The following is a 45,980-nucleotide window of genomic DNA, read 5'->3' as shown; positions in this document are numbered from 1 at the left end:
GCTGGTCGCGGCGCGGCGCGCGAATGCGGCGGCCGCGCTGGCGGTCACGCGCTTCGGGCCGGCCACCGCGCCGACGCGCGAGGAGATCGACGCGCTGCTCGACGGCGCCTGGTCGCGCTGAGTTGCGCTGAGTTGCGCGCCGGGCCGCACTGAATGCCCATCGCGCCGGCTTCGCGCCGGCGCTCCCGGCACGCGTTCGCACGCTCGCCGCTACAATACGCGCGCCGTCTATGGCGCTCGACACCTCCCGCGATCCTCCATCGACCCGCATCCTCGCGCATTCGCCGCCCCGGCCGGGGCCGAGTCCGGCGAAATGTAACAAGACGTTAGGGATGCGCATGTCACGCGATGCCGCGCATCAGTTCTTACAAAGTGGAAATATGCGGGCGGGGCCCGAGTCGTTATAGTCGAATCACTCAATGAAACCACCGGAAGGGGACTCCATGAAAAGCTTGCGTGTTGCTTCGCTCGTGACCGGTCTGGCCGCGCTGTTCGTGTCGGGCGCGGCAATGGCGGGCGTCAGTGTCGGCATCAACCTCGGCGCTCCGGCCTATGTCGCACCGGCACCCGTCTATGCGCCGCCGCCGCCCGCCTACTATCAACCGGCACCCGTCTATGCGCCGGCACCCGCGATCGTGATCGGCTGGCACGGCGACCGCTACTGGGACGGCCGCCGCTACTGGGGCCGCGACGAGTGGAATCGCCATCACGGCGGCGGCTGGCGCGGCGGCCCGGGCTGGCATGGCGGCGGCCCCGGCTGGCACGGCGGCCACGGTGGCCCGGGCTGGCATCATTGAACCATCGCCGGGCCGCGGCCCGGTGCAAGGCGCCTCCTATATAGAGGTTCGCCGAGCCGCCGAGCCGCCCGCTGATGACAAACCGCCCTCGCGAGGGCGGTTTTCTTTTGCGCGCTCGACGATGCAAGGGGCAGGGCGCGCCGGCCCGGCACGGCGAATGCCCCACCGAGCGGAGCGGACTCGGTAGAATGCGCGACACCGCCAACGAACCACGAGCGATTCCGCCTTCATGCCGATTCCGTCGTTCCGGGCCGCCGCGCTTTGCCGCGCCCCGCGTGCCGCCATCGCCGCCTTGCTGGCCGTGTTCGCCGTGGCGGCCGCGCCTTCCGCCCATGCCGTCTATGCGATCGCGCAATACGGCGAGCCGAAGTACCCGCCCGGCTTCAAGCATTTCGACTACGTGAACCCGGACGCGCCCAAGGGCGGCACCCTGGTGCTGGCCAACCCGAACCGGCTCACCACCTTCGACAAGTTCAATCCTTTCACGCTGCGCGGCAATCCCGCGCCCGGCATCGGCCTGCTGTTCGAGAGCCTGATGACGGGCAGCGCCGACGAGCCGGCCAGCGTCTATGGCCTGCTGGCCGACGACGTGGCGATCGCCCCGGACCGGCTCTCGGCCACCTTCCATCTCAATGCCCGCGCGCGCTTCTCGAACGGCGACCCGGTCATGGCGGACGACGTGAAGTATTCGTTCGACACGCTCAAGAGCCCGCAGGCCGCGCCGCAGTACGCGGCCTATTTCGCCGAGATCAAGCGCGCGGTGGTGGTCGACGCGGCCACCATCCGCTTCGAGTTCGCGCGCGCGGACCGCGAACTGCCCCTCACCGCCGGCGCGATTCCCGTGTTCTCGCGCAAGTGGGGCGCCCGGCCCGACGGCAGCCACGTGGCCTTCGACCAACTGGCCTTCGAGCCGCCGATCGGCAGCGGCCCCTACCTGATCGAGCGCTACGACACCGGCCGCAACATCACCTACCGGCGCGATCCGCATTACTGGGGCGCCGACCTGCCGGTGCGGGTGGGCACCAACAATTTCGCGCATGTCGTCTACAAGCTCTACGGCGACGGGGTGGCGCGCCTGGAGGCCTTCAAGGCCGGCGAATACGACGTGCTGGTCGAGTACATCGCGCGCAACTGGGTGCGGCGCGACGTCGGCAAGCGCTTCGACAGCGGCGAGCTGGTCAAGCACGAGTTCCGCCAGCACAACGGCGCGGGCATGCAGGGTTTCATGATGAACCTGCGCCGGCCGCTGTTCCAGGACGTGCGCGTGCGCGAGGCGCTGGACCTGGCCTTCGACTTCGAATGGCTGAACCGCCAGTTGTTCTACGGCGGCTACACGCGCCTGAACAGCTATTTCGCCGATACCGAGCTGCAGGCCACCGGCACGCCGGGCGAGGGCGAGCTGGCGATCCTGGAACCGTTGCGCAAGCAACTGGATCCGGCCGTGTTCGGGCCGATGCCCGAGCAGCCCTCGACCAATCCGCCGGGTTCGCTGCGCGCCAACCTGCTCCAGGCGCGCGCGCTGCTGGCCCAGGCCGGCTGGACCTATCGCGACGGCGCGCTGCGCAACGCGCGCGGCGAGCCGTTCCGCTTCGAGATCCTCGACGATTCGGGCGGCTCGATGGAGCCGGTGGCGGCCGTCTACCAGCGCAATCTCGCCAAGCTCGGCATCGAGGCGCGCTTTCGCACCGCCGACTTCGCCCTGCTGCAGAAGCGCCTCGACGCCTTCGACTACGACATGACCACAATCCGCTACCCGGGCGTGCAGGTGCCGGGCAGCGAGCAGGTGCTGCGCTACGCCAGCCGCTACGCCGACCAGACCGGCTCGGACAACCTGATCGGCCTGAAATCGCCGGCCGTCGACACGATCCTGAAGACCCTGGTGCAGGCGCAGACGCGCGAGCAACTGCTCGACGCCACCCATGCGCTCGACCGCGTGCTGATGCACGGCTACTATGCCGTGCCGCAGTGGTACAGCACCATGCACCGGGTCGCCTACCAGCGGCGGCTGGCCTATCCCGCGACGCTGCCGCTGTACTATTCGGCGGAGGACTGGGTGGTGTCGATGTGGTGGGAGAAACCCGCCGCGAACGCCGCGAATGCCGCCTCGGCGGCGGGGCACTGAGCCGTGGGCATGCATCCGGCCGGCTCGCCTCGCCATCGCGCCACCCTTCGCGCACGGCCCGCGCGGCCGTCGCGCCCGTCGTTTCCGCCGTCCCCGTCGTTCCCCTAACCGCGCCGCGCGCACCGCCTGGTCGATCCCGCCTATGTGGAGCTACATCCTCAAACGTCTGCTGCTGATGATCCCGACCCTGCTCGGCGTGCTGACCATCACCTTCGCGGTGATCCAGTTCGTGCCGGGCGGCCCGGTCGAACAGGCGATGCAGGAACTGCGCAAGGGTGCCGAGCAGGGCCATGTGCCGTTCGGCATGCGCGCCTACTCGGGCGTGGACCCGCAGCAGCTCGCCCAGCTCAAGGCGCTGTACGGCTTCGACAAGCCGCCCATCGAGCGCTACGGCCTGATGCTGGAGCGCTTCGCGCATTTCGACCTGGGCCAGAGCTACTTCCATCACCAGAGCGTCTGGTCGCTGGTGGTCTCGAAGCTGCCGGTGTCGATCAGCATCGGCATCTGGACCTTCCTGCTGACCTACCTGATCTCGGTGCCGCTGGGCATCGCCAAGGCGGTCTACAACGGCACGCCCTTCGACGTGGCCTCGAGCCTGGCGGTGCTGGTCGGCTACGCGATCCCGGGCTTCGTGCTCGGCGTGCTGCTGCTGGTGCTGTTCGGCGGCGGCTCGTTCTGGCAGTTGTTCCCGCTGCGCGGCCTGAGCTCGGACAACTTCGCCCAGCTGAGCCTGGCCGCCAAGATCACCGACTACCTCTGGCACCTGGTGCTGCCGATTACGGCCTCGGTGGTGGGCAGCTTCGCGGTGATCACCATGCTCACCAAGAACGCCTTCCTCGACGAGATCCGCAAGCAGTACGTGCTGACCGCGCGCGCCAAGGGCCTGTCGGAGCGGCGCGTGCTCTGGAAGCACGTGTTCCGCAACGCGCTGCTGCCGCTGATCGTGGGCTTCCCGGCCGCCTTCATCGGCGCCTTCTTCTCGGGCAGCCTGCTGATCGAGACGCTGTTCTCGCTCGACGGCCTGGGCCTGCTGTCCTACGAGTCGGTGATCCGCCGCGACTACCCGGTGGTGCTCGGCACGCTCTACCTGTTCACGCTGATCGGCCTGGTCACCAAGCTGGTTTCCGATCTCTGCTACGTCTGGGTCGACCCCCGGATCCAATTCGACCAACTGGAGCGCTGAGTTGAGCCGAACCGCCGTTTCCTCCCGCGTCGACGCCGCCCGCGCGCGCGTCTCGCCGTCTCCCGCGCGCCGCGTCTGGCAGCGCTTTCGCCGCCAGCGCCTGGGCTACTGGAGCCTGGTGGTGTTCCTGGTCGCCTTCGCGATCAGCCTGGCCGCGCCGCTGTGGTCCAACGACAAGCCGCTGGTGGTGCGCTACGACGGCCACTGGTACTTCCCGATCGCCAAGGACTATGCCGAAACCACCTTCGGCGGCGATTTCCCGACCCCGGCCGACTACCTCGACCCTTACGTGCGCAAGCGGATCGATGCGCCGGGCAACTTCGCGATCTATCCGCCGAACCGCTACTCCTACACGACGCTGAACTACTTCTCGGCGCTGCCGAACCCGGCGCCGCCCTCGCGCGACAACTGGCTGGGCACCGACGCGCAAGGGCGCGACCTGCTCGCGCGGCTGGTCTACGGCTTCTGCGTATCGGTCGAGTTCGCGCTGGTGCTGACCCTGATCGGCACCGTGCTGGGGATCCTGGCCGGCGCGGTGCAGGGCTTCTACGGCGGGCGCATCGACATCGTCGGGCAGCGCCTGATCGAGATCTGGAGCTCGATGCCCGAGCTCTACCTGCTGATCATCTTCGCCTCGATCTTCGAGCCCAGCTTCCTGCTGCTGATCGTGCTGCTCTCGCTGTTCGGCTGGATCGGCCTGGCCGACTACGTGCGCGCCGAGTTCCTGCGCAACCGCACCCAGGACTACGTGCGCGCCGCGCGCGCGATGGGCCTGTCGAACTGGCAGATCATCTGGCGCCACGTGCTGCCCAACAGCCTCACGCCCGTCATCACCTTCCTGCCGTTTCGCATGAGCGGCTCGATCCTGGCGCTGACCAGCCTCGACTTCCTCGGCCTGGGCGTGCCGCCGCCCACGCCGAGCCTGGGCGAGCTGCTCTCGCAGGGCAAGGCCAATCTCGACGCCTGGTGGATCTCGCTGGCGACCTTCATCGTGCTGGTGTTCACGCTGCTGCTGCTGACCTTCATGGGCGACGCGCTGCGCAACGCGCTCGATTCGCGCGTGGCCGATACCTCGCGCGCGGCGGGAGGTGCGCGATGAAGCCGGCGCTGGGAGCGAAGCGCCCGGTGCCGCAGGCGCAGGCGGATCGACCGGAACGAGCGGGCCTGACAGGCCCGGGGAGCGCCCCGCGAGCCCCGGGGCAGGGCGCGGGTGCGACCGATCGGGCCGGCGGCGCGGCGGCGCCGGGCGAGCCGCTGCTGTCGATCGAGCACCTGCGCGTGAGCTTCGGCGACACGCTGGCCGTCGACGACGTCTCGCTGACGATCGGCCGCGGCGAGCGTGTGGCCCTGGTCGGCGAGTCGGGCTCGGGCAAGAGCGTGACCGCGCTGGCGATCCTGCGCCTGTTGCGCGACGCCGAGCAGGGCGGGCGCATCCGCTTCGACGGGCGCGAGCTCGGCGCGGCCAGCGAGCGCGCCATGCGCGGCCTGCGCGGCGCGCAGATCGCGATGATCTTCCAGGAGCCGATGACGGCGCTCAATCCGCTCTACACGGTGGGCGACCAGATCGTCGAGACCATCGTGCTGCACGATGGGGTTTCCAAGCGCGAGGCGCGCGCGCGTGCCATCGCGCTGCTGGGGCGCACCGGCATCGCCGAGCCCGAGCGGCGCGTCGACAGCTATCCGCACCAGCTTTCCGGCGGCCAGCGCCAGCGCGCCATGATCGCGATGGCGCTGGCCTGCCGGCCGCGCCTGTTGCTGGCCGACGAGCCGACCACCGCGCTCGACGTGACGATCCGCGCGCAGATCGTCGAGCTGCTGCTGGACCTGCAGCGCGACGCCGAGCTCACGCGCGGCATGTCGATCCTGCTGATCACGCACGACCTGAACCTGGTGCGCCGCTTCGCGCAGCGCGTGGCGGTGATGGAGAAGGGCAGGCTGGTGGAGAGCGGCGAGGTGGAGCGGATCTTCGCCGAGCCCGAGCATCCCTACACGCGCAAGCTGCTGAACAGCCGGCCGCAGCGCACCGCCGCGCCGGTGCTGCCGATCGCGCCGGTGATGCTCGACGCGCGCGAGGTGACGGTCGGCTTTCGGCAGAAATTGCCGGGCCTGGCGGGGTGGTTCCGCAGCGGGCGCTTCACGGCGGTGAAACAGGTCAGCGTGTCGGTGCGGCAGGGCGAGACGCTCGGGGTGGTGGGCGAATCGGGCTCGGGCAAGTCGACCCTGGCGATGGCCCTGCTCGGCCTGCAGCGCATCGAGGCCGGCCAGATCGAATTCGACGGCCGCCCGCTGGCGAGCTGGCGCGGCGCCGACGCGCGGCGCCTGCGCGCGCGCATGCAGGTGGTGTTCCAGGATCCGTTCGGCTCGCTCTCGCCGCGCCATACCATCGAGCGCATCGTCGGCGAGGGGCTGGCCCTGCACCGGCCCGAGCTGTCCGCCGAGGCGCTGCGCGAGCGCGTGACGGCGGTGCTGCGCGAGGTCGGGCTCGATCGCACGGTGCTGCATCGCTACCCGCACGAGTTTTCGGGCGGCCAGCGCCAGCGCATCGCGATCGCCCGCGCGCTGGTGCTGGAGCCCAGCATCCTGGTGCTCGACGAGCCCACCAGCGCGCTCGACGTGTCGATCCAGCAGCAGGTGCTGAAGCTGCTCGCCAACCTGCAGCGCAAGTACAACCTCGGCTACGTGTTCATCAGCCACGACCTGGAAGTGATCGGCGCGATGGCGCACCGGGTGGCGGTGATGCAGGGCGGGGAAATCGTCGAGAGCGGGGAAGTCGGAAAAATTTTCACGGAACCGTCACATCCGTACACGCGCAAACTCCTGGCCGCGGTCGGCCAGCCAGGGCTGCCCCAATGATGTGCAGATATTGATTGAATTTTTCAATTCATTTTGACAAACAAATACCGTCTGGCTAGTATCGACCGAAATTTCCGGCAATCACCTGATTTTTAAGCACAAAATTACCGACCGATGCAGCACCGCTCCCTCACCCAGGTATGTACGCGCGCCGTCGCCGGGCTGTTTGTCGGCGTCCTGATTGCTGCGGCTCCCGGCGCGTTCGCCGACGAAGCCGGCAGTTTTAATCAGAATGTCGCATTCTCGACCCAGTCCGGGTCGAATTCCTCCACCCAGAATCCGCAAGCCAGCGCCCCGGCAGCCAGCACGGGCGGCGCCAAGTCGTTCCTCTCCGGCATGGCCGGCAAGGCCGGCGACGTGGTGGTCGGCGCGCTGAACATGATCGGCGTGCGCTACCGCTGGGGCGGCAATTCCCCCGATTCGGGGCTCGATTGCAGCGGCTTTGTGCGCTACGTGTTCCAGGACACGCTCGGCATGTCGCTGCCGCGCCGCGCCGAGGAAATGAGCCGCGTCGGCGAGAAGGTCCGCATGAGCGAGCTCAAGCCGGGCGACCTGGTGTTCTTCAACACCATGCGCCGCACCTTCTCGCACGTGGGCATCTATATCGGCGACAACAAGTTCGTGCACTCGCCCTCGACGGGCAGCACGATCCGCGTCGACGATCTCGACAGCAGCTACTGGGAAAAGCGCTTCACCGGCGCGCGCCGGCTCGAGTCGGAATTCCCGACCAAGCCCGACGACCTGCGCCAGCGCGTGAGCGCGACGATCGGCGGCAACGCGGCGGATTTCACGCCGGGCAACTGATCGCCGCACCGCGGCAGGCAAGCATGGCCGACCCCGGCTTCCGCAAGGAGCCGGGGTTTTTGCTTTGGGGCTTCGGAAAGGGGATGGCGGCGGGGCGGGCGGGGTGAGCGTCGCGTGCCGGGCCGCGAGGCGCCCTGGAGGGCGCTGGCGGTGCCAGGCGAGGTCCGAGGCGGCCCCGGGCTGCCCCGGGCGGCTCGGCAGGCGCCCTCAGGCGCTCGCGCGTGCCTGCGCGGCCGCCAGCTTGCTCTGCAGCTCCGGCATGATCTTCGCGGCCGCTTCCTCGCCGGCCAGGATCGCCGCGTTGCGCTGCGTGAAGTCGCTCGCGCTCATCGCCGCCAGGTTCGGGCGGATCACCACGTCGGCGTACTTGTCGAGCTCGTAGGCCTTGATGGTCTGGCCCATGATCGTGAAGGTCTGCAGCAGCAGCTCGATCGGGTTGCCGGTGGCGGCGCCCTCGGGGCGCGCCGAGATGTCGACGGCGATCACGAAGTCGGCGCCCATCCTGCGCGCGAACGAGGCCGGCACCGGGCTCACCAGGCCGCCGTCGACGTACTCGCGGCTGCCGATGCGCACCGGCTCGAACACCGAGGGCACGCTGCTCGAGGCGCGCACCGCCAGGCCCGTGTTGCCGCGCTGGAACAGGATCGGCTGGCCGCTCTGCAGGTCGGTGGCGACGATGCCCAGCGGGCGCGTCATCTTTTCGATCGGCCGGTTGTTGAGCGTCTTGTTGATGTAGTTCTGCAGCGCCACGCCCATCAGCAGGCCGCGCGAGCGCCAGGGCAGGGCCCAGTCGCTGATCGAGGCCTCGTCCATGGTGAGCGCCAGCTTGTTGAGGTCGAAGGCGTTCAGCCCCGAGGCGTACAGCGAGCCGACCACCGAACCCGCGCTGGTGCCGGCCACCAGGTCGATCGGGATGCTGCGCGCCTCCAGCGCCTTGAGCACGCCGATATGCGCGAAGCCGCGCGCGGCACCGCCGCCCAGCGCGATGCCGACCTTCAGCGGCCGGCGCGGCTGGGTGGCCGCCACCGGCGGCGGGGGCGTCTTGCCGGCATCGGACTTGCCGCCGAACGAGGTGCACGCGGCCAGCGACGCGGACATCGCGGCCAGGGAAAACTGGCGACGGGACAGGCGGGGGGACGACGACATCGGGGCTTTCTCCGGCAGACGGGGGCGGCCGCGCGCGAGGGCGCGACGAAGGGCGAGGCGGCGCGTGCCGAGCGGGCGCGCGGGCGGCCTCGCGCGCGGCGGACCTGCCGCGGCGCGCACATCATAAAGCAAGCGGCCGGGCGGCGGCACAAGCGGGCGGCGAAGACGCGCGAAGCTTGTGCGAAGGGGCCCGGGGCGGGGCCGCGAGCGCCTGTCATGTCGCGCGGCGGGCCTGCGTGCAGGGCGCCGCGGCCTGGCCGAACGGCCGGGGGCATGCCCGGAAGCGGGCCGTCGGCGGTTATAATTCCCGATCTTTCTTCCCGCCGCCGACCGCGTCCGGCCGTATCGCCCGCCGCGCGCCGTCGCCGCGTCGTTTGCCATCCGGGCCGCGCGAGCGGCCATCGAGTTACCGTCCATGACCCGTCCTGTCCGTACCCGCTTCGCTCCGAGCCCGACCGGCTTCATCCACCTCGGCAACATCCGTTCGGCCCTCTATCCCTGGGCCTTCGCGCGCAGCACCCAGGGCGCCTTCGTGCTGCGCATCGAGGACACGGATCTCGAACGTTCGTCGGAGGCTTCGGTCGACGCGATCCTCGAGGGCATGAAGTGGCTCGATCTCGATTTCGACGAGGGCCCGTTCTACCAGATGCAGCGCATGGACCGCTATCGCGCGGTGCTCGCGCAGATGCTCGAGAAGGGCCTGGTCTATCCCTGCTACATGTCGACCGAGGAGCTGGATGCGCTGCGCGAGCGCCAGCGCGAGGCCGGCGAGAAGCCGCGCTACGACGGCACCTGGCGCCCGGAGCCGGGCAAGCTGCTGCCCGAGCCGCCGGCCGGCGTGCAGCCGGTGCTGCGCTTTCGCAATCCGCTGACGGGCTCGGTGGTGTGGGACGACGCGGTGAAGGGCAGGATCGAGATCTCCAACGAGGAGCTCGACGACCTGGTGATCGCGCGTCCCGACGGCACGCCGACCTACAACTTCTGCGTGGTGGTCGACGATCTCGACATGCAGATCACCCACGTGATCCGCGGTGACGACCACGTCAACAACACGCCGCGCCAGATCAACATCCTGCGCGCGCTGGGCGGCGAGGTGCCGGTCTACGCGCACCTGCCGACCGTGCTGAACGAGCAGGGCGAGAAGATGAGCAAGCGCCACGGCGCGATGAGCGTGATGGGCTATCGCGACGCGGGCTACCTGCCCGAGGCCGTGCTCAACTACCTGGCGCGGCTGGGCTGGTCGCACGGCGATGCCGAGATCTTCTCGCGCGAGCAGTTCGTGTCCTGGTTCGACCTCGAGCACCTGGGCAAGTCGCCGGCGCAGTACGACCACAACAAGCTCAACTGGCTCAACAACCACTACATCAAGGAAGCCGACAACGCGCGCCTGGCCGAGCTGGCCAAGCCCTTCTTCGCCGCGCTCGGCATCGACGAGGCGACGCTCGCGAGCGGCGCGGACCTGCCCGGCGTGATCGGCCTGATGAAGGATCGCGCCTCCACCGTGAAGGAGATCGTCGACGGCGCGGCGATGTTCTATCGCGTGCCGGCGCCGGACGCGGAGGAACTCGCGCAGCGCGTCACCGATGCGGTCAAGCCGGCGCTGGCGGGTCTTGCCGAGGCGTTGAAGGCGGCCGAGTGGAGCAAGGAAGGCATCGCGGCCGCGCTGAAGGCCACGCTCGCCGAGCATGGCCTGAAGATGCCGCAACTGGCGATGCCGGTGCGTCTGCTGGTGGTGGGCACCACGCATACGCCCTCGCTCGACGCGGTGCTTGCCCTGCTGGATCGAAATGTCGTAATCTCGCGCCTCGCTGTTTGAGGTGATGGAGCGCCTCGGAGCGGGCCGGTATTTCCGGCCGGCTTTCGAGGGAGTCGCGGGATGAAAATTTTTGCGATTCCGATAAAAAGGGTATTTACAAACTCTGGGGTGCTCTCTATAATCTCGTTTCTGTTCTGCAAGGGGGTATAGCTCAGCTGGGAGAGCGCTTGCATGGCATGCAAGAGGTCAGCGGTTCGATCCCGCTTACCTCCACCAACAGAACGGTTTTTGCAGTAGTCTGGTTGAAGTGTCGGCGGTGAAGCGGTTTGAAAAAAATCCTTCACAAATCGCTGAAAACCAGTAAGAATCTCGGTCTTTGCTGGATGCGCAAACAGCAAGGGCCAGCGGCAAGACAGAGTCTGAGAAGATTTTGTCCCCTTCGTCTAGAGGCCTAGGACATCACCCTTTCACGGTGAGTACAGGGGTTCGAATCCCCTAGGGGACGCCAGTCATCGCGTCGTACCCGATTGGTGCGAAGCAGGCAGGCCGAGCGTGATCAGCGCAGGTCTGTCGTGACGAATGTGTGGAGCGGTAGTTCAGTTGGTTAGAATACCGGCCTGTCACGCCGGGGGTCGCGGGTTCGAGTCCCGTCCGCTCCGCCACCAAACGCAAAGCCCGTTCGGCTGTTCGATGAACGGGCTTTATCGTTAAAGGTGCAAGCAGTAGAAGTCGCAGTACGCAGTCCCCTTCGTCTAGAGGCCTAGGACATCACCCTTTCACGGTGAGTACAGGGGTTCGAATCCCCTAGGGGACGCCAAGATTCGGCGTCGTTCGAGATTCGATCGATGTGCCGGCGGGAATTGACCAACGCCTGCCGGTGAGCTGTAAAAGACTGGAGCGGTAGTTCAGTTGGTTAGAATACCGGCCTGTCACGCCGGGGGTCGCGGGTTCGAGTCCCGTCCGCTCCGCCAGATACGCAAGGCCCGTTCGGCTGACATTTGAACGGGCTTTATTGTTGAAGGGCAAGGGTAGTAAAGGGGTTGGCAGTCAGCAGCTCCTGCGTTCATGGTGCAAGGGGGTATAGCTCAGCTGGGAGAGCGCTTGCATGGCATGCAAGAGGTCAGCGGTTCGATCCCGCTTACCTCCACCATTCGAACGTTGAGGTAATGAGTCGTAGCGGTACGCAGTCCCCTTCGTCTAGAGGCCTAGGACATCACCCTTTCACGGTGAGTACAGGGGTTCGAATCCCCTAGGGGACGCCAAATTCGGCGTCGTTCGAGATTCGATCGATGTGCCGGCGGGAATTGACCAACGCCTGCCGGTGAGCTGTAGAAAACTGGAGCGGTAGTTCAGTTGGTTAGAATACCGGCCTGTCACGCCGGGGGTCGCGGGTTCGAGTCCCGTCCGCTCCGCCAGATATGCAAAGCCCGTTCAGGAATACCTGAACGGGCTTTTTGCTTTTCAGGGGCTTGGCCGGCCTTCGGCTTCGGCGTCGTCCCGCCCGGGGTTTCGTCTTCTTCTCGCCGTCATCGGGCAATTCGCCATTGCATCGGCCGCGCGCTGCGCTATCGTGGCGAGGATCCGGGATTTTCCTCGACGCCATGCTCGATCCCACCGACCTGAGACTGCTGTTCCAGCTCCGCCCGGCCGAGGCGGACGACTTCGAGTTCGCCGAAGCGCTCACGCACGCCAACATGGGCGACTACTACCGTCGCCATGGCCTGCAGTGGCGTGCCGACCTGTTCTACCTGAGCTGGTGCGAATCGGAGAACTTCATCCTCGAGCGCGACGGCGAGCGCGTCGGCGTGATGCGGATCACCGAGGAGGGCGACTCGCTGCATATCCGCGACGTGCAGATCCGCGACGGTCATCGCGGGCTCGGCGCCGGCAGCTACCTGCTCGACACCGCGCATCGCTGGGCGCAGGCGCGCGGCCTGCGCGAGACGCAGTTGCGCGTGTTCGTCGACAATCCCGCCGCCAAGCTCTACCTGCGCATGGGCTACCGGCTCGCCGGGCCGCGGCTCGCGCAGTTCGGCTCGATCCGGCACATGGTGCGGCTCGTCAACTGAGCTTGCGCGGGGCCTCGGCGCGCTGCGTGCCGGGCGCGGCGACTGTTTCGGAGAACGTCGTTGCGGCCGTATCGGCGTCGGCGGCGGCTTCGCTGGCCGCGGCCGGGTCGTCAGGGTCGACCGGATCGATAGCGGGAGCACCGGCATCGCCGAGCATGAAGGCGCGCGGGCTCTTGCCGAAGGCGCGCCGGAACATCGCCGAGAACGCGCTCTGGCTCTGGTAGCCGAGCTCCTGGGCCACATGCGACATCGGCCGCCCCTGGTTCAGCAGCGGAATCGCGCGTGCGAGCAGCGCCTGCTGCTGCCATTGCGTGAAGCTCACCCCCAGTTCCTGGCGAAACAGCCGCGCGATGGTGCGCGTGCTCGCGCCCACGCTGGCGGCCCAGTGATCGAGCGATTCGGCCTGGGCCGGATGCGCGAGCACGGCCTCGCACAGCGCGCGCAGGCGCTTCTCGGACGGCATCGGCACGGCCAGCGGCAAGGGCTCGCTGCGCGTCAGTTCGTCGAGGATCAGGGCGGTGAGCAGGCGCTCGCGCGTCTGCGCCAGGGTGCGCACGTCGAGCGCGGTGATCAGCTCGCGCAGCAGGCCCGAGACTTCCACCACGCGGCAATCGTCGAGCCCGCCGGGCAGCGCCGTCTCGTCGATGTAGAGCGTGCGCAGGAAGGCATCCTCGACCACCACGATCTCGTGCGCCACGCGCGGCGGCACCCAGATCGCGCGCGAGGGCGGCACCATCCAGGTGGTGCCTGCCGTGGTCACGCGCAGCACGCCGCGCGAGGCGTAGGCGAGCTGCCCCCAGGCATGCGTGTGCTGCGGGATGCGCGTGCTGGCCGCCATCGGGCGGGGACGCACGCGCAAGGGGTGCTCGGGCGTCGGCGCGAATTCGGGCGGGATGTCGATCGTGATCGGCGCTAAGAGGGAGAGGGCAGGGGCGGGTTTCATCGGACGCGCGGCGGCTGGACCAAGCGATATTGTATGAGCGGCGGCGCCTTGCCGCTGCCGCGCCGGTCGCGGCGCCGGCAGCGCGCTGTCCCGGTTTTGCCGGCCGCATGCGATTCAATATGAGGCAGGGGGTGACAGCGCGGCCCGGCTGCGCGATGATCGCCTCGCGCCGGAAACTCTCGGCGGTCGCGGCGGACGACCTCGGGATGTGCCCCCGGGATGCGCCCCGGCGCCCGCGCCCGCTCGTTACCGCGATGCCTCGACAGGAGAAGGAATCAGGATGCGCCACGTATTCGTCTACGGCACGCTGCGTGCCGGCGAGATCAACGACATCGGCCGCGCCGCCGCGCGGCATGGCATCGGCGCGCCGCGGCTGCTCGGTTCGGCCGCGCTGCGCGGCCGGCTCTACGACTTCGGCGATTATCCGGGCATGGTGCCCGGCGCGGGCGAGGACCAGGTGCACGGCGACGTCTACGCGATCGACGAGCGCCTGGTGCCGGTGCTCGACGAGATCGAGGAGGTCTATCCCGGCGTCGACGGCCTGTTCCTGTCGCGGCAGGTCACGGTCGAGCTGGCCGGGCGGCGCTACGACTGCCTCTATTACCCGGTGGGCGAGCATTCGGTGGCCGAGCGGCCGCGCATCGCCTCGGGCGACTGGGTGGCCCACCGGCTCGCGCGCCAGGTGCCGGCCGAGCTGCAGGCCGGCTGAGACGGCGGCTTCGCGGGCCCACCGCGGCCAATAGGAAAACGGGCGTGCCGTTCGACAAGCATCGAACGGCACGCCCGTTTTTCGTTCCGGTGCGGGCCGGTGGCGCCGGCCCGCGTCACGCCAGGCTCAGATCTCCTCGTAGAGCGGCAGCGTCAGGAATTCGGTGAAGGATTCCGAGGTGGACATGCTCTCGAAGATCGCGGCGGCGCGCTCATAGGGCTGGGTATCGCCCGCCACCACCTGCTTGACCTTGTCGAGCTCGACCTTCGCGTACTCGCGCACCATCTCGGCCGTGACCTTGCGGCCGTCGTCGAGCACGCCCTTCGGCGAGCGGATCCATTGCCAGACCTGCGAGCGCGAGATCTCGGCGGTGGCCGCATCCTCCATCAGGTTGTGGATCGGCACGCAGCCGTTGCCGGCCAGCCAGGAGCCCAGGTAGTGAATCCCGACGTTGATGTTGTTGCGCAGGCCCGCCTCGGTGATCGGCGCTTCCGGCTGGAAGTCGAGCAGGTTGCGGCCTTCGATCTGCACGTCGTCGCGCTGCTTGTCGATCTGGTTCGGACGATCGCCCAGCACCTTGACGAATTCCTCCATCGCGATCGGCACCAGGCCCGGGTGCGCGACCCAGCCGCCGTCGTAGCCGTCGCCGGCATCGCGCGCCTTGTCCGAGCGCACGCCGCCCATCGCCTTGTCGTTCGCTTCCGGATCGTTCTTGATCGGGATCAGCGCGCTCATGCCGCCGATCGCCGGGGCGCTGCGCTTGTGGCAGGTCTTCAGCAGCAGCAGCGCGTAGGCGCGCATGAAGGGCACCGTCATGGTGATCTTCGAGCGGTCGGCCAGGCAGAACTCGCGGTCGTTCTTGAACTTCTTGATGGCCGAGAAGATGTAGTCCCAGCGGCCGGCGTTGAGGCCCGAGCTGTGCTCGCGCAGCTCGTACAGGATTTCGTCCATCTCGAAGGCGGCCAGGATGGTCTCGATCAGCACGGTGGCGCGGATCGTGCCGCGCGGCACGCCGATCGCCTCCTGGGCGGCCACGAAGATGTCGTTCCAGAGGCGCGCCTCCAGGTGGCTTTCCATCTTCGGCAGGTAGAAGTAGGGGCCCGAGCCGCGCGAGAGCAGTTCCTTCGCGTTGTGGAACAGGTAGAGCGCGAAGTCGAACACGCCGCCCGAGACGCGCTGGCCATCCACCGTGACGTGCTTCTCGTCGAGGTGCCAGCCGCGCGGGCGCACGATCAGCGTGGCCACGCGCTCGTTGAGCCGGTACGACTTGCCGTTCTGCTCCAGCGAGATGGTCTTGCGCACCGCGTCGAACAGGTTGATCTGGCCGTCGAGCTGGTTGGTCCACACCGGCGCGTTCGAATCCTCGAAGTCCGTCATGTAGGAGTCCGCGCCCGAGTTCAGCGCGTTGATGATCATCTTGCGCTCGACCGGCCCGGTGATCTCGACGCGGCGGCATTGCAGGTCGGCCGGCAGCGGCGCGACCTTCCAGTCGCCGTCGCGGACCGCCTGGGTGTCCGCGAGGAAGTCCGGGCGTTCGCCGGCGTCCAGGCGCCGCGTGCGCTCGGCGCGCAGCTTCAGCAGTTCCTGGCGGCGCGGCTCGAAGGCACGGTGCAGCCGGGCGACGAGTTCGAGCGCCTCGGGCGTCAGGATCGCGTCGTAGCCGGGGCGGATCTCGCCCGTGATCGCCATGCCTTGCGGCAGCTTCAGCGTGGTCGTCATGTGTTTCTCCTTGGTCGGTCAGTGCGAATTGCGTAAAGCGAATTGCGGAAAACGGATTACGAGAATCGAGATGCGCGAGGCGAAATCGACAACGGAAAACGACGTCAGGCGCCCGGGCCGGGGCGTGACGGCGGGGTGGCGGCGCCGGCCACGAAGGCCAGCAGGTCATCCATGCGCGCGCCGGTGCCGGCCGGCGCGACGCCGAGTTCCTCGCGCGGCGCGCCGCCGCGGTTCAGCCAGAAGGTGGTGTAGCCGAACCAGCCGGCGCCAGCCGCGTCCCAGCCGTTCGAGGAGACGAACAGGATCTCGCGCGGCGCCGCGCCGAAGGCCTCGGTGCCGAGCCGGTAGGCGGCCGCGGCCGGCTTGTAGGCGCGCACCGTTTCCACCGACAGCACGCGGTCGAACAGGCCCGCCATGCCGGCGCTCTTCACGGCGATGTCGAGCATGCGCGAATCGCCGTTCGAGAGGATCGCCAGGCGCGGCGCGCCGGGCAGCTCGCGCAGCCGGCGCAGGGCCGGCACGGTATCGGGGTAGGTGGACAGGCAGGCGTATTCGTCCATCAGCCGCTTCTCGGCGGCCGCGCCGAGTTCGAGGCCGAGCGAGCGGCCGGCATGGCGCAGCGCGTCGAGCGTGATGTCCCAGAACGGGCGGTAACGCGCCCCCTCGGGATCGGACAGCGTGCGCAGCTGGGTGTATTCGATCTGCTTGCGGCGCCACAGCTGGGACAGGGCATCGCCGCGCCCCGGAAACAGTTGCTCGGCCGCGGCGACCACCGCGTGCACGTCGAACAGCGTGCCGTAGGCGTCGAACAGGATGGCTTTGGGGGAGAGTGTCGTTATGGCCGACATAGCCGTGCGCTCCAGGTAGAGGTCGGAATCGATTCTATTCGTGATTCGGGAGGTTGGAAAATACGCTTTCCATCACTTGATCTTTTACTTTTATCAACCTAATCTGGCCGGCATCATCGATTTCCCCGCGTGAGACATGGACCGCTTCAAGCAGATCGAGACCTTTATCGCGGTGGCCGGCAAGGGCAGCCTGTCGGCCGCCGCCCATGCCGAGGGCGTGGCGCCCGCCATCATCGGCCGGCGGCTCGACGCGCTGGAGGAGCGGCTCGGCGTGAAGCTGCTGTTGCGCACCACCCGCAAGCTGACCCTGACCTTCGAGGGCTCGGCCTTCCTGGAGGACTGCCAGCGCGTCGTGCACGACATGCAGAACGCCGAGGCCAGCGTCTCGGCCGGCGGCGTGAAGGCCAGCGGGCACCTGCGCGTGTCGGGGCCGGCCGGCTTCGGGCGCCGCCATGTCGCGCCGCTGGTGCCGGCCTTCACCGCGGCGCATCCCGACGTGACGATCACGCTCGACCTGTCCGATCGCATGGTCGACCTCGTCAACGAGGGGTTCGACTGCGCGGTGCGGCTGGGCGAGCTGCCCGATTCCTCGCTGGTCTCGCTGAAGCTGGGCGAGAACCGGCGCGTGTGCGTCGCCGCGCCCGCCTACCTGGCGCGCGCCGGCACGCCGCGCACGCTCGAGGAGCTGGCGCGCCACCACTGCCTGGCGCTGGCCGCGAACGCCAACCAGCAGCGCGGCTGGGCCTTCCAGCAGGACGGGCAGATCGTCTCGATCCGCGTGGCCGGCCCGATGGAATGCTCGGACGGCGCGGTGCTGCACGAGTGGTGCCTCGAGGGCCATGGCCTGGCCTGGCGTTCCTGGTGGGAGGTGGGCGCCGATATCGCGGCCGGGCGCCTGGTGAGCGTGCTCGACGAGTTCGCCGCGCCGCCGATCGGGATCCACGCGGTGTTCCCGCAGCGCCGGCATCTGCCCTTGCGCGTGCGCTTGTTCCTCGACTTTCTCAAGCACACCTACGAGCGGCCGGGTTACTGGGGTTGAGGGGCGGGCAAGGCGCGATGCCGCCGAATCCGGGGTTGGATCCGGGGTTGAATCCAAGGCGCGGCGCCTGTCGATGCCCCGCGTTTCCGATATCAGGACGAACCCTTTGCCGAGGCGGTGCGGCCGCCACCGCGACCTACAATCGATCGGATGGAGGCCGCCACGGCGCCCCCGCGGGTCGTGCGGGCTGCCGCGGCTTGATCGACGGAGGGCGCCATGTTCAAGCACATCCTGGTTCCGACCGACGGGTCCGAGTTGTCGCGCAAGGCGATCGACGGCGCGATCGATCTCGCGCAGACGGTCGGCGCGCGCGTGACCGCCTATGCGTGTCTGCCGCAATATCCGTATTCCCCGTTCGCGGCCGAGGCGATGGTCGAGCCGCCGGCCGAATTCCGCGAGCGCAGCGAACGCGAGGCGCACGCGCATCTGGAGGAAGTCGAGGGCTGCGCGCGTCGCGCCGGCGTCGCCTGCGACAGTTGCACCAGCCTGCACCCGTCGCCCTACCTCGGCATCATCGAGGCGGCGGAGCGCGGCGGCTGCGACGTGATCTTCATGGCCTCGCACGGCCGACGCGGGCTCGGCAGCCTGCTGATCGGCAGCGAGACGCAGCGCGTGCTCACGCATACGAAAATCCCGGTGATCGTCTATCGGTGACGGGCGCCCCGGCAAGCCGGGCTGCCCCTGAATGAAAGACCGCGCGCCAGGGCCGGCGCGCGGTTCGTAACGGCCTGGCGATACCGTGCCCGGTGTCGCCGGTGCCGGGCGCGTGCATGGCACGCCCGGCTTGTGGTCTGTCGCGGCGCGGTGGTCCGCGCCTTTGTCGTCATCGCTCCCTGATCGCTGCCCGGGCGGGGCAGGACGAATCGTCCGGCCCCGCCTTCCTGCTGAACACGAAACCGGCTCAGGCGACCTTCTTGCCGTCGAAGAACTGTTCGTCCTCGGTCGAGCCGTGCAGCGCCGTGGTCGAGGCTTCGCGCTCGACCGTCTGGGTCACCGCGTCGAAGTAGCCGGTGCCCACCTCGCGCTGGTGCTTGACGGCCGTGAAGCCCTTGTCGGCGGCGGCGAACTCGGCCTGCTGCAGTTCCACGAAGGCGCTCATCTGGGTGCGGGCATAACCGTGCGCGAGGTTGAACATCGAGTAGTTCAGCGAGTGGAAGCCGGCCAGCGTGATGAACTGGAACTTGTAGCCCATCGCGCCGAGCTCCTTCTGGAACTTGGCGATGGTCGCGTCGTCGAGGTTCTTCTTCCAGTTGAAGGACGGCGAGCAGTTGTACGAGAGCATCTTGCCCGGGAACTGCTTGTGGATCGCCTCGGCGAACTTCTTCGCGTACTCGAGATCGGGCTTGCCGGTTTCGCACCAGACCAGGTCGGCGTAGGGCGCATAGGCCAGGCCGCGCGAGATCGCCTGCTCGATGCCGGGGCGCGTGCGGAAGAAGCCTTCGACGGTGCGCTCGCCGGTCAGGAAGGGCTTGTCGTTCTCGTCGATGTCGGACGTGATCAGGTCGGCGGCTTCCGCGTCGGTGCGCGCGATCAGCACGGTCGGCACGCCCATCACGTCGGCGGCCAGGCGCGCGGCGCCGAGCTTGGCGACGTTCTCGCGGGTCGGCACCAGCACCTTGCCGCCCATGTGGCCGCACTTCTTGACCGAGGCGAGCTGGTCCTCGAAGTGCACGCCCGAGGCGCCGGCCTCGATCATCGCCTTCATCAGCTCGAAGGCATTGAGCACGCCGCCGAAACCGGCTTCCGCATCGGCCACGATCGGCGCGAAGTAGTCGACGTAGCCTTCCTCGCCGGGGTTCTTGCCTTCCGACCACTGGATCTGGTCGGCGCGCGTGAGCGTGTTGTTGATGCGCTTGACCACCAGCGGCACCGAGTTGGCCGGGTAGAGCGACTGGTCGGGGTACATCTCGCCGGCCACGTTGGCGTCGCCCGCCACCTGCCAGCCCGACAGGTAGATGGCCTTGAGGCCCGCCTTGACCTGCTGCATGGCCTGGTTGCCGGTCAGCGCGCCGAGCGCGTTGACGAAGGGCTCCTCGTTGATGAGGCTCCAGAGCTTTTCCGCGCCGCGCTGGGCGATGGTGTGCTGGACCTCGATCGAGCCGCGCAGGCGGATCACGTCCTCGGCGCTGTAGCCGCGCTTGATGCCCTTCCAGCGCGGATCGCTTTCCCACTTCTGCTGCAGTGCCTTGGCCTGTTGTTGACGCGACATGATGAGTCTCCTTGAGAACATGAATCGGTGAGGGATACGAGTCCTGGGTTCGCGATCGGGAGGCGGGCGGTGCATCCGGCGCTTCGTTTCGTGAACTCTTGTATAAGAGTCTAGGGAAGCGTCCGGCGCGGCGACAGCGGCTTTGGTGGGCTCCTCTAAAATATTTACTTGTTGTTAATCAATGGTTTGAATGAGTCGTTTCGCGATGAGAAACGCCTTTTTCCATCTCGCAATCACCCGGCTTGTGCCACGCAGCATGATTTTTTACGAGACAAAAAAATTTTCCGTATCGTGAAATGTCAACGGCGGGCGAAAAAAAACCGGTGCCGAAGCACCGGTTTTGTCTTGCGTGGGGCGCACGAGGCGCCCGGGCTCAGGCTGCCGAGCCGCGACGCGGGCCGCGCGGGGCGTCGCTGCGACGGTTGCCGCCGTAGCCGCCTTCGCGGTTGCCGCCGCCGTTCGAGGGCTTGCCGCTCCAGCCGCCGCCATTGCCGCTGCCGTAGCTGCGGCCGCCTTCGCGATTGCCGCCGCCGTAGCCGCCTTCACGGCTGCCGCCCGGCTTGCCGCCGAAACGGCGACCGCCGCCGTTGCCGCCGCCCGGACGGCCACGGCTCGGGCCGTTGCGCGGGGGAGCCTTGCGCGGCTCGAAGCCTTCGATCACGTTGACCGGCAGCGGCGAACGCACGAAGCGCTCGATGCGCTTGAGGGCGCCCTGTTCGGCGTGGTGCACCAGGCTCACCGCGATACCCGAGCGGCCCGCGCGGCCGGTACGGCCGATGCGGTGCACGTAGTCCTCGGCGAACTTCGGCAGGTCGTAGTTGAAGACGTGCGTGATGCCGGGGATGTCGATCCCGCGCGCGGCCACGTCGGTGGCCACCAGCACGCGCACGCGGCGCTCGCGCAGCGCGCGGATGGTGCGGTTGCGCGCGCCTTGCGGCAGGTCGCCGTGCAGCGCGGCCGATTCGAAACCGGCATCGGCCAGGCGGCCGGCCAGCTGGTCGGCGTCGATCTTGGTGGCGGTGAAGATGATCGCCTGGTCCAGCGCGTCGTCGCGCAGCAGGTGGTCGAGCAGGCGATCCTTGTGGTCGCGGTCGTCGACGTAGTGGACCGTCTGGGCGATGTTGGTGCGCGCCTCCATCTTCTGGACGATCTCGATGCGCTCCGGATCCTTCAGCAGGCGGCTGGTCAGCGAGCCGATCTTGCCGTCCAGGGTGGCCGAGAACAGCATGGTCTGGCGCGAGGCCGGGGTGGCCGCGACGATGGTCTCGATGTCGTCGATGAAGCCCATGTCGAGCATGCGGTCGGCTTCGTCGAGCACCAGCATCTTCAGCTCGGACAGGTCGATGCGGCCGCGCTCGAGGTGGTCGAGCAGGCGGCCCGGCGTGGCGACCAGGATTTCCGGGTTCTTCGCCAGCAGCATCAGCTGCTGGCCATAGGCCACGCCGCCGAGGATGCTGACCGTGCGCAGGCGGCGCAGGTGCTTGCCGTAGGTCGAGGCGGCGGTGGTGACCTGCATCGCCAGCTCACGCGTGGGGGTCAGCACCAGCAGGCCCGGGCGGGCCACCGGCTGCGGGCGGCGCTGGCGGCGGTCGGCCGATTGCGGCTCGCGCGGCGCGCGCGGTTGTTGCGCCTGGGTCTTCTGCAGCTGCGCGAATCGCTCGATCGCGGGCAGCATGAAGGCGGCCGTCTTGCCGGAGCCGGTCGGGCTCGACACCAGGAGGTCGCGACCCGCGATGCCGGCGGGGATCGCGCGCTGCTGGACCGGGGTCGGCTTCACGTAGCCGGCGGCCTGCAGGGCGGAGACGATCTCCGGCGACAGCCCGAGCGACACGAAGCTCGGTTCGCCGTCGTCGGGCTGCGCAGCCTCGATGGGCGCGGCAGCGGCGTCGGTCAGACCGAGTGCCTGGTCGGCAATCGCGTTGAGCGGGCTTTGGGGTTGGCTCGAAGTCATATCAATCCTTGAAACACGGTGGGTGAAACGTCGGCGCCAATCGTGCATGCCCAAGTCGACAATGCATCGAGCAAATCGGGAACGTGACAGACGTCCGCGTTCGAGGAACGCAGACTCACTCACGGGTGCGTTAGAAGCTGTTTCGGGTGCGGCACACGGCGGAAATCCGGAAGTCGGAATTCGCCGAACACGCCGCCAGCCTGATACTTTGATGGCCGCGAAGGGCCCAGAGAGGCAGGAGGGGACAGGTTCTAAACTGGATTGGAGCGAAACGTACGAGGCGTCAAAACGGGGCTGGATGTGCAGCCCATACGTGACGCGAAGCGGATTATAGAGGGATTTGCTGCAGCGCGCCACTGCTATCGTGGCGTATTTGTGAAATGCCGGCGCGATGCCGGCGAATTCGATACGTTTCGTTACACGTTTGTCCCGCTTTGGCGGCGGTTCGGCAGCCGCCCGGGGCCGCGGGCAAGGCGGCACCAGCCGCGAGGCGGCGGGCGCCGGCCACGCGGCTCAGGAGGCGGCGCCGCTCTTCAGGTCTTCCACCAGCTGCACGTACTGCTTCTGGGCCTCTTCCTGCGAGGTGCCCTTCAGCGCGGCCCAGGCGTCGTACTTGTACTTGCCGACGATGTCGGTGAAGCCGGGCTTCTCGCCGTTGACGTCGCCTTCGCTGCCTTGCTTGTACAGCGCGTAGAGACGCAGCAGGGTCATGTTGCCGGGCTTCTCGCTCAGTTGCTTGACGTCCACCAGCGCTTGCTCGAACTGGGCTTGGATATCGCTCATCGGGTGTCTCCGAGGGGTTTTCAGGTCGGCAGATGGTAGCAAGCGGCGCCGCCGGGCGGGTCGAGCGATCCTTCCAAACCGGCTGGCCGCCGCCCCGGCCGATCATGATGTGCCGGCCGCCGGTTTCGAAACGCCCGTGCCGGCGGGGTGCCGCATTACAATGTCGGCCATGACGCAAACCGTGCTCCTCGCCATCGATACCTCGACCGAATTCTGCTCGGTCGCCCTGATCGCCGCCTCCGACGCGGCGCCTGCCTCCACCGCCCCGCGCCTCTGGTTCCGCCACGACGAGACGGGCGCCGTCTCCAGCACGCGCGTGCTGCCTGCCGTGCGCGAACTGCTCGACGAAGCCGGTTTCACGCTGGCCGATTGCGCCGCGATCGCCTTCGGCGCGGGCCCGGGTTCGTTCACGGGCCTGCGCACCGCGACCGGCGTGGCGCAGGGCCTGGCTTTCGGCCGCGGCCTGCCGGTGGTGCCGATCGGCACGCTGGCCGCCTGTGCCGAGCACGCGCGGCTCAACGCGCTGGCCGCCGGCGCAGCGGCGCCGACGCGCGTGCTGGCCGCGCTCGACGCGCGCATGGACGAGGCCTACTGGGCCGACTACGCCTGGGACGAAGCCGCCGGCGATTGGCGCACGCTGCAGCCGGCCGCGCCCGACGCGCCGGGCCTGCTGGTCGCGCCTGCCGAGCCCTTCACGCTGGCCGGCAACGCGGCCGCGGCCTTCGGCGAACGCCTGCCGCTGGCGGCGCTGGCTGCCCAGGTCGATGGCGCGGCGCTGCCGCACGCGGTGCCGGTCGCGCAGCTCGCGCTGCGCGCGTTTCGCGCCGGCCGCGTGGTGCCGGCCGACCAGGCCGCGCCCGAATACGTGCGCAACAAGGTCGCGCAGACCACCGCCGAGCGGCTCGCCGAGCGTGCCGCCCGGGAGGGCGGCCGATGAGCGGCGTGCTGATGACCGACCGTTATCTGGCGCCGATGACGGATGCCGACCTCGACGAGGTGGTCGAGATCGAGAAGGCCGCCTATGAATTCCCGTGGTCGCGCGGCAACTTCGAGGATTCGCTGCGCAACGGCTATTTCGGCGTCTGCATGCGGCACGTGACGGGCACCCTGGTCGGCTATTGCGTGCTGATGCCGGTGGTCGACGAGATGCACCTGCTCAATCTGTGCGTGGCGCCCGCCGCGCAGCATGCCGGCTGCGGGCTCGCGCTGCTGCGCGAGGCGACGCGCATCGCGCGCGCCGAGCGGCTCGACGGCATGCTGCTCGAGGTGCGACCGTCCAATCCGCGCGCGATCCGGCTCTACGAACGCTTCGGCTTCGAGGTGGTCGGGCGCCGCAAGAACTATTACCCGGCGAAGCACCGCACGCGCGAGGACGCGATCGTGATGCGGCTGTCGCTCGATATTCAGGGAGGCACGCATGAGCTGGCTTGACTCGGCGCTCGACGAGATGGGGCTCGGGCCGCGCTGGGTGCGGCGCGGGCAGGGGACGGCGCCGGGCGTGGCAGGCGAGGGCGAGATGCAGGCCGGCGCTGCCGTGGCGGCGCGCCCGGAGGCGGTCGACGATCGGCCCATCCTGGCCGGCTCGCCGACGGCGAGGGCCGATGAGAGGCTGCCTCGGGCAGCCGCGCGCGAGGAACGCGCCGCGCCTGAATTCGTCAGCGAGCCGCTTCGCCCGGCGCCCGGCGCGAAGCGTCCGTCCGATTCCGCCGCGCCCGACATGGTTGCGCGCGCACCCGATGCGGCGCCGGCCGCTCGCGACGAGCCGCCCGCGCCCGCCATCAAGGCGCCGGCCGACGAAGCCCCGCCGTTCGACGATCCGTCCTGGTTCGACCTCGCGCCCGCGCCCGACGCGCCGCCGCCCGGCCTTGCGCCGCTGCCCTCGGCGCAGCCGGCCGCGGCGCTCGCTTCGGTCGCCGATCTCGGCTGGGACGAACTCGAGGCACGCGTGGCCGACTGCCAGCGCTGCCGGCTCTGCGAGAAGCGCACCCAGACCGTGTTCGGGGTCGGCGATCGCGAGGCCGACTGGATGCTGGTCGGCGAGGCGCCGGGCGAGAACGAGGACAAGCAGGGCGAGCCCTTCGTCGGCCAGGCCGGCAAGCTGCTCGACAGCATGCTGCATGCGCTCTCGCTGGAGCGCAGCAACAACGTCTACATCGCCAACGTGATCAAGTGCCGCCCGCCCGGCAACCGCAATCCCGAGCCCGACGAGGTCGCGCGCTGCGAGCCCTACCTGCAGCGGCAGGTCGCGCTGGTCAAGCCGAAGCTGATCGTGGCGCTGGGCCGCTTCGCCGCGCAGACGCTGCTGAAGTCCGACGGCAGCATCGCCTCGATGCGCGGGCGCGTCCACCAGTACGAGGGCGTGCCGGTGATCGTCTCCTACCATCCCGCCTACCTGCTGCGCAGCCTGCCGGACAAGTCGAAGGCCTGGGCCGATCTGTGCCTGGCCCGCGATACCTTCGGCAAGGCCACGGGCGGCGCATGACCGACGCCGCGCGGTCCGCACCGTGGGTGGGGCTGCGCGACGCGGCGGTGCGCGATCTGGGCTGGCTGCTGGCCAGCGCCGACCTGCTCGCCGCCTCCGCCGAGGCGCCGCTCGCGCGGCCCTGGGCGGATCGCGAGGAAGCCGCGCGCGTGCTGGCCTGGCTGGCCGCGCTCGACGCCGATCCGGCGCCGCTGCGGCAGGCCGTGGAAGCGGCGCTGCCCACCCGCCTGGGCCGTTATGCCGAAACCCTGCTGGCCTTCTTCGCCGCGCAGGCACCGTGCTGGCGCCTGGTCGCCGCCAACCTGCCGGTGCGCGTGAGCGGGCGCACGCTCGGCGAATGCGATTTCCTGCTGGTCTCCCCGCAAGGCGAGCGGCTGCACTGGGAACTGGCCGTCAAGTGCTACCTGTGCGCGGCCACGGCCGGCGCGGCGGCGCTGAGCGACTATGTCGGGCCCAACCTGGCCGATCGTTTCGACCTGAAGTACCGGCGCCTGGTCGACCACCAACTTACGCTCACCGAACGCGAGGAATTCGCCTTTACCGGGCAGGCCGGCCCCTGGGCCGCGAGCATGTTCGTGAAGGGCTGGCTGTTCTATCGCGACGGCGCGCAGCCGTTGGCGCCGGCCGCGCTCGATGCGGCGCATTCGCGTGGCTTCTGGGCCGCGCGCGGCGACTGGTCGGCGCTGGTCGCGCGCCAGCCGGCCGGCACGCGTTGGGTGGTGCTGCCGCGGCTGGCCTGGCTCGCGCCGCGTCGGCTCGAGGCGGACGACCCGCTGCAGCCGGTCGAGGCGCCGGCGCTGTTCGAGGAGGTCCTGGCACGCGAGGCGCCATCGCTGGTGGCGGCCCTGACGCAAGGCGAGGACGGCGCCTGGCACGAGATCTCGCGCGGCTTCCTGGTCGACGACGCGTGGCCGTCGCGCGCCTCGGCCTTCGCCGGCGCGGGACGATAAAAAACGCCGCGATCGACGCGGCGTTTTTTTTGATTCGGCCGATCGCGGCAGCGACCATCGCCAGGCGTTCACCGGCTGCTCACCACCACCGATGGAAATGATGGACCGGCCCGACGCCGTGCCCGACCTCGAGCCGCGTGCTGGCGGCGATCGCCTCGGCCAGGTAGTGCTTGGCGTCGATCACCGCGTCGGCCAGCCCGGCGCGTTGCGGGCGCAGCGCGGCGATCGCGGCCGACAGCGTGCAGCCGGTGCCGTGCGTATGGCGCACGGGGATCCGCGCGCCGTCGATGCGCAATTCGCCCTCGGCGCGGATCAGCCAGTCGGGGCTTTGCGCCGCGTCGGGCAGGTGGCCGCCCTTCATCAGCACCGCGCGCGCGCCGCGTGCCAGCAGCGCGCGGCCCTGCTCGACCATTTGCGCCTCGTCGGCGGCCTCCTCGCAGCCGAGCAGGGCGGCCGCCTCGGGCAGGTTCGGCGTGACCAGGTCGGCCAGCGGCAGCAGCCTGTCGCGCAGCGCGGCCACCGCCTCGGGCGCCAGCAGCGCGTGGCGGCTCTTGGAGATCATCACCGTGTCGAGCACCACGAAGGGCGGCGCGTGGCGCGCGAGCGCCGCGGCCACCGCCTCGACGATGGCCGCGTTGGCGAGCATGCCGATCTTCACCGCGTCGATGCGGATGTCCTCGAACACGGCGTCGAGCTGGGCCGTCACGAAGGCCGCCTCGGGCGCGTGCACGGCGCTCACGCCGCGGGTGTTCTGCGCGGTCAGCGCGGTGATCGCGCTGGCGCCGTAGGCGCCCAGCGCGGAGAAGGCCTTCAGGTCGGCCTGGATGCCGGCGCCGCCGCCGGAATCGGAGCCGGCGATGGTCAGGGCGTGCGGGATCGGGGAGAGGGTCATCGCGTCGGGGCCGGCCGGGCCGGCATGGCGGAGGGAGCGGCGATCGCGGCCGCCCCGGCGCGCGGCGGGTGCCGCCGCGCGAGGCGCCGCATCCGGGAATTCAGTGCCGGCTCTCGCCGATCAGCGCGACCGAGTCGAACTGGCGCTGGTTGGCGAGATGGCGGCGCATCACCAGCCACATGGTCAGGCAGACGAAGGTGCCGAACAGCACGATCACCACGCCGACCGGCACGTCGAGCCAGACCAGCACGGCGTACAGGCAGAGCATCACCAGCACCGACAGGTTCTCGTTGAAGTTCTGCACCGCGATCGAGTGGCCGGCCGACATCAGCACGTGGCCGCGATGCTGGAGCAGGGCGTTCATCGGCACCACGAAGAAGCCCGACAGCGCGCCGACCAGCATCAGGAACAGGTAGGCGACCACCAGGTAGCCGGGCACGTGCATGCGCCCGACCTGCAGCACCCAGTGATGGGGCAGCAGGTCACGCGTGTAGAAGGCCATCATCATCACGGCCACGCCCATCATGATGCCGACCGGCAGCACCTTCAGCGATTTCTTGAGCGGGATCTTGCTGGCCGCGGCCATCGCGCCGCCGGCCACGCCCAGCGCCACCACCGCCTGCAGGATCGCGCCCTCGGACAGCGACATGCCGAGCGAGACCTCGGCCCACTTCAGCACGATGAACTGCAGGGTGGCGCCGGCGCCCCAGAACAGCGTGGTGACGGCCAGCGATATCTGGCCGAGCTTGTCGCGCCAGAGCACCACGAAGCAGTCGGCGAAATCGGTGACCAGGCGCCAGGGGCCGTGCTGCTGCTGCGGGTAGCGTGCGCCGGTATCGGGGATGCGCAGGTTGAACAGCGCGGCGACCACGTAGATCGCCATGATCACCAGCATCGCGGCCTCGGCCGGGGTGTTGATGGCCGCCGGCGTGTAGGCGATCACGTGGGCGGCGATGTGCGGGCTGATCAGCGCGCCGCCCAGCACCGTACCGAGGATGATCGAGCTGACCGTGGTGCCCTCGATCCAGCCGTTGGCGGCCACCAGCCGGTCGGGCGGCAGCAGCTCGGTGAGGATGCCGTACTTGGCGGGGGAATACGCGGCGGCGCCGAAGCCGACGATGCCGTAGGCGATCAGCGGATGGGCGCCGAACAGCATGATCAGGCAGCCGATCACCTTGATCGAGTTGGTGATGAACATCACGCGGCCCTTGGGCCGGGAATCGGCGAAGGCGCCGACGAAGGCGGCCAGTACCACGTAGGACAGGACGAAGAACAGCTTGAGCAGCGGAATCATCCAGTTCGGCGCGTGCAGATCTTTCAGCAGGGCGATGGCGGCGATGAGAAGCGCACTGTCGGCCAGCGAAGAGAAAAACTGCGCGGCCATGATCGAGTAAAAACCTTTTTTCATCTGAAGCGATGCTTTCCTCGCTGCGGCTCGGCCGCAGGGGCCGTGCAATCGGACTATCCCGTGCAAAATAGGTTGTGCGCACGGCTTTATATCATGAAAATACGGCAAATCCGACTAGCAAGAATCCCCGATCGTTCCGGGTTTGTCGCGGCACCGAGCCCACAAGGTGCGGTAAGCTGCTGATTCGCCTGCGTGTTTATGAAATTTCCTTATGCCGCGCCCGATTTCCGCCACGATTCACACCGCCGCACTTGTTAACAATCTCGCGGCCGCGCGCCGCTTCGCCCCCCGCTCGAAGGTCTGGGCGGTGGTCAAGGCCAATGCCTACGGGCATGGCCTGGCGCGCGCGTTCCCGGGCCTGAGGAGCACCGACGGCTTCGGCCTGCTCGACCTCGAGGAGGCGGTGAAGCTGCGCGAGCTGGGCTGGGCGGGGCCGATCCTGCTGCTGGAAGGCTTCTTCCGCTCGACCGACGTCGACGTGATCGACCGCTACAGCCTGACCACCACGGTCCACAACGACGATCAGCTGCGCATGCTCGAGACGGCCCGCCTGTCCAAGCCGATCAACATCCAGCTCAAGATGAACAGCGGCATGAACCGGCTCGGCTACGCGCCGGACAAGTATCGTGCCGCCTGGGAGCGCGCCCGCACCTGCCCGGGCATCGGCCAGATCACCCTGATGACGCATTTCGCCGACGCCGACGGCGAACGCGGCGTGGCCGACCAGATGGCGGCCTTCGAGCGCGGCGCCGAGGGCATCGCCGGCGCGCGCAGCCTGGCCAATTCGGCCGCCGTGATGTGGCATCCCGAAACCCATGGCGACTGGGTCCGCCCCGGCATCCTGCTGTACGGCGCCTCGCCCTCGGGACGCGCCGCCGATATCGCCGGCGCCGGCCTGCAGGCGGCCATGACGCTCGGCTCCGAGCTGATCGCGGTGCAGAACATCGCCAAGGGCCAGGCGGTCGGCTACGGCGGCGGCTTCGTCGCGCCGGCGCAGATGCGCATCGGCGTGGTGGCCTGCGGTTACGCCGATGGTTATCCGCGCATCGCCCCGGAAGGCACGCCGATCGTGGTCGACGGCGTGCGCACGCGGATCGTCGGCCGGGTCTCGATGGACATGATCACGGTCGACCTCACGCCGGTGCCGGGCGCCGGCATCGGCGCGCGCGTCGAGCTGTGGGGCCAGGCGCTGCCGATCGACGACGTCGCCGCGTCGTGCTCGACGGTCGGCTACGAGCTGATGTGCGCGATCGCATCGCGCGTGCCCGTGCGCGCGGAATAAGGGCGGGCTCGTGGCGAAACAGAAAACGGTCTATATCTGCACCGAATGCGGCGGCCAGTCGCTGAAATGGCAGGGCCAGTGCCCGTCCTGCCATGCCTGGAACACGCTGGTCGAATCGGCCGCCGAAACCCCTTCGCAGCACCGCTTCCAGGCGCTCGCCAAGAGCGCGCCGGTGCAGCGCCTGGCCGATATCGACGCGGCCGACGTGCCGCGCTTTTCCACCGGCATCGGCGAGTTCGACCGCGTGCTCGGCGGCGGCCTGGTGGCCGGCGGCGTGGTGCTGATCGGCGGCGACCCCGGCATCGGTAAATCCACCCTGTTGCTGCAGTCGCTCGCCCAGCTGGCCAGCCAGCGCCGCGCGCTCTATATCAGCGGCGAGGAGTCGGCCGCGCAGATCGCCCTGCGCGCCCAGCGCCTGGCCCTGCTCGATCACGGCGGCGACGCCGCCGATCTCAAGCTGCTGGCGGAAATCCAGCTCGAGAAGATCCAGGCCACGATCGCCGCCGAGCGGCCCGACGTGGCCGTGATCGACTCGATCCAGACCGTCTATTCGGAAGCGCTCACCTCGGCGCCCGGCTCGGTGGCCCAGGTGCGCGAATGCGCGGCCCAGCTCACGCGCATCGCCAAGCAGTCGGGCACCGCGATCATCATGGTCGGCCACGTCACCAAGGAGGGCGCGCTGGCGGGCCCGCGCGTGCTGGAGCACATCGTCGACACGGTGCTGTACTTCGAGGGCGACACGCATTCTTCCTACCGGCTGGTGCGCGCCTTCAAGAACCGCTTCGGCGCGGTCAACGAGCTCGGCGTGTTCGCCATGACCGAGCGCGGCCTGCGCGGCGTGTCCAACCCGTCCGCGCTGTTCCTCTCGCAGCACGAGGAGGTGGTGCCGGGTTCCTGCGTGCTGGTCACGCAGGAGGGCTCGCGGCCGCTGCTGGTGGAGGTGCAGGCGCTGGTCGACACCGCCAACGTGCCGAATCCGCGGCGCCTGGCGGTGGGCCTGGAGCAGAACCGGCTGGCCATGCTGCTGGCCGTGCTGCACCGCCATGCGGGCATCGCCTGCTTCGACCAGGACGTGTTCCTGAACGCGGTGGGGGGCGTCAAGATTACCGAGCCGGCCGCCGACCTGGCGGTGCTGCTGGCGATCCATTCGTCGATGCGTAACAAAGCGTTGCCGAAGGGCCTGATCGTGTTCGGCGAGGTCGGGCTGGCCGGCGAGATCCGGCCTTCGCCGCGCGGCCAGGAGCGTCTGCGCGAGGCGGCCAAGCTGGGTTTCACGATCGCGCTGATTCCCAAGGCCAATGCGCCCAAGCAGCCGATCGAGGGGCTCACCGTGATGGCCGTCGAGCGCATCGAGCAGGCCATCGACCGCGTGCGCGGCCTCGAATGAGGGCCCGCCAGGGCGCTCGCGCACGGTAACTCCATGTAACGTTTCAGGGCGCGGCTGTAACTCGTCGCGCGGGTGTTTTCCCCTATGCTTGGCCGCAATGCGTCCCGCAGGTGTGAAAGGAAGGACCCGCCTTGAAACCGTCCCAGCAAGCCATCGACCAGCGCCTCTACAACCTGCGCGGCTGCCGCGTCTCGGAGCCGATCCGGCCACCCTTCGGGGGCGGCTGCCGGATCGTCGAGTGGGTCGACGACGAGGGGAGGATCGCGCGGCGCGTGGTGGCCGAGCACGTGACCGAGGCCGAGGTGGCCGCCACGATTCGCCAGCCGCTCGCCGGCCGCCGCTACCTGATGCACGACGACGAGCAGATGCCGCGCGAGACCCTGCCGCGGCGTTGAGGGCAGGGCGCCGCGCCCGCCGGTGGCGCGGCCGGGATGCTTCGGTATCCGATCGATCGAGACGGCTGGGTGCGCGACGTGAGCCGCGTCCTTCACATCGGCCGCGGCGTTCAGCCTGGCCGCGCGGCCTTCAGCCGATCTGTTCGAGCTGTTCCTGTATGTCGAGCCAGTCGAGCTCGAGCGCCTCGAGCCGGCCGCTCACCTCGCCGAGCTTGCGGATCGCCTCGGTCAGCTCGCTCTTCTTCTCGGCCGCGTAGCTGCCGGGGTCGGCCACGAAGCCGTCGAGCCGCGCCTTCTCGGCGTTGAGCGTCTCCATTTCCTTCTCGAGCTTGTTGATCCGCGATTGCAGCGGCTTTTTCAGCTGCGACAGACGCTGGCGCGCCTCGGCTTCCTGGCGCTTCTGGTCGCGGCGGTTGGCGCCGCCGGCGCTGTCGGCCGAGGCTTCGCCGCGTGCCGCCGCGCGCTGCTCGGCCGCGTGCTGCAGCAGCCAGTCGCGATAGTCGTCGAGATCGCCGTCGAAGGGCTGGATGCGGTGCCGGGTGACCAGCATGAACTGGTCGGTGGTGGCGCGCAGCAGGTGACGGTCGTGCGAGACCAGGATCAGGGTGCCGTCGAACTGCGCGAGCGCCATGGTCAGCGCGTCGCGCGTTTCGAGGTCGAGGTGGTTGGTCGGCTCGTCGAGCAGCAGCAGGTTCGGCTTGAGCCAGATGATCAGGGCCAGCGCCAGGCGCGCCTTCTCGCCGCCCGAGAACGGCGCGATCGGCGAGGAGGCCATGTCGCCCGAGAAGTTGAAGCCGCCGAGGAAGTCGCGCAGCTCCTGCTCGCGCGTGTCGGGCGCGAGGCGCGCCAGGTGGGCGAGCGGCGAATCGTCGGGGCGCAGCGTCTCCAGTTGATGCTGGGCGAAATAGCCGATCGTCAGGCCCTTGCCGCCGCGCACCTCGCCCGCCAGCGGCGCGAGCGTGCCGGCCAGGGTCTTGATCAGGGTCGACTTGCCCTGGCCGTTGGCGCCGAGCAGGCCGATGCGCTGGCCGTTCTGGATCGACAGCGTGACGCGCTCGACGATCGGCAGCGCGCCGCCGTCCTCGCCGCGGTAGCCGCATTGCACGTCCTCCATCACCAGCATCGGATTGGGCGCCGAATCGGGCGTGCGGAACTCGAAGCTGAAGGCCGAGGCAGCGTGGGTGGGCGCGAGCCGCTCCATCTTCTCGAGCGCCTTGACGCGGCTTTGCGCCTGCTTGGCCTTGGAGGCCTTGGCCTTGAAGCGGTCGATGAAGCTCTGCAGGTGCTCGATGGTCTTCTGCTGCTTCTCGTAGGCGCTTTGCTGCAGCGCCAGGTGCTGCGCGCGCAGTACCTCGAACTGCGTGTAGTTGCCGCCGTAGCGCTTCACCTGGCGGTTCTCCAGGTGCAGCGTGACGTTGCAGATCGCGTCGAGGAACTCGCGGTCGTGCGAGATCACCACCAGGGTGCCGGCGTAGCGGTGCAGCCAGTCCTCCAGCCAGACGATCGCGTCGAGATCCAGGTGGTTGGTGGGTTCGTCGAGCAGCAGCAGGTCGGAGCGGCACATCAGCGCCTGCGCGAGATTCAGGCGCATGCGCCAGCCGCCCGAGAAATTGGCGACGCTCTCGCGGGTCTGCGCCAGCGTGAAGCCGAGCCCGAGCAGCAGCGCCTCGGCGCGCGCCGGCGCGGTGTAGCCGTCGGCGTCGGCGAACGCCGCGTGCGCCTCGGCCTCGGCCGCGCCGTCATGCGCGGCGGCCGCCGCGGCGATGCGCGCCTCGATGCGGCGCAGCGCGACGTCGCCGTCGAGCGTGTAGTCGAGCGCGTTGCGATCGACCGCCGGGGTTTCCTGCGAGACGTGCGCGATCTGCCAGGACGGCGGCATCGAGACGTCGCCGCCGTCGGCGTGCAGCTCGCCGCGCAGCACCGAGAACAGGGTGGACTTGCCCGCGCCGTTCGCGCCGACGAGGCCGGCCTTCTCGCCGGGGTTGAGGGCGAAGGTGGTGCCCTCGAACAGCGGCTTGGTACCGCGCGAGAGGCTGAACTGGTTGAAACGGATCACGACGGGAAGGGCTGGAGAAAACCGCTATTCTAGACTGCCCGCCGGGCGCGGGGGCCGCCCCGCCGCCGAGGCGCCGCCGGGGGGCTGTCCGTTCGGACGATTCACGCGCCGCGCCGGTTTCGCATAGACTGCCGCGATGGCGTCGAGCACGCCCGATCCAATCCACCGAAACCGAGCCTGGGAGCAAGCCATGTCGACCGATACCGTCTATTCATTCAACGCGAAAGCGCTCGGCGGCGAGGACGTGTCGCTCGATAGCTATCGCGACCGCGTCCTGCTGATCGTCAATACCGCCAGCGAATGCGGGTTCACGCCGCAGTACGCGGGCCTGCAACAACTGCACGAGCGCTTGGGCAGCCGCGGCCTGGCGGTGCTGGGCTTTCCCTGCAACCAGTTCGGCGGCCAGGAGCCCGGCGACGCGGCGCAGATCGGCGCGTTCTGCGAGCAGCGCTTCGGCGTCAGCTTCCCGCTGTTCGAGAAGATCGACGTGAAGGGCGAGCAGGCGCATCCGCTGTTCCGCTGGCTGACCGAGGAGGCGCCGGGCCTGCTCGGCACCAAGGCGATCAAGTGGAACTTCACCAAGTTCCTGGTCGGCCGCGACGGCAAGGTGGTCAAGCGCTACGCGCCGCAGACCAAGCCCGAGGAGATCGCCGCCGATATCGAGGCGCTGCTCTGATCCTCGTGCCGCGGCGCTTCGCGCGCCGCGTTCAGAGGATCGGCGCGAACAGCCGCGCCACGTGCATCAGCACGCGCCGCCAGGCGCCGGCGCGCTGCACCTCGCCCAGGTCGACCTCGTCGGCCGCGGCGAAATCCTGGCTCAGCATCGCGTCTACGTCGGCCGCGAAACCGGCGTCGATGGTCAGCACCATGATCTCGAAGTTCAGGCGGAACGAGCGGTTGTCGAGGTTCGCGCTGCCCACCGCGGCGGCCGAGCCGTCGATCAGCACCACCTTCTGGTGCAGGAAACCCTGGCGGTAGCGGAAGATCCGCACGCCGGCGTCGATCAGGTCGCGCGCGTAGAGCTTCGAGGCCTCGAACACCACGTAGTGGTCGCGCCGGCTCGGGATCAGGATGCGCACGTCCACGCCGCGCATCACCGCCAGCTTCAGCGCCGCGATCACTGCCTCGTCGGGCACCAGGTAGGGCGTGGTGATCCAGACCCGCTCGCGCGCGGCGTGGATCGCCTCCACGAAGAACAGCGAGCCCGTTTCCTGCTTGTCGGCGGGGCCCATCGGCACCACCAGGCAGTGCATGTCCTCCTCGTCCAGCGGCGCCGGAGGCGGCGAGTCGACCGGCAGCGACTGCGTGGCCCAGTGCCAGTCCTCGGCGAACACATAGCGGATATTGGCCACCACCGGCCCGCGCAGCTCGATGTGGGTGTCGCGCCAGGGCGAGAGCCGCGGGTTCGCGCCCAGGTATTCGACGCCCACGTTGTGGCCGCCCACGAAGGCACGCTCGCCGTCCACCACCACGATCTTGCGGTGGTTGCGGAAGTTCAGCTGGAAGCGGTTGACGAACTGCTGGTTGGTCGCGAACGGATGGACCTCGACGCCGCCGGCGCGCAGCGCGTTCACATAGCGATGCGGCAGGTCGAAGCTGCCGATGCTGTCGTAGAGCAGGTAGCAGCGCACGCCGCGCGCGGCGCAGGCGATCAGCGCGTCGCGCAGCATGTCGCCTAGCGTGTCGTCGCGCACGATGAAGAACTGCACGATCACGCAGTGGCGCGCGGCCTCGATCGCGCCGAGGATCGCCGCGAAGGTCGCCTCGCCGTTCACCAGCAGCCGCACCGCGTTGCCGCCCACGAAGGGCATCCCGCCCAGGTGGGTCAGCGCGCGCACCGGCGCCAGGCCCAGCGCGTCGGCCGGCACGCCCAGCGAGCTGCCGTGCGTGTCCCAGCTTGAGGGGCGCGAGCGCGTGCGCAGCGCGGCCGTCTCGCTGCGGCGCGCGTCGACATAGCCCGAGAACTTGCTGCGGCCGAGGAACAGGTAGGGGATCAGCGTCAGGTAGGGCATCGCGGTCAGCGAGACCGCCCAGGCGATCGCGCCCTGCGAGGTGCGGGTATTGAGGATCGCGTGGCAGGCCGCGATCACCCCGAGGATGTGGGCGATCGCGATGAGGGTGCCGAGATGGAGCCAGTCGAGTTGCATCGGTGCTTGGAGTTCCGGGTGGTGCGTGGCGGCGGGTTTGCCGCGTGACGCATCTTGGCGATCGACCCGAGCGGCCCGCGATACGGCGGCAGGCTCGCCCGGGCCGTTCGGCCGGTCCCCCGGGCCGCCGTGCCGGGCCGGGGGACCAGCGCGGGATTCAGGCCGCGTGCGGCAGGTCGGCGGCGTGGATCAGGAACACGCAATCGTCGCCGGCGCTGGTCGGCAGCCAGATCAGGTCGAGGCCGCCGAAGGCCGCCTCGACGTTGTGACGCTCGTTGCCGATTTCCACCACCAGCACGCCGTCCTCCTTGAGCCACTTCTTCGCCTCGCGCAGGATGCGGCGCACGATGTCCATGCCGTCGTCGCCGCCGGCCAGCGCCATCTCGGGCTCGTGGCGGTATTCGTCGGGCAGCGCGGCCATCGAGTCGGCGTTCACGTAGGGCGGATTGCTCAGGATCACGTCGTAGCGCAGCTCCGGGTCGGCCAGCCGCTCGGTGGGCAGCGGCGCGTAGAGATCGCCGTGATGCAGCGCGATGCGATGGTCGAGCCGGTAGTCGCTGATGTTGATCTCGGCCACTTCCAGCGCGTCTTCCGACAGGTCCACCGCGTCGATCTCGGCATGCGGGAAGGCCTCGGCGGCGAGCACCGCCAGGCAGCCCGAGCCGGTGCAGAGCTCGAGCACCGCGCCCACCTGCTCCGGATCGGCCACGTAGGGCTGCAGGCCGTCGTCGAGCAGCTCGCCGATGAAGGAGCGCGGCACGATCACGCGTTCGTCGACGTAGAAGCGATGGCCGTGCATCCAGGCCTCGTTGGTCAGGTAGGCGGCCGGCAGGCGCTCCTCGACGCGCCGCTCGAGCTGGGCGAGCACCGCCTCGATCTCCTCGGGCAGCAGGCGCGCGTCGAGGAAGGGGTCGAGCGTGTCGAGCGGCAGGTGCAGCGTGTGCAGCACCAGGTAGACGGCCTCGTCGTAGGCGTTCTCCGAGCCGTGGCCGAACGTCAGGCCGGCGGCGGAAAAGCGCGAGACGCCGTAGCGGATCAGGTCGCGGGGCGTGCCGAACACGGCGGCGGGCGTGGCAGGGGTGGCGGGAGTGGTCATGGCGGCCTCCGTCAGGCGATCAGTTGTTCGAGCACGCGGCGGTAGACGTTCTTCAGCGGATCGATGAAGCGCAGCTCGACATGCTCGTCGATCTTGTGGATCGAGGCGTTGGGCGGCCCGAACTCGATCACCTGCGGGCAGATCCGCGCGATGAAGCGGCCGTCCGAGGTGCCGCCGGTGGTCGACAGTTCAGTCTCGACGCCGGTTTCGTCGTGGATCGCCTTCGCCAGCGCGACCGAGAGGTCGCCGCGCGGCGTGAGGAACGGCAGGCCGCTGATCGACCACTTCAGCTCGTAGTCGAAGCCGTGCTTGTCGAGGATCGCGTGGACCCGCGCCTGCAGGCCCTCCACCGTGCTGGCGGTCGAGAAGCGGAAGTTGAACAGCAGGGTGACGTGGCCCGGGATCACGTTGGTCGCGCCGGTGCCGCCGTGCAGGTTCGAGACCTGCCAGGTGGTGGGCGGGAAGTATTCGTTGCCCTCGTCCCAGCGCTCGGCGGCGAGCTCGGCCAGCGCCGGCGCGAGCAGGTGGATCGGGTTCCTGGCCAGGTGCGGGTAGGCGATATGCCCCTGCACGCCCTTGACGATCAGTTCGCCAGACATCGAGCCGCGCCGGCCGTTCTTGACCATGTCGCCGAGCGTGGCCGAGGAGGTCGGCTCGCCGACGATGCAGTAGTCGAGGCGTTCGCCGCGCTCGCCGAGCGCCTCCACTACCTTGACGGTGCCGTCGGTGGCCGGGCCTTCCTCGTCGCTGGTGATCAGCATCGCGATCGAGCCGCGGTGCTGCGGATGCGCGGCCACGAATTCCTCGCTGGCCACCACGAAGCCGGCCAGCGAGGTCTTCATGTCGGCCGCGCCGCGGCCGTACAGCTTGCCGTCGCGATGCGCGGGGATGAAGGGCGGCGAGGTCCATTGCTCGAGCGGGCCAGTCGGCACCACGTCGGTGTGGCCGGCGAACGCGAGCAGCTTGCCGTCGCGGCCCTCGGTGCCGCGCTTGACGGCCCACAGGTTGGTCACGCCGTGCGAGGCGATGGTCTCGCACTCGAAGCCGATCGCCGCGAGGCGCTCGATCATGATCTGCTGGCAGTGTTGATCGTCGGGCGTCACGGACGGGCGCGCGATCAACTGTTCGGTAAGGGCTAGGGTGGCTGACATGGTTCGGACCACTTTCGATGAAAAATGCCGGCACGACGGCCGGCAGGTCGGGGCGCGCAAGCCGCATGGCCGGCGCGCCCGGTGCTTCGTGATGCGTGCCTCAGGCGGCGAACAGCGCGGCGTACTGGTCGGAGACGAAGCCGACCGCCTTCACGCGGCCGTCGACCTCCACCACCGGCCGCTTGATCACCGAGGGCTTGTCGAGCATCAGCGCGATCGCGCCGGCTTCGGTCTCGGCGCTCGCCTTGACCTCGTCGGGCAGGGCGCGCCAGGTGGTGCCGCGGCGGTTGACGAGGGTCTCCAGCGGCACGTCCTTCAGCCAGCCCTTCACGATGGCGGCGGTCAGGCCCGCCTTCTTGAAGTCGTGGAAGTCGAACGCGACGCCGTGTTCGTCCAGCCACACGCGGGCCTTCTTCACGGTGTCGCAGTTCGGGATGCCGTAGACGACGGTCGTCATCAGTCGCCTCGCAGCAGTTCGTTCAGGCCGACCTTGGCGCGCGTCTTGGCGTCGACCTTCTTGACGATCACGGCGCAGTACAGGCTGTGCGAGCCGTCCTTCGAGGGCAGGTTGCCGGCCACCACCACCGAGCCTGCGGGGATGCGGCCGTAGCTGATCTCGCCCGTCTCGCGATCGTAGATCTTGGTGCTCTGGCCGAGGTAGACGCCCATCGAGATCACCGAGTTCTCCTCGACGATCACGCCTTCCACCACTTCCGAGCGCGCGCCGATGAAGCAGTTGTCCTCGATGATGACCGGGTTGGCCTGCAGCGGCTCGAGCACGCCGCCGATGCCGACGCCGCCCGACAGGTGGACGTTCTTGCCGATCTGCGCGCAGGAGCCGACGGTCGCCCAGGTGTCGACCATGGTGCCTTCGTCGACGTAGGCGCCGATGTTGGTGTACGACGGCATCAGCACCACGTTCTTCGCGATGAAGGAGCCGCGGCGCGCGACGGCCGGCGGCACGACGCGGAAGCCGCCCGCGGCGAAGTCTTCCGCCGTGTAGTTGGCGAACTTCGAGGGCACCTTGTCGAAGAACTGCGAGTAGCCGCCGGCGGCCATCGGCGCGTTGTCTTCCAGGCGGAACGACAGCAGCACGGCCTTCTTCAGCCACTGGTGCACGATCCATTCGCCGTTCTGCTTCTCGGCGACGCGCAGCGAACCGCGGTCGAGCTGCTCGATGGCGTGCGCGACGGCCTCGCGGACCTCGGCGGGCGCGGCCTTGGGCGAGAGCTCGGCACGGTTTTCCCAGGCGGTATCGATGATTTGCTGAAGTTGTTGCGACATGTTGGTTGCTTCGCTGGAAGTTGGAAGAGGAATCGGGACGGTCAATACGGGAGCGGGCTCAGCGAGCCTGGCTGGCGAGAGCGCGGCAGAACTCGACGATGCGCCGGGCGCCTTCGAGGCATTCGGCGCTTTCGGCGACCAGCGCGATCCGCACGAAATCGCGGCCCGGATTCGTGCCGTGCGCGTCGCGCGCGAGATACGAGCCGGGCAGAACCGTCACATTATAGTCGGCGTGGAGACGCCGGGCGAACTCGGTATCCGACAGGCCGGTGCGGGCCACGTTCGCCCACAGGTAGAAGGCCGCGTCGGGCAGCGCCACGTCGAGCACCTCGGCCAGCAGCGGCGTGACGGCCGCGAACTTCCCGGCATAGAGGGCACGGTTCTCGCGCACATGTTCCTCGTCGCCCCAGGCCGCGATGCTGGCCTGCTGCCAGACCGGCGAGAGCGCGGCGCCGTGGTAGGTGCGGTACAGCAGGAAGCGCTTGAGGATCGCCGCGTCGCCGGCCACGAAGCCCGAGCGCATGCCCGGCACGTTGGAGCGCTTGGACAGGCTCGACAGCATCACCAGCCGCTCGAAGCCGCGGCCGAGCCGGCGCGCCGCGTCCAGGCCACCCAGCGGCGGCGCCGCTTCGTCGAAATAGATCTCCGAATAGCATTCGTCGGAGGCGATCACGAAGCCGTGGCGGTCCGACAGCGCGAACAGCTCGCGCCAGTCCTCCAGCGTGAGCACCGCGCCGGTCGGGTTGCCCGGCGAGCAGACGAACAGCAGCTGGGTGCGGGCCCAGACCTCGTCGGGCACGCTCGAATAATCGGGGGCGAAATTGCGCGCCGGATCGCTGTTGACGAACACCGGCTCGGCGCCCGCCAGCAGGGCCGCGCCCTCGTAGATTTGATAGAACGGATTCGGACAGAGTACGATCGCTGACTTGCCGTCGGCGCGCGGCGTGGCGTCGATCACGGCTTGCGCGAGCGAGAACAGCGCCTCGCGCGAGCCCGAGACGGGCAGCACCTGGCTGGCCGCATCGACGGATTCGATGCCGTAGCGGCGCTCGACCCAGCGCGCGATCGCCGCGCGCAACGCGTCCGAGCCCGCCGTGGCCGGGTACGAGGCCAGGCCGTCGAGCGAGGCCACCACCGCGTCGCGGATCAGCGCCGGCGTCGCATGCTTGGGCTCGCCGATGCCGAAGCTGATCGGGGCGTGCGCGGCGGACGGCTTGACGTCCTTGAACAGCGCGCGGAGCTTTTCGAACGGATAGGGCTGGAGCGTATCGAGTCGTGGATTCACGGGCTTGGGCTTCGGAGGCGGTTGGGGCCCGTCGGGGACGGGCTGGAACGAATCGGGCGGCGGCGCGGCGGCCGAGGGCCGGGCGACCGGCGGCGCGGGATGCGCGTCGCCTGGCTGGCGGGGCGCGAGGCGCACGCCGCGGGCCGGCCTGGTGGGCCGGAGCGGTCGATTATAGCTTGCCGCCGCGCGCCTCCGGGCCGGCGGCGCGGTGCCGGGGCCGGATCGGCGCGATGGTTGGCGGGATCGATAACCGGAAGCGCCGGCAACCGGGCGGCCCGATAACCAGGATGGACAATAGCCGGGCGGCTCGATAACTCGACGCGCCGATGATCGGGCGGGCCGGCGCGGCGCGGCGCGAGACGATGCAACAACGGAAACGAGGGCAGGTGGGCGGAAATGAAGGGACATGAACGGTCGGCGCTGCCGACCCTGGCGATCCTGGTGGGCGCGTCGGTCTGGGGGCTGGTCTGGTATCCGCTGCGGATGCTGGCCGGGCTCGGCCTGACGGGCACCGCGGCCAGCGCGCTGACCTGCTTCTGCGCCTGCCTGTTCGTGGTGGTCTGGCGCCGCCGCGCGCTCGCCACGCTGCGCTGGCACTGGCTGCTGGCCGCGCTCGGGGTGGCCGCCGGCATCACCAACCTGGGCTTCGTCTGGGGCACGATCCACGGCGAGGTGCTGCGCGTGATGCTGCTGTTCTACCTGACTCCGGCGTGGACCGCGATCTATTCCCATTTCCTGCTGCGCGAGCGCCTGACCTGGGCCAGCGCCGCGCTGGCGGCGCTGTCGATCACCGGCGCCATGCTGATGCTCTGGTCACCGCGCCTGGGCCTGCCGCTGCCCTCGAACCCGGCCGAATGGGCGGGGCTGGCCGCCGGCCTGAGCTTCGCGATGAGCAACGTGCTGGTGGTGCGGATCTCGCGCGACCTGCCCGAGCTCAAGCCCGAGATGCGCACCGCCACGCTGTTCGCGGGCGGCGCGGCCTTCGGGCTGGCGGCGATGTTCGTGGAAGGCGTGCCGCCGCTGCCCGCGCCGCATGCCGTGACGCTGGCGTTGCTGCTGGCCGCCGCGATCGGCGTGGTCACCGCGCTCAACAACCTGCTGGTTCAATACGGGCTTGCCCGGGTACCGGCCAATCGCGCCTCGATCATCATGCTGTTCGAGATCGTCGTCACCGCGCTGTCGGCGTGGCTGTTCGCCGACGAGTTGCCGGGCGCGCGCGAGTGGCTCGGCGGCGCCTGCATCGTGCTCGCCACGCTGCTGTCGAGCCGCGTGCACAAGGCTCCGGCCCAGGCTCCGGCCGGCGACGCCGATCGCCGGGACGAGGCCCGCGCGATGGTATGATGGACCCGCTTCACGGGGCGGTCCGGCGCATGGCCGGGGCCCCTTGTCCGAATTCCGGGACGGGCGGCGCGAGCGATGCGCCGCCGGTTGCCGTCCGTTTCAATCCATATTCAATACCGATACCGACGTGCGACTGAGCTCGATCAAACTCGCAGGCTTCAAATCCTTCGTCGATCCCACGCATTTCCAGGTTCCGGGCCAGCTCGTCGGCGTGGTCGGACCGAACGGTTGCGGCAAGTCCAACATCATCGATGCCGTGCGCTGGGTGCTCGGCGAATCGCGCGCCTCCGAGCTGCGCGGCGAGTCGATGCAGGACGTGATCTTCAACGGCTCCACCACGCGCAAGCCCGGCAGCCGGGCCAGCGTCGAGCTGATCTTCGATAACTCCGACGGCCGCGCCGCCGGCCAGTGGGGCCAGTACGGCGAGATCGCGGTCAAGCGCGTGCTCACGCGCGACGGCACCTCCAGCTACTACATCAACAATCTTCCGGCGCGCCGCCGGGACATCCAGGACATCTTCCTCGGCACCGGCCTCGGGCCGCGCGCCTACGCGATCATCGGGCAGGGCATGATCGCGCGGATCATCGAGGCCAAGCCCGAGGAACTGCGCGTGTTCCTGGAGGAAGCCGCCGGCGTGTCGAAGTACAAGGAGCGCCGCCGCGAGACCGAGAACCGCCTGCACGACACGCGCGAGAACCTGACGCGCGTCGAGGACATCGTGCGCGAACTCGGCGCCAACCTCGAGAAGCTCGAGGCGCAGGCGGTGGTGGCCACCAAGTACAAGGAACTGCTGGCCGACGGCGAGGAAAAGCAGCGCCTGCTGTGGCTGCTGCGCAAGAGCGAGGCGCAGGGCGAGCAGCAGAAGCAGCAGCGCGCCATCGAGCAGGCCCAGATCGATCTGGAGGCGCAGACCGCCAAGTTGCGCGAGGTCGAGGCGCAGCTCGAGACGCTGCGGGTGGCCCACTACGCGGCCAGCGACGCGATGCAGGGCGCCCAGGGTTCGCTCTACGAGGCGAATGCCGAGGTCAGCCGGCTCGAGGCCGAGATCAAGTTCATCGTCGAGTCGCGCAACCGCGTGCAGGCGCAGATCGCCGCGCTGACGGCGCAGCGCGAGCAGTGGCAGGCGCAGGCGCAGAAGGCGCAGGACGATCTCGAGGAGGCCGAGGAAGCGCGCGCGATGGCCGACGAGAAGGCCGCGATGGCCGAGGACGAGGCGGCCGCCAAGCACGACGCGCTGCCGGCGCTGGAATCGCGCTGGCGCGATGCGCAGGCGCAGCTCAACGACGAGCGCGGCCGGATCGCCCAGACCGAGCAGTCGCTGAAGCTGGAGGCCGCGCACCAGCGCAACGCCGACCAGCAACTGATGCAGTTGCAGCAGCGCCACGAGCGCCTGAAGTCGGAGGCGGGCGGGCTCGACGCACCCGACGAGGCGCAGCTCGAGGAGCAGCGCATGCAGTTGGCCGAGCAGGAGGAGATCCTGCACGACGCGCAGGCGCGCCTGGCCGATGCCCAGGAGACGCTGCCGCGGCTGGACGCCGAGCGCCGCGCCGCGCAGGAGCGCGTGCAGGCCGAAAGCGCCCAGATCCACCAGCTCGAGGCACGCCTGGCCGCGCTCAAGCAACTGCAGGAAAACGTCCAGACCGAGGGCAAGATCCAGCCCTGGCTCGACAGGCACGAGCTGGGCGCGCTGCCGCGCCTCTGGAAGAAGCTGCATGTCGAGCCGGGCTGGGAAAACGCCCTCGAGGCGGTGCTGCGCGAGCGGCTGGCCGCGCTGGAAATCTCCAATCTCGACTGGGTCAAGGCCTTCGCGACCGACGCGCCGCCCGCCAAGCTGGCCTTCTTCTCGCCGCCGCCGGCGGGCGAGCCGCTGGCCACGCCGGCCGGCATGCGCGCGGTGCTGTCGCTGGTGCGCATCGACGATGCCGGCCTGCGCGCCGTGCTCAACGACTGGCTCGGCTCGGTGTTCGTGGCCGACGACCTGGCCCAGGCGCTGGCCGCGCGCGCGCAACTGCCGGCCGGCGGCGCCTACGTGGTGAAGGCCGGCCACCTGGTGACGCGCTCGGGCGTGCAGCTCTACGCGGCCGATTCCGAGCAGGCCGGCATGCTGGCGCGCCAGCAGGAGATCGAGAACCTCGGTCGCCAGGTGCGCGCGCAGGCGCTGCTCGCCGACGAGGCGAAGACGGCCTCGATCCGCGCCGAGGCAGCCCACACGCAGGCCGCGCAGGCGCTCGGCGAGGTGCGGGCCCAGGTCGAGCGCGCCCAGCAGCGCGTGCACGCGCTGCAGATGGAGGTGCTGAAGCTGGCGCAGGCGCACGAGCGCTACACGCAGCGCAGCACGCAGATCCGCGAGGAACTCGAGGAGATCGGCGCGCAGATCGACGAGCAGCGCGCGCTGCGGGCCGAATCCGAGGCGAACTTCGAACGCTACGACGGCGAGCTGGCCGAGCTGCAGGCGAAGTTCGAGGACAACCAGCTCGCCTTCGAGGCGCTCGACGAGGAACTGAGCAACGCCCGCCAGCAGGCCCGCGATCTCGAACGCGCGGCCAACGACGCGCGCTTCGCGGCGCGCAATTCGGCCAACCGCATCGACGAGCTCAAGCGCAGCATCCAGGTCGCGCACGACCAGATCGAGCGCGTCGCCGCCTCGCTGGAGGATGCCCGCGCCGAACTCGAGACCATCAACGAGCAGACCGCCCACACCGGCCTGCAGGACGCGCTGGAAATCCGCTCGGCCAAGGAGCAGGCGCTGGGCGCCGCGCGACTCGAGCTCGACGACCTGACCGCCAAGCTGCGCGCGCTCGACGAGTCGCGCCTGGCCGCCGAGCGCGCCCAGCAGCCGCTGCGCGATCGCATCACCGAGCTGCAACTGAAGGAGCAGGCCGCGCGCCTGTCGGCCGAGCAGTTCAGCGAGCAACTGGCCGCGGCCTGCGTCGACGAGGCGGCCCTGCTGCCCAAGCTGACGCCGGAGCTGCGACCCTCCTACCTGCAGGGCGAGGTCACGCGCATCAACAACGCGATCGCCGCGCTCGGCCCGGTCAACATGGCCGCGCTCGAGGAACTGGCGGCCGCCAGCGAGCGCAAGATCTTCCTCGACGCGCAATCGGCCGACCTGCTGGCCGCGATCACCACGCTCGAGGATGCGATCCACAAGATCGACCAGGAAACCCGCACCTTGCTGCAGGGCACCTTCGACCAGGTCAACCATCACTTCAGCGACCTGTTCCCGAAGCTGTTCGGCGGCGGCCAGGCCAAGCTGATCATGACCGGCGACGAGATCCTCGATGCCGGCGTGCAGGTGATGGCGCAGCCGCCGGGCAAGAAGAACGCGACCATCCACCTGCTGTCGGGCGGCGAGAAGGCGCTGACCGCCACCGCCCTGGTGTTCGCGATGTTCCAGCTCAATCCCGCGCCGTTCTGCCTGCTCGACGAGGTGGACGCGCCGCTCGACGACGCCAATACCGAGCGTTTCGCGAACCTGGTGCGCGCCATGTCGAGCAAGACGCAGTTCCTGTTCATCTCGCACAACAAGATCGCGATGGAAATGGCGCAGCAGCTGATCGGCGTGACCATGCAGGAGCAGGGCGTGTCGCGGATCGTGGCGGTCGACATGGAATCGGCTGCCGGTTTTGCCCAGAATATTGGCTGAATGCGCGCGCCGCCTCGAAGCGGCGCGCCGGAAAAAGAATTCCTGATGGAGCATGCATGGACGAGTTGACACTCGGGTTGATCGGCGTAGGCGTGGTGGTGGTTGGCGGCATCGTGGTCTACAACGCCTGGCAGGGCGCCAAGGTGCGCCGCCGGATGCCGCGGCCGATGCCGCCCGAGGCCGCCGATACGCTGGCGCGCCAGGAGCGCGACGAGGATGCGCCCTTCATCGAGCCGGTGCGGCAGCA

Annotated in this window: 37 protein-coding genes, 8 tRNA genes and 1 pseudogene; 30 read left to right on the top strand and 16 right to left on the bottom strand. The window is 69.2% G+C overall.

Going from position 1 to position 45,980, the window contains the following annotated elements:
* The first annotated feature begins 443 nt into the window (after positions 1 to 443).
* The 6 genes from F3J10_RS14085 to F3J10_RS14060 all read left to right on the top strand — a co-directional run bounded on the left by F3J10_RS14085 (position 444) and on the right by F3J10_RS14060 (position 7,759).
* Complete coding sequence (locus tag F3J10_RS14085; RefSeq protein ID WP_025099300.1) at positions 444 to 797, top strand: hypothetical protein; 354 nt, start codon at positions 444 to 446, stop codon at positions 795 to 797.
* Positions 798 to 1,026: 229 nt separating this feature from the next.
* The gene (locus F3J10_RS14080) at positions 1,027 to 2,919 is read left to right on the top strand and encodes an extracellular solute-binding protein (RefSeq protein ID WP_205200285.1); all 1,893 of its coding nucleotides are present in this window, start codon (positions 1,027 to 1,029) and stop codon (positions 2,917 to 2,919) included.
* 142 nt (positions 2,920 to 3,061) lie between these two features.
* Complete coding sequence (locus F3J10_RS14075; protein WP_025099302.1) at positions 3,062 to 4,102, top strand: ABC transporter permease subunit; 1,041 nt, start codon at positions 3,062 to 3,064, stop codon at positions 4,100 to 4,102.
* A 1-nt stretch (position 4,103) separates the two neighbouring features.
* Positions 4,104 to 5,201: an ABC transporter permease gene (locus tag F3J10_RS14070; RefSeq protein WP_025099303.1), complete on the top strand. Its 1,098-nt coding sequence runs from the start codon at positions 4,104 to 4,106 to the stop codon at positions 5,199 to 5,201.
* Positions 5,198 to 6,955 carry a dipeptide ABC transporter ATP-binding protein gene (locus tag F3J10_RS14065; RefSeq protein ID WP_240155585.1) on the top strand — a complete coding sequence of 586 codons (1,758 nt, stop codon included), beginning with the start codon at positions 5,198 to 5,200 and terminating at the stop codon, positions 6,953 to 6,955. The genes F3J10_RS14070 and F3J10_RS14065 overlap by 4 nt, the downstream gene beginning before the upstream one ends.
* Before the next feature lie 114 nt (positions 6,956 to 7,069).
* Positions 7,070 to 7,759: a C40 family peptidase gene (locus F3J10_RS14060; RefSeq protein WP_013698554.1), complete on the top strand. Its 690-nt coding sequence runs from the start codon at positions 7,070 to 7,072 to the stop codon at positions 7,757 to 7,759.
* 207 nt (positions 7,760 to 7,966) lie between these two features.
* Here F3J10_RS14060 and F3J10_RS14055 read toward each other — a convergent pair whose 3' ends face one another.
* Positions 7,967 to 8,905 (bottom strand): patatin-like phospholipase family protein, encoded by a 939-nt coding sequence (locus F3J10_RS14055; protein WP_166916418.1) that lies wholly within the window; start codon positions 8,903 to 8,905, stop codon positions 7,967 to 7,969.
* Positions 8,906 to 9,320: 415 nt separating this feature from the next.
* On the opposite strand from F3J10_RS14055, the gene gltX reads away from it, so the two are divergent.
* The 10 genes from gltX (at position 9,321) to F3J10_RS14005 (ending at position 12,730) form a co-directional block, all read left to right on the top strand.
* Complete coding sequence (gene gltX, locus F3J10_RS14050; protein ID WP_025099306.1) at positions 9,321 to 10,721, top strand: glutamate--tRNA ligase; 1,401 nt, start codon at positions 9,321 to 9,323, stop codon at positions 10,719 to 10,721.
* A gap of 140 nt (positions 10,722 to 10,861) precedes the next feature.
* Positions 10,862 to 10,937 (top strand) — tRNA-Ala (locus tag F3J10_RS14045).
* A gap of 156 nt (positions 10,938 to 11,093) precedes the next feature.
* Positions 11,094 to 11,169, top strand: a tRNA-Glu gene (locus tag F3J10_RS14040).
* 77 nt (positions 11,170 to 11,246) lie between these two features.
* Positions 11,247 to 11,323, top strand: a tRNA-Asp gene (locus F3J10_RS14035).
* A gap of 79 nt (positions 11,324 to 11,402) precedes the next feature.
* Positions 11,403 to 11,478: transfer RNA gene (locus F3J10_RS14030), tRNA-Glu, on the top strand.
* 77 nt (positions 11,479 to 11,555) lie between these two features.
* Positions 11,556 to 11,632 (top strand) — tRNA-Asp (locus F3J10_RS14025).
* Between the two features lie 103 nt (positions 11,633 to 11,735).
* A tRNA-Ala gene (locus tag F3J10_RS14020) sits at positions 11,736 to 11,811 on the top strand.
* 36 nt (positions 11,812 to 11,847) lie between these two features.
* Positions 11,848 to 11,923, top strand: a tRNA-Glu gene (locus tag F3J10_RS14015).
* 76 nt (positions 11,924 to 11,999) lie between these two features.
* A tRNA-Asp gene (locus F3J10_RS14010) sits at positions 12,000 to 12,076 on the top strand.
* A gap of 186 nt (positions 12,077 to 12,262) precedes the next feature.
* Complete coding sequence (locus tag F3J10_RS14005; protein WP_013698551.1) at positions 12,263 to 12,730, top strand: GNAT family N-acetyltransferase; 468 nt, start codon at positions 12,263 to 12,265, stop codon at positions 12,728 to 12,730.
* Here the strand turns inward: F3J10_RS14005 and F3J10_RS14000 are convergent.
* Positions 12,723 to 13,673 carry a helix-turn-helix transcriptional regulator gene (locus F3J10_RS14000; RefSeq protein ID WP_167233599.1) on the bottom strand — a complete coding sequence of 317 codons (951 nt, stop codon included), beginning with the start codon at positions 13,671 to 13,673 and terminating at the stop codon, positions 12,723 to 12,725. The genes F3J10_RS14005 and F3J10_RS14000 overlap by 8 nt on opposite strands.
* Positions 13,674 to 13,953: 280 nt before the next feature.
* Between F3J10_RS14000 and F3J10_RS13995 the strand changes: the two genes are divergently transcribed.
* Positions 13,954 to 14,382, top strand: coding sequence for a gamma-glutamylcyclotransferase family protein (locus F3J10_RS13995; RefSeq protein WP_025099308.1), 429 nt, complete (start codon positions 13,954 to 13,956; stop codon positions 14,380 to 14,382).
* A gap of 126 nt (positions 14,383 to 14,508) precedes the next feature.
* Here F3J10_RS13995 and aceB read toward each other — a convergent pair whose 3' ends face one another.
* Together aceB and F3J10_RS13985 are read right to left on the bottom strand one after the other, a co-directional pair.
* Positions 14,509 to 16,101, bottom strand: coding sequence for a malate synthase A (aceB, locus tag F3J10_RS13990; RefSeq protein ID WP_036050830.1), 1,593 nt, complete (start codon positions 16,099 to 16,101; stop codon positions 14,509 to 14,511).
* A 104-nt stretch (positions 16,102 to 16,205) separates the two neighbouring features.
* A complete protein-coding gene (locus F3J10_RS13985; protein WP_017920954.1) occupies positions 16,206 to 16,949 on the bottom strand; it encodes a haloacid dehalogenase type II in 744 nt (247 codons plus the stop codon).
* A 136-nt stretch (positions 16,950 to 17,085) separates the two neighbouring features.
* On the opposite strand from F3J10_RS13985, the gene F3J10_RS13980 reads away from it, so the two are divergent.
* Both F3J10_RS13980 and F3J10_RS13975 read left to right on the top strand, forming a co-directional pair.
* Entirely contained in the window at positions 17,086 to 17,988 is a 903-nt protein-coding gene (locus F3J10_RS13980) for a LysR family transcriptional regulator (protein WP_025099311.1), read from the top strand.
* A gap of 216 nt (positions 17,989 to 18,204) precedes the next feature.
* Positions 18,205 to 18,642 (top strand): universal stress protein, encoded by a 438-nt coding sequence (locus tag F3J10_RS13975; RefSeq protein ID WP_025099312.1) that lies wholly within the window; start codon positions 18,205 to 18,207, stop codon positions 18,640 to 18,642.
* Positions 18,643 to 18,889: 247 nt separating this feature from the next.
* On the opposite strand, the gene aceA is transcribed toward F3J10_RS13975, so the two are convergent.
* From aceA to F3J10_RS13960, 3 genes are all read right to left on the bottom strand, one after another.
* Positions 18,890 to 20,197, bottom strand: coding sequence for an isocitrate lyase (gene aceA, locus F3J10_RS13970; protein ID WP_166915846.1), 1,308 nt, complete (start codon positions 20,195 to 20,197; stop codon positions 18,890 to 18,892).
* A 373-nt stretch (positions 20,198 to 20,570) separates the two neighbouring features.
* Positions 20,571 to 22,148, bottom strand: a complete 1,578-nt coding sequence (locus F3J10_RS13965; protein ID WP_025099314.1) for a DEAD/DEAH box helicase — start codon at positions 22,146 to 22,148, stop codon at positions 20,571 to 20,573.
* Positions 22,149 to 22,661: 513 nt separating this feature from the next.
* Positions 22,662 to 22,931, bottom strand: a complete 270-nt coding sequence (locus tag F3J10_RS13960; protein WP_013698541.1) for an acyl-CoA-binding protein — start codon at positions 22,929 to 22,931, stop codon at positions 22,662 to 22,664.
* A 160-nt stretch (positions 22,932 to 23,091) separates the two neighbouring features.
* On the opposite strand from F3J10_RS13960, the gene tsaB reads away from it, so the two are divergent.
* From tsaB to F3J10_RS13940, 4 genes are read left to right on the top strand one after another with little or no spacing between them, the layout of a single operon-like run.
* Positions 23,092 to 23,868, top strand: coding sequence for a tRNA (adenosine(37)-N6)-threonylcarbamoyltransferase complex dimerization subunit type 1 TsaB (tsaB, locus tag F3J10_RS13955; RefSeq protein WP_167242323.1), 777 nt, complete (start codon positions 23,092 to 23,094; stop codon positions 23,866 to 23,868).
* Positions 23,865 to 24,362: a ribosomal protein S18-alanine N-acetyltransferase gene (gene rimI, locus F3J10_RS13950; RefSeq protein WP_013698539.1), complete on the top strand. Its 498-nt coding sequence runs from the start codon at positions 23,865 to 23,867 to the stop codon at positions 24,360 to 24,362. The genes tsaB and rimI overlap by 4 nt, the downstream gene beginning before the upstream one ends.
* Positions 24,349 to 25,413, top strand: a complete 1,065-nt coding sequence (locus F3J10_RS13945; RefSeq protein WP_167242322.1) for a uracil-DNA glycosylase — start codon at positions 24,349 to 24,351, stop codon at positions 25,411 to 25,413. The genes rimI and F3J10_RS13945 overlap by 14 nt, the downstream gene beginning before the upstream one ends.
* Complete coding sequence (locus tag F3J10_RS13940; RefSeq protein WP_167242321.1) at positions 25,410 to 26,363, top strand: DUF1853 family protein; 954 nt, start codon at positions 25,410 to 25,412, stop codon at positions 26,361 to 26,363. Before F3J10_RS13945 ends, F3J10_RS13940 begins: the two co-directional genes overlap by 4 nt.
* Before the next feature lie 79 nt (positions 26,364 to 26,442).
* On the opposite strand, the gene thiD is transcribed toward F3J10_RS13940, so the two are convergent.
* Together thiD and lplT are read right to left on the bottom strand one after the other, a co-directional pair.
* Positions 26,443 to 27,255, bottom strand: a complete 813-nt coding sequence (thiD, locus tag F3J10_RS13935) for a bifunctional hydroxymethylpyrimidine kinase/phosphomethylpyrimidine kinase (RefSeq protein WP_036050843.1) — start codon at positions 27,253 to 27,255, stop codon at positions 26,443 to 26,445.
* 100 nt (positions 27,256 to 27,355) lie between these two features.
* Complete coding sequence (gene lplT / locus F3J10_RS13930) at positions 27,356 to 28,663, bottom strand: lysophospholipid transporter LplT (RefSeq protein ID WP_013698535.1); 1,308 nt, start codon at positions 28,661 to 28,663, stop codon at positions 27,356 to 27,358.
* Positions 28,664 to 28,874: 211 nt separating this feature from the next.
* On the opposite strand from lplT, the gene alr reads away from it, so the two are divergent.
* From alr to F3J10_RS13915, 3 genes are all read left to right on the top strand, one after another.
* Positions 28,875 to 29,945: an alanine racemase gene (alr, locus tag F3J10_RS13925; RefSeq protein WP_025099319.1), complete on the top strand. Its 1,071-nt coding sequence runs from the start codon at positions 28,875 to 28,877 to the stop codon at positions 29,943 to 29,945.
* 10 nt (positions 29,946 to 29,955) lie between these two features.
* On the top strand, positions 29,956 to 31,332 hold the full coding sequence (gene radA, locus F3J10_RS13920) for a DNA repair protein RadA (RefSeq protein ID WP_013698533.1): 1,377 nt from the start codon (positions 29,956 to 29,958) through the stop codon (positions 31,330 to 31,332).
* 131 nt (positions 31,333 to 31,463) lie between these two features.
* Positions 31,464 to 31,727, top strand: coding sequence for a DUF2866 domain-containing protein (locus F3J10_RS13915; RefSeq protein ID WP_013698532.1), 264 nt, complete (start codon positions 31,464 to 31,466; stop codon positions 31,725 to 31,727).
* A gap of 130 nt (positions 31,728 to 31,857) precedes the next feature.
* On the opposite strand, the gene F3J10_RS13910 is transcribed toward F3J10_RS13915, so the two are convergent.
* Positions 31,858 to 33,783, bottom strand: coding sequence for an ATP-binding cassette domain-containing protein (locus F3J10_RS13910; RefSeq protein ID WP_025099320.1), 1,926 nt, complete (start codon positions 33,781 to 33,783; stop codon positions 31,858 to 31,860).
* Between the two features lie 190 nt (positions 33,784 to 33,973).
* Between F3J10_RS13910 and F3J10_RS13905 the strand changes: the two genes are divergently transcribed.
* Positions 33,974 to 34,459, top strand: coding sequence for a glutathione peroxidase (locus F3J10_RS13905; RefSeq protein WP_025099321.1), 486 nt, complete (start codon positions 33,974 to 33,976; stop codon positions 34,457 to 34,459).
* A gap of 31 nt (positions 34,460 to 34,490) precedes the next feature.
* Here the strand turns inward: F3J10_RS13905 and cls are convergent, their stop codons facing one another.
* The 6 genes from cls to dapC all read right to left on the bottom strand — a co-directional run bounded on the left by cls (position 34,491) and on the right by dapC (position 40,746).
* Positions 34,491 to 35,930, bottom strand: coding sequence for a cardiolipin synthase (gene cls / locus F3J10_RS13900; RefSeq protein WP_167242320.1), 1,440 nt, complete (start codon positions 35,928 to 35,930; stop codon positions 34,491 to 34,493).
* Between the two features lie 157 nt (positions 35,931 to 36,087).
* Positions 36,088 to 37,026, bottom strand: a complete 939-nt coding sequence (gene prmB / locus F3J10_RS13895; RefSeq protein ID WP_036050857.1) for a 50S ribosomal protein L3 N(5)-glutamine methyltransferase — start codon at positions 37,024 to 37,026, stop codon at positions 36,088 to 36,090.
* 11 nt (positions 37,027 to 37,037) lie between these two features.
* Positions 37,038 to 38,177: a succinyl-diaminopimelate desuccinylase gene (gene dapE, locus F3J10_RS13890; RefSeq protein WP_025099324.1), complete on the bottom strand. Its 1,140-nt coding sequence runs from the start codon at positions 38,175 to 38,177 to the stop codon at positions 37,038 to 37,040.
* Positions 38,178 to 38,277: 100 nt separating this feature from the next.
* Entirely contained in the window at positions 38,278 to 38,634 is a 357-nt protein-coding gene (locus F3J10_RS13885; RefSeq protein WP_013698526.1) for an arsenate reductase, read from the bottom strand.
* The gene (gene dapD / locus F3J10_RS13880) at positions 38,634 to 39,461 is read right to left on the bottom strand and encodes a 2,3,4,5-tetrahydropyridine-2,6-dicarboxylate N-succinyltransferase (protein ID WP_013698525.1); all 828 of its coding nucleotides are present in this window, start codon (positions 39,459 to 39,461) and stop codon (positions 38,634 to 38,636) included. Before dapD ends, F3J10_RS13885 begins: the two co-directional genes overlap by 1 nt.
* Before the next feature lie 58 nt (positions 39,462 to 39,519).
* Positions 39,520 to 40,746, bottom strand: a complete 1,227-nt coding sequence (gene dapC, locus F3J10_RS13875) for a succinyldiaminopimelate transaminase (protein WP_167242319.1) — start codon at positions 40,744 to 40,746, stop codon at positions 39,520 to 39,522.
* Positions 40,747 to 41,142: 396 nt separating this feature from the next.
* Between dapC and F3J10_RS13870 the strand changes: the two genes are divergently transcribed.
* The 3 genes and pseudogenes from F3J10_RS13870 to F3J10_RS13860 form a co-directional block, all read left to right on the top strand.
* A complete protein-coding gene (locus F3J10_RS13870; RefSeq protein WP_025099327.1) occupies positions 41,143 to 42,087 on the top strand; it encodes a DMT family transporter in 945 nt (314 codons plus the stop codon).
* Positions 42,088 to 42,214: 127 nt separating this feature from the next.
* Positions 42,215 to 45,733 carry a chromosome segregation protein SMC gene (gene smc, locus F3J10_RS13865; RefSeq protein WP_167242318.1) on the top strand — a complete coding sequence of 1,173 codons (3,519 nt, stop codon included), beginning with the start codon at positions 42,215 to 42,217 and terminating at the stop codon, positions 45,731 to 45,733.
* A gap of 56 nt (positions 45,734 to 45,789) precedes the next feature.
* A pseudogene (locus F3J10_RS13860) lies at positions 45,790 to 45,980 on the top strand (cell division protein FtsZ); the annotation flags it as partial.

It is taken from the genome of Burkholderia sp. Cy-637 (assembly GCF_011753175.1).
Lineage (GTDB): Bacteria > Pseudomonadota > Gammaproteobacteria > Burkholderiales > Burkholderiaceae > Burkholderia > Burkholderia gladioli.
Note: the sequence above shows the minus strand (reverse complement) of the source record. Positions and strands in the feature narration are given on the sequence as shown.

Bases quoted from the DNA above. Each gene is read 5' to 3' on its own strand.
- lplT (WP_013698535.1), bottom strand. From the start codon at position 28,663: ATGAAAAAAGGTTTTTACTCGATCATGGCCGCGCAGTTTTTCTCTTCG.
- F3J10_RS14080 (WP_205200285.1), top strand. From the start codon at position 1,027: ATGCCGATTCCGTCGTTCCGGGCCGCCGCGCTTTGCCGCGCCCCGCGT.
- F3J10_RS13905 (WP_025099321.1), top strand. From the start codon at position 33,974: ATGTCGACCGATACCGTCTATTCATTCAACGCGAAAGCGCTCGGCGGC.
- F3J10_RS13945 (WP_167242322.1), top strand. From the start codon at position 24,349: ATGAGCTGGCTTGACTCGGCGCTCGACGAGATGGGGCTCGGGCCGCGC.
- dapD (WP_013698525.1), bottom strand. From the start codon at position 39,461: ATGTCGCAACAACTTCAGCAAATCATCGATACCGCCTGGGAAAACCGT.
- F3J10_RS14085 (WP_025099300.1), top strand. From the start codon at position 444: ATGAAAAGCTTGCGTGTTGCTTCGCTCGTGACCGGTCTGGCCGCGCTG.
- rimI (WP_013698539.1), top strand. From the start codon at position 23,865: ATGAGCGGCGTGCTGATGACCGACCGTTATCTGGCGCCGATGACGGAT.
- F3J10_RS13885 (WP_013698526.1), bottom strand. From the start codon at position 38,634: ATGACGACCGTCGTCTACGGCATCCCGAACTGCGACACCGTGAAGAAG.
- aceA (WP_166915846.1), bottom strand. From the start codon at position 20,197: ATGTCGCGTCAACAACAGGCCAAGGCACTGCAGCAGAAGTGGGAAAGC.
- F3J10_RS13870 (WP_025099327.1), top strand. From the start codon at position 41,143: ATGAAGGGACATGAACGGTCGGCGCTGCCGACCCTGGCGATCCTGGTG.
- F3J10_RS13995 (WP_025099308.1), top strand. From the start codon at position 13,954: ATGCGCCACGTATTCGTCTACGGCACGCTGCGTGCCGGCGAGATCAAC.
- alr (WP_025099319.1), top strand. From the start codon at position 28,875: ATGCCGCGCCCGATTTCCGCCACGATTCACACCGCCGCACTTGTTAAC.
- prmB (WP_036050857.1), bottom strand. From the start codon at position 37,026: ATGACCACTCCCGCCACCCCTGCCACGCCCGCCGCCGTGTTCGGCACG.
- F3J10_RS14075 (WP_025099302.1), top strand. From the start codon at position 3,062: ATGTGGAGCTACATCCTCAAACGTCTGCTGCTGATGATCCCGACCCTG.
- F3J10_RS13960 (WP_013698541.1), bottom strand. From the start codon at position 22,931: ATGAGCGATATCCAAGCCCAGTTCGAGCAAGCGCTGGTGGACGTCAAG.
- F3J10_RS14005 (WP_013698551.1), top strand. From the start codon at position 12,263: ATGCTCGATCCCACCGACCTGAGACTGCTGTTCCAGCTCCGCCCGGCC.
- F3J10_RS14055 (WP_166916418.1), bottom strand. From the start codon at position 8,905: ATGTCGTCGTCCCCCCGCCTGTCCCGTCGCCAGTTTTCCCTGGCCGCG.
- dapE (WP_025099324.1), bottom strand. From the start codon at position 38,177: ATGTCAGCCACCCTAGCCCTTACCGAACAGTTGATCGCGCGCCCGTCC.
- aceB (WP_036050830.1), bottom strand. From the start codon at position 16,101: ATGACGACCACGCTGAAGCTGCCGCAAGGCATGGCGATCACGGGCGAG.
- gltX (WP_025099306.1), top strand. From the start codon at position 9,321: ATGACCCGTCCTGTCCGTACCCGCTTCGCTCCGAGCCCGACCGGCTTC.
- F3J10_RS13975 (WP_025099312.1), top strand. From the start codon at position 18,205: ATGTTCAAGCACATCCTGGTTCCGACCGACGGGTCCGAGTTGTCGCGC.
- thiD (WP_036050843.1), bottom strand. From the start codon at position 27,255: ATGACCCTCTCCCCGATCCCGCACGCCCTGACCATCGCCGGCTCCGAT.
- F3J10_RS14060 (WP_013698554.1), top strand. From the start codon at position 7,070: ATGCAGCACCGCTCCCTCACCCAGGTATGTACGCGCGCCGTCGCCGGG.
- cls (WP_167242320.1), bottom strand. From the start codon at position 35,930: ATGCAACTCGACTGGCTCCATCTCGGCACCCTCATCGCGATCGCCCAC.
- F3J10_RS13985 (WP_017920954.1), bottom strand. From the start codon at position 16,949: ATGTCGGCCATAACGACACTCTCCCCCAAAGCCATCCTGTTCGACGCC.
- F3J10_RS14065 (WP_240155585.1), top strand. From the start codon at position 5,198: ATGAAGCCGGCGCTGGGAGCGAAGCGCCCGGTGCCGCAGGCGCAGGCG.
- F3J10_RS14000 (WP_167233599.1), bottom strand. From the start codon at position 13,673: ATGAAACCCGCCCCTGCCCTCTCCCTCTTAGCGCCGATCACGATCGAC.
- F3J10_RS13940 (WP_167242321.1), top strand. From the start codon at position 25,410: ATGACCGACGCCGCGCGGTCCGCACCGTGGGTGGGGCTGCGCGACGCG.
- F3J10_RS13980 (WP_025099311.1), top strand. From the start codon at position 17,086: ATGGACCGCTTCAAGCAGATCGAGACCTTTATCGCGGTGGCCGGCAAG.
- F3J10_RS13965 (WP_025099314.1), bottom strand. From the start codon at position 22,148: ATGACTTCGAGCCAACCCCAAAGCCCGCTCAACGCGATTGCCGACCAG.
- tsaB (WP_167242323.1), top strand. From the start codon at position 23,092: ATGTCGGCCATGACGCAAACCGTGCTCCTCGCCATCGATACCTCGACC.